Here is a 55578-nt window from a genome sequence, read left to right on the forward strand (position 1 = left end):
GCCGCCCGATGATGTTCAACAAGTTGGAGAGAGCGTCTTCGCTGCCCGGCGGCGACACGAAAGAAGGCCCGCGCGAGGCGGGCCGGAGGACAAGTTGAAGTTCGATGGATATCGGAATTGAGGGACTTGGGTGGTACCAGTGCAACTGGATTTCCACGCACTCGATTCAACCCATCAGGAGAAGACCGATTTGAACTTCTGCTTGATGTTTTCCCAATCCGCGGAGCGCTCCGCCTTGCGCTCGGCCTTGCTTTCCTCGCGCAGAACCCGGCTTGCTTCGCGCGCGGCGGCAACGGCCGCGGCTTCGGCGGCAAGCACTTCAGCTTCGACCTGCTCTAGAGGGAGGCGCAGCACCTGGCCGCCGAGCTCCTGTGCCGTCGTATCGATCATGGCCGGCGAATCTTCGTCTACCTGCAACAGCAACGCGGCGGTACCGGGCCGAATCAATTGGCTCATGGCTGCAATGACCGATTCGGTGCGCTCCAACTGGCCGAGATCGACCACCGAACCGAACAGCGATCCGCTCGAGAACCCCAGCAGCATGCCGAGCGGCCCGCCGAGAATGCCCACCAGGCCCCCGATCAGCCCGCCGCCGAAGGTGCCCAGGCCCACGGTGTTGCTGTTGCCGTCCTTGACGCTGAATCGTCCGTCCGGCGAACGCTCGAGGACCGCCGCCTGCGAGGCATCGACATGGCTCGAGCTCTTGACGGCCGAGAAGGCCTTGTAGGCCTGGCTCGAATCGGGCCAGGTGATCAGGATGATGTTGGTCGTCATGTCCGTTCCCTCAGTTCTTGGCATAGATGAACACCGGCACTTTGCGCAGCTCCTCCTTGGTCGCGCCCGGAAGCACGAGGATGTTGCCCACGTGCCTGAATTGCGAAACGGGAATCGAGATGCGATGGTCGGCGATGCCCAGGAACTTGCTGGCGTTGACGATCAGGTAGGAGACCGTGCCATCCGGCGCCACGATCAGATCCTCGACCTTGCCGAGGCTCTCGGGCTTGGCCGCATCGTTGCGGACTTCGGCATGGAGGATCGTCTTCTTGACGCTCCAGCCTTTTGCCACGTCGGCCAGCACGCTCTCGCTGACGCCGAAGACCGTGGCGCCTGCCGTCTGCGCCTGCGATGCGATGGGCAACACCATCAGCATGGCCGACAGGACGGTGATCGAAAGATCGGACTTCTTCATAGGACTCCCCTTTGGAAAAACTGGTGATCGATTCGCTGACAGCGATCGCCCCCGAGGCTAGTGAAGCGACTCGCGCAAGACCGCAAGAAATCTTGCAAATTGCGGGTTAGCCCCAGGAAGAAGCGCGGGAGGTCGAGCAGATCCGCTCCCGCCCCGCACGCTTCCCGCAATTCGCTATCGGGAGGTGGTCAAGAAATCATCAATTCGCGATGCGACTCGGGCGCGACACCGGGACGCATGGCGAAGATTTTGTTATTGGCGTTCGAAACAATTTTTCTCGACATGAATCCGCCGCTCATGGTCTTATCAGCTCGTCACACATCGCCAGGCCAGCACTGCGGCTTCCTCGCGACCGGCAAAGGTCGGCGCGCCGAGACCGCTCGTCGCGCGGGGCCTGGCATTCGAAGGCAATGAGGAAAGGAGAGAGATGGGTGAGAGATGTTGGCGCACGAGCAGCAAGCCCGGCGTGCAATCGAGGTCCTCGGCTTCCACGCGGAACATGGCGCGTCGGGCGTTTTCGCGGCACGGTTCGCCGCCATGAGTTCAGAACTCACATCGGATGAACTGGCCGGCATCCATCGAAATGCCTGGTTCGCGACGCTCGACGCATCCGACCGCCGCGCACTCCTGGAGGAAGGAGAGCTTCGGGAATTCCGGGCCGGCGAGTATGTGTTCCATCGCGGGGATCCCGCGGACGGAATCTTCGGTGTCGCCAGTGGAACACTCAAGGCGTCCAGGCTGGGAGCAAATGGCAGCGAGGCCATCCTGTCGCTGGTCGGCCGGGGTTCCTGGTTCGGAGAAGTGTCCAGCATCGACAGGCTTCCGCGTTCTCATGATGTCTGTGTTCTGACGCCCACGCGAATGCTCCATGCGAGGGAGGAGACGATCGAGCGGTTGTTGCTGCGGCCTGGCTTCGCGCGTTCCCTGGCTGCCTTGCAGTGCGCGCACACGCGCGGAATCTTCGAGTTGATGGAAGACGCTCACCTGCGCAGCACCCGTGCGCGAATCGCCCGCCGAATCGAGTACCTCGCGCGGGGTGACGGCGTGCTGAGCGACTCGCCGCGTCGCGTCGTTTCAGTGACTCAAGACACCTTGGCGATGATGCTCGGCCTCACGAGGCAGACCTTGTCCATGGAGCTGCGCGCGATCGCATCGACGGGGGCCATCTCGCTGTCCTACGGCCATATCGCCATCGAATCGCTGGACAAGCTGCGTCTCGTCGACGGTGTCTAGCCACTGGTTGCCGAGGCGGGCCCGGCATCCACCGGAGGGCGGATGGCGCTCACCCGCCCCAGCAGTTCGCGAGACCCCAGGCAACCGTCATCGACTTGTCGCCGGGCTCCCTCTTCTCGGTGATCAGGTTGACACCGGTATCGGTGTTGCCCGTGACCTTGCGTCCGGTGCGCGCATAGGTGTCGGCCGCGTCGAGTCCGTACACGGCCATCATCGCGGGATACTGCTGCGCGGTGGCGGCAATGATGCCGGCGCCCACGTCGCGCACGCCCGGGCAGCCGCCGTCGATCGACACGATCATCGCGTCGTTCGCATTGCCCGCCGACTCGAGTGCTTCGTGCACGCCAGCGGCCGTGGGCTCGTTGATGGTGTAGACCAGGTTGATGTCCGGCGCCGAACGCAGGCACTGGGCCATCGCCGCCTGTCCGCGCGCGCGATCGCCGAGGGAGTTTCCGACACAAACGACCTCTGGAGGGGTTGCAAGGGACGCGAGCGCGGGGCTCGCTCCCGGCAGCCCGAGGCCCGCCAGGAATCCGTTGTGCCGCGCCACGCCGACCGCGTGCGCGTCCGTGCCGATCATGGCGATCTGTGGCCGCTTGTTCGAGAAACGCGCCTTCGCGTACTGGCCGATCATGAAGCCGGCTTCGTAGTTGTTGGTGGCCAGCAGGCCATCGACCACATCGGGCGGGTTCGTCGCGCCATCGAGTGCGAGCACCATCACGCCTTCGCCGCGCGCCTTGCGGATCGCATCGTTGATGGCGGAACCGTTCGGCGTGATGAGCAGGGTCTTCGCGCCGGCCTTGACCATCGACTCGATGGCATCGATCTGCGCCTGCGTATCGCCGTCGTAGCGGCCCGCGGCCGTGAGCAGTTGGATGTTGCGGGTGCGCGCCGCGTCGATGGCCGCGCTCTTCATCGTGACGAAGAAAGGATTCTGCTCCGTCTTGAGGATCAGTCCCACGATCCGGTTCGATGGTGCGCGCATGAAATTCGTCCAGACGAGCGCCATCAGAAGCGCCGCGGCGGTGATGGCAATGCATGCCGCGAGAATCCACCGCGGCTTCGTCTTCGATACGTTGGAATCCGGCCGGCGAGGTGCGCCGTTCTTTTTTCTCATTGAAATACTCCCTGCAAGAAAGAGAAACCGAGGGCCGAGCGCTGCGATGACCGGATTTCGGGGCCGCGCGCGGACTCCTGCTCAGTTCAGCTCGACTGGCCAGCAAGTCGGTTGCCGACTCTGCTTCTGTTGCGAGGGGTTGTCTGATTGCCGCATCGATACCGCCGTCTGGCGTGCGGTCCGGGTCCGTGAAAGATCTCTCATTTATTTCCCCTGATGACAGAAGAAATATTGCACGATAATTTTGGAGATGTATATGAGATTGGTTGTCTTTTGTAGCAGCCGATAACTTCTGCGCATCGAGATGATCGTAATCGGCTCGATGCTATTTTGAGTTGTTGGAACTTAAATTGTCGGAATCGACTCGGTTGATAATTAATTGACCGTGCAATGATGGAATCGTGCTTTCGCTCGATTCCAATGTGTCGATGTCGTGCCGGGACATCCCAATGAAGTGGGGCCCGGCAAGAAGCCCCTGCACACGATCATTCCCGGCTTCGTGACGGTCCCCGATCGAAAGCCGGTGATGGCCTTCGGCGTCATGGGCGGGTTCATGCGGGCGCAAGGCCATGTCCAGATGATGTGCGGGCTCGCGGACTTCTCCCAGAACCCGCAGGCCATGAACGACGCGCCGCGGTTCATGGTCTCGCCGCTCGACGGCAGCGTGAAGCTCGAAGCGCACATGCCCGCGGACGTGGCCGAGGGGCTGCGGGCCAGGGGGCATGCCGTCCAGATCCTGCCGACCGGCCATCTGGATTTCGGTGCCGCGCAACTGGTGCAGCGCGGCGGCGAGGATTTCTACATCGCCGCTTCCGATGGGCGGCGCGACGGCCTGGCCGTCGGCTACTGAGCGTCGGACACGAGTCAGCCCAGCAAGGCCGCGCGCACCGCGTCGAAGCTCGCGCGATCGGCGGTGCAGATCAGCCCGCCGGTCCGGTGCGCGGGCCGGTAGGCCGAGCCGTCGTGATGCGCCGCGTAGCCGCCTGCCTCGCGATGCAGCAGCCAGCCCGCCGCATGGTCCCAGGGCATGAGCTTGTTGTAGAACAGGGCGTCGATGTCGCCCGCGGCCGCGAGCCGGTATTCGTGCGCGGCGCAGCGGAACCAGTTGGTCATGCCCAGGCGCGACAGCCGCGCGTTGACTTCGCTGCGCAGCGGCTCGGGCAGGAAGTTCGTGCCGACGATGGCTTCCATCTTCTCGACGGGCACCGCGGGCGCGACCTGCAATGGATGCCTTGCGCCCGAGGCCGATTCGATCCACGCGCCGCCGCCGCGGATCGCGAAGGCGGTGTCGGCGCGCACCGGGTCGTGGATCGCCGCCGCGATCACCTCGCCGCGCGCGGTCACGGACGCCATCGTTCCGAACAAAGGCAGGCCGCTCGCGAAGTTCTTGGTGCCGTCGAGCGGATCGACGATGAATGCGAGCTCGGCGTCGTCGATGGCCTCGAGCAGTGCCGGGTCGCGCGCGCAGGCCTCCTCGCCGATCAGCACCGCTTCGGGGTGGCGCGCGCGCAAGGCGGCGAGCACCGCGGCCTCGCAGGCCTCGTCGGCGTCGGTCACGATGTCGAAGGACGAGGTCTTGCGCCGGCGGTCGACGGCGTGGACCTTCTGGAAGCGCGGCATGATCTCCTCGCGCGCGGCGTTGGCGAGCAGCGATCCGAGGAACGCGAGGTCGTCGGGGGTGAAAGGCGAGGCGGGCATGCGAGGTACCGAGGAAAGTGGGCTCGCGGGAGCATAAGGGGGTTCTTTCAGCCCCGCTTGAGCACCGGCAACACCTCTTGCGCGAACAGCCGCATCCCGCGCATTGCCACCGCGCGGTCGAGCACCCCGTTGCCATTGAAGACGCAGCGCAGTTGCCCAATGCCGGTGCGCGCGGTAAGGGCCCGTATCTGTTCCAGGCACGAGGCCGGGTCGCCGACGATCGCCTGCGTGCGCAGCACCTCGGCAGGATCGCGCATCGGCAAGGTGCCCGGCGCCTGCCCGCGCAGGATCGCGAAATGCTCGCGCCGCCGATGGAGCAGGGGCAGCAACTCGTCGAATTGCAGCCTTGCCTCGGCCGAGGTCGCGCCGATACAGACATAGCGCGAGAGCGAGGAGCGCGCGAGGAACGAGGTACGTCGCGGCGCCACCGCTTCATCGTCGAGCGCAGCGAAGGCCGCCTCCACATGCGCGAGCTGCGCCGGCTCGGGCGGCTCGAGGCTCAACAGCAGCGGCAGGTCCTCGGCGACGGCGAAGCGCATCGTCTCCTCGGTCGAGCCCGCGATGTACAGCGGCGGTGCCGAAGTCGTGAGGTGGCGGATCTGCTGCGCCTCGAAGCGCCAGGGGCCTTCGCTCGACGACACGCGCTCGCCGCGCAAGGCCGCGATCGCCAGGCGGCAGCCGTGCGCGAAGCGCTCGCGCGTCTGCTGCGGATCGATCTCGAGCGCGCGCAGGGTCGATGCGTCGGTGCCGCGCCCCAGGCCCGCGTCGAAGCGGCCATCGCTCTGCAGCGCCAACTGCGCGATCTCCTCGGCCAGCAGCAGCGGATGGTGCAGCGGTACGACCAGCGCCGAGATGCCGACGCGCAGCCGCTCGGTGCGCGCAAGCAGCGCGGCCGCGAGCAGCAGCGGCGAGGGATAGGGGCCGCCTTCGGCCAGCAGGCGGAATTCATGGAACCACGCGCCGTCGAAGCCCAGCCGCTCGGCCTCCTCGAAGAACGCGAAGAACTCGCGCGACGGGCCGAGCGTGGCCTCGCGCGACCAGCCGGCCAGGTCGATGCGCAATGCAGATGCGGTCATGGCACGGGGGCGGCCGTGAAGAAGCGCAGGCCGCCGCTCGAGAAGGCGGCGATGCCCGGGCCATAGGCCTGCGCCAGGCGTTCGTCGCTGAGCACTTCGGCCGGCGTTCCGGTCGCCACCAGCCGGCCCTGGCCGAGCAGCGCGAGCCGGTCGCACCAGGTGCTGGCGACATGCAGGTCGTGCAGCACCACGAGCACGGCGCGCGTGCGCGCGCTGTCGCGCAGCAGGGCCATCAGGCGGTGGTGGTGCGGAATGTCGAGATGGGCCGCGGGTTCGTCGGCCATCAGCAGGCGCGGGTCGTGCGCGAGCGCGCGCGCCACGCCGACGCGGGCGCGCTCGCCGCCCGACAGCGAGGCATGGCGGCGGTCGATCAGCGCGTCGAGCTCGAAGCGCGCGACCAGCGCGGGATCGGGCGCGCGGCCCGGGCGCTGCAGCTGCAGCATCTCGCGCACCGTCAGGTCCCAATGGCTCTCGCCGTGCTGCGCGACATAGCCGATGTTCTGCGCGAGCTCGGCCGGTTTCCATTGGTCGAGCGCGCGCCCGAGCAGCGCGATGCGGCCCTCGCGCGGGCGCACCCGCCCGAGCGCGGCGCGCAGCAGCGTGGTTTTGCCCGAGCCGTTGGGGCCGACGATGCCGAACAGGCCGCGCTCGGGGATCGCGAGGTCGATGCCGTCGAGCAGGGTACGGCCCGAGGCCTGCACCCGCAGGCCATCGAGGCGCAGGGCGTCGGCCGTCATCCGCGCCTCCACAGCAGCAGCGCGAGGAAGAAGGGGCCGCCGATCAGCGCCGTCAGCAGGCCCGCGGGGATCTCGCTCGGGGCCATGGCCGAGCGCGCCAGCGCATCCACCAGCACCATGAGGGCGCCGCCCGCGATGGCGCAGGGCACGGTGAGACGCGCATGCAGCGGGCCGATCCACCAGCGCATCACGTGCGGCACGATCAGGCCCACGAAGCCGATCAGGCCGCCCCAGCTCACGGCCAGCGCGGTCGCGAGCGAGGCCACGAGCACGGCACGCGCCGAGAACGAGGCGGCGCGCACGCCCATCGCATGGGCCGTGTCCTCGCCCAGGCCGAGCGCGTCGAGGCCGCGGCCCAGCGCGCGCACCAGCAGCACCAGCACCAGCAGCACGGGCGCGAGCACGGCGATCTCGCTGCCCGTGGGCGTCTGCACGCCGCCGAGCTGCCACGAGATGATGGCGCGCAGGTTGGTCGACTCGTCGCCGAACACGATCACGATGAGGCTGCGCAGGGCGGCCAGGATCGCGGCCAGGCCGACGCCCGCGAGCAGCAGGCGGTTGCTCTGCCAGCCACCGCCGAGCCTGCCGGCCAGCAGCACCAGCCAGCTCGCGCCCCAGGCGCCCGCGAAGGCCAGCACCGGCAGGCTCAGCGCGGTGGGCACCAGCGCCGGCAGCAGCAGCGAGACCGCGGCGCCCACGGCCGCGCCGCTGGCGCTGCCGAGCAGATAGGGTTCGGCCAGCGGGTTGCGGAACACGCCCTGGAACACCAGGCCCGCCAGCGACAGGCAGGCGCCGACGAAGAAGGCCCCGGCCACGCGCGGCGCGCGCCACACGCGCACCAGTTCGGCCTGCAGGGTGTCGGCGCCCCACCATTGCGTGGGCCAGACCGTGGCGGCGCCCACGCTCAGCGCGAGCACCACGGCCGCGGCCAGCAGCAGGAGCAGCACGAGCCAGACCGTGGTCGCCGATGCACGTCGGCCGTCGGTGGCGTGCCTCATGCGAAGCGCTCCGGATGCAGCGCGCGTGCGTACTGCTCGACGGCCTCGATCTGGCGCGGGCCGGGAATCAGCTTGTGGCCGCGCTCGAGCACGACCACGCGCTTCGCGCGCACGGCGCGCAGCGTGTGCCAGCCGGGGCGCTGGCCGATCAGCGCCGGATCGCGCGGCACCTGCTGCAGCGAGACGATCACGTCGGGGTCGCGCGCGAAGATCGCCTCGGCGCTGACCTGGGCCGCGCCCTGGAGGTCGGCGAACACGTTGCGCCCGCCGGCCCAGCCCAGCGCGTCGTTGGCATAGTGGCCCGTGCCCACGGTCTGGAAGGCGCCACGCGCGGCAGCGGCCGTTTCGAAGTAGACGCTGCGGCGCGGCGCACCCTCGAGCCGGCGCTCGATCGCGGCCAGCCGCGCCTGCATGTCCTCGCGCACCCGGCGCGCCTGTTCGTCGGCACCGGTCGCGCGGCCGAGCAAGTCGATGTTGCGGAACACCGAGGGCAGGTCGGGATGCGCGAGCACCACGCAGGGCAACTTTGCGCGGTCGAAGGCATCGACCAGCGACAGCGCCGAATGGTGCGAGGGCGTGACCACGAGCAGGTCAGGCTGGAAGGCGGCCACCGCCTCGGCCGAGTAGCCGAGCGCGCCGCCGATGCTGGGCTTGCTGCGCGCATCCTCGGGCCAGCGCACGCGCCCGCCGATGGCCACCACGCGGTCGGCCAGGCCCAGCGCCCAGGCCAGCTCGACGTTGCTCGGGAACACCACCACGATGCGTTGCGGCGCGCGCGGCACGACGACGCGCCGGCCCAGCGCATCGACGAGTTCGCGCGGGAAGCCGCCCGACGGCGCCTCCTCGGCACCCGCGGGCAGAACGGCCGTCATGCACACCATGCCGAGGATCGCGTCGCGCCGGTTCACGCTCAGAAGGTGTAGCGCGCGCGGGCGAACACCGTCCTCGGTGCGCCGGCGTTGCCGGCTTCCTGCGCCGACAGGTCGTCGGCGATGTAGTACTTGTTCGTCAGGTTGTTCACCCCGGCCTGCAGTGTGAGCGAAGGATTGACGCGGTAGGCCACGGCGACGTTGAGCAGCAGGTAGCCGGGCAGCTTCTGCGGATTGACCGCATTGTCGCGGAGGTAGCGGCTGCCCACGTAGCTCGCGGTGCCGGTCACGGCCCAGGCGCCGTGCGCATAGGTCAGGCCCGCGCCCGCGATGTTGTGGGCCGACATGCGCACGCGGTAGCCGCCGAAGTTGGTGCTGCGCGCGCCGCTGTCGGTGTAGGTCTGGAAGTCCTTGAGCCGTGCGTCCTGCCAGGTGTAGTGCAGGTAGCCGTTCCAGCGCGGCGAGAGCTGGAACTGCAACTGCGTTTCGATGCCCTTCGTGCGCGAGGTCGCGTTGCTGAAGACAAAGGAGTCGGGGCCGTTGCGGTAGGAGCGCTGGCCGTCGATCTTCTCGGCCTCGAACAGGCTGACCTGATAGCTCCAGCGGTCGTCCGCCGCGCGGCCCTTCACGCCCACTTCCTTGCTGCGCGTGATCTCGGGCCGTAGGATGTCGGGCACCACCACGCCGCCGCGCGTGTTGAGCGCCACGGCCTGCGGCCGGAAGCCTTCGCTCCAGTTCGCGAACACGGCGTGCGAGGAGGCATCGCCCTGCAGGAACAGCCAGTCCACGCCGGCGCGCGGGCTGGTGTGGCTGCCTTCCTGCGCCGAGATCACCTGCGTGCCTGTGCGGCCGAGCGTCTGCTCGAAGCGGTCGTGACGCACGCCCAGCGTGAAGCCGACCGGGCCGTATTCGAAGCGGTCCTGCAGGTAGACGCTGCGCACCTCCTGGTCGAAGCGCGAGGAGGTGATGCTGCCGCGCACGCCGCGCGGATCGTTGCGCACATTGCTCACGGGGATGTCGTAGAACGGCCCGCGGTAGGTGGGCGCGTTGCTGAAGCTCGGCGAGTCGAGGCCCTGCCAGCCGCGCTCGAGGTTGAAGCCGGCCTGGAACTCGTTGCTCCAGCCCTTGCCCGCCATCAGGTGCGTGGCGGCGAGCTCGTGGTAGACGCCGCGGTCGGCGGTGTAGCTCTCCGAGTAGCCCTTGCTCACGGCCGCGGGCGGCGGAACGATGGTGATGCCGCCCGCGAAGAAGCGGTTGTAGCGCGCGAAGCTGCTCAGGTGGTTGATCGACCAACCGGCGCCGAGCTCGAAGCGGTTCTTCCACGAGAAGGACTGGTAGTCGCCCGTGACGTAGGAGTCGGGAATGCCGTAGTTGTCGCGCGAGGTGATGCCGAAGATCGGCTTGCCGTTGACCAGCGGCACGATCGAGCCGCGGTCGCCGCGCACGCGCGTGTCGTAGAGCTGGAAGCCGGTGGTCCAGTTGCGCGTGACGGCGAAGTCGCCGCCGACCAGCAGGGCCGACTGCGCGCGGCCGGCATCGCGCTGGAAGCCGTTGTAGTCGCTGTTGGCCACGCCCACGTAGAGGTTGCCGCGCTCGAAGTCCCAGCGGTAGCGCAGGCTGCCGTCGAGGCGGCCGTGGCTGCCGATGGTGGCCGTCAGGCTGCCGCCCGCGCGCTCGGGCTTCATGAAGAACTGCGCCACGCCGCCGATCGCGTTCTTGCCGTAGAGCGCCGAGGCCGGGCCCTTGATGAACTCGAGCCGGTCCACCAGGTCGGGCGCGATCAGCGTGATGTCGGCATTGCCCTGCAGCAGGCGCAGCGGCACGCCGTCCATCAGCACCAGCACGTCCTGCGTGTCGCGCAGCCCGCGGGTCTCGAAGCGCGAGTAGTAGTTGCCCTGCGTGCCGTACTGCAGGCCCGGCACGCTGCGCAGCGTGTCCTCGAGCGTGACGGCGCCCACCGCGTCGAGCTGCGCGCGTTCGACCGAATAGGTGGCGAAGGGCAGGCGCAGCGTGTCGGCCTCCTGGCGCGTGGCGGTGGAGATGGTCTTGCGGTCGCTGACGGTGGTGGGCGGCAGCGAGCCGGCGCCCTCGGCATCCTGCGCCGAAGCGACCGAGGCGAGCAGCATGACGCCGGATCCGATGAGGGCTTGGTGGGGTCTGACGCGACCGCGCCTGGAGATGTTGCGCACGTGGGCTTCCTTCGGGCCCGCGCTCCCGCGGGCCATGAGAACAAACCGGGCGCCGATGGATGCTGCAAGCGACCGGGTCCGCGCCCACGCGTGACCGGCCCGGCTTGCCTGCACTCCCGCAGCGACCGAACGAGGCGAAGGCCGGTATCCGGGCTTGCGGAGCGCCGCGAGGCATCGAGCGATGCTTCGCTGCCGCGATCCTCGCCTTCCCATGCCGAGGCACAGTGGCCGCCGGTGCCCGCGAAGGCATCGACTGTGAGGACCGCGAATCCGCCGACCGTTGCGGGGGCAGCGCAGGAATGGGGCCCCGTGGAGCTCGTCACCTGCTTCCCGTTTAACGCCGGTCACGGGACCGGCGCACCTTCGCGCACGCCGGCTTGGGTGATGCTTTCGTTTGCATCGGCCGGCGGGGCGGATTATAGGAGCGGGTCTTGCGCCGCCCGGCGCGAAAAGCTCAGGGCGTGGGCGTGTGTGGCAGCCGCACGGTGAACACCACGTAGCCGTCGTCGTGCGCATAGCCGATGCTGCCGCGGTGCGAGCGCACGATGGCCTGCGCGATGTGCAGCCCCAGGCCCAGTCCGCCCTTGTTGCGCTCGTTGGGCACGCTGCGCTGCTTGAAGGCGCTGAACAAATCGGGCACCAGCGCGGCGTCGATCGGCGGCGCGCGGTTGGCCACGCTGAACACCACGTGCGCGTCGACCTGCTCGAGCCGGACGCGCACCGCCTCGCCGGGCAGGCCGTGGTGGCGCGCATTGCTCACGAGGTTGCCGATCAACTGCGCCATGCGGTCGGGGTCGGCCAGCACGGGCAGCGTCTTGGGTGCCTCCAGCTCGAGCTGCGAGCCGGGGTAGGCGGTGCGCGACTCGTCGACCGCATCTTCCAGCAGCCGTGCCAGGTCGATCTGCGCCGGCACCACCTGCAGGCCCATGCCGGTTTGCAAGCGCGAGGCATCGAGCACCTGGCCGATCAGCCGCGCCATGCGGCTGCTCGAGGTCTGGATGCGCTGGCCCAGCCGCGCGCCGGCGTTGCTGCCGTCGGGCAGGCTGCGCTCGAGCAGCTTGGCCGCCATCGTGATCGACTGCAGCGGGTCGCGCAGGTCGTGGCCGAGCACGGCCAGCAGTTCGGTGCGGGCCTTGAAGGTGTCGGCCAGCCGCGCCGCGCTGGCGCGGATCAGCTCGTCGCGCAGCTGGCGCGCGAAGTCGAGGTCGTTGACGCCCCACGGCACGCTGGTGTCGCGCACCGTTTGCTTCCAGACGTCGAAGGAGCCGCGCGGCGTGAGCCGGGGCCCGAGCGGGCCGCTCACGTAGTGCTTCTCGGGCTTGCCGCCCCAACTGATGGTCTCGACCTGCTCCTTGCGTGCGAGCACCAGCCAGCCGTTGTCGATCGCGTCGAAGCGCAGCGCGAGAAAGCCGCACCACACGCCGCCCAGCGAACGCAGGTTCTCGGGCAGCCGCTCGCGCTCGTGCAGCGCCACGATCTCGTCGCCGTTCGTCGACGCGGTGAGCCACTGGATCAGCGCCGCCGCGGCCTCGCGCGGCATCTCGCCCTCCACGTGCAGCCGCGACTGCTCGGCGATGACCGCCGCCTGCGCGTCGAAGGCATCGGCCAGCGGGCGCGCCAGGCCGATCAATGCGCTGAAGGTGTCCTCGGCATGCAGCACGGCCTCGATCAGCGAGCCGCGCAGTTGCGCCGCGCTCGAGGCCCGGCCCGCCTGCTCGCGCGACAGCAGGCTCTGCACGTTCGAGGCCAGCACCTGCGCGAGCACGTCGCAGGCCATGCGGATCGCGTAGGGCACCTGGTGGGCGCTGCGATGGTGGCAGGCCAGCATGCCCCAGAGCTGGCCGTTGATGACGATCGAGATGCTCATCGACGCGCCCACGCCCATGTTGCGCAGGTACTCGATGTGGATCGGCGACACGCTGCGCAGCGTGCAGTGGCTCATGTCCAGCGGCGGCAGCTGCGGATCGGCCACGTCGAGCCCGACCGGCGCCGACTGCACGTCGGCGATCAGGCGCAGGGTGTTGATCACGTAGAGGCGGCGCGCCTGCGCCGGGATGTCGCTGGCCGGGTAGCGGCGGCCCACGAAGGGCTCGAGCGCCTCGTGGCGGCGCTCGGCCACCACCTCGCCGCTGTCGTCGTGGCGGAAGCGGTAGGCCATCACGCGATCGAAGCCCGTGAGCTGCCGCACGGCTTCCACCGAGAGGTTGAGCAGGCCGTCGATCGAACCCTGGCGCTTGAGCCGGTCCATCGCGCGGTGCGCCTTGAGCGCGAAGTCCGAGACCGCGTCCGCCGAGGCGTCGCGGGCCTCGAACTCGGCCACCAGCTCGTAGCCGATGCGGTGCAGGATCAGGTCGAAGCGGCGCTCGCCGAGCGTCACCTCGAGGTTGATCGGCGAGCCCTCGCCGGTATCGACCGCCACCCCGTTGGCCTCGTGCAGCGCCTCGTGCACCAGCGCGTCGCCCATGAAGTGGCCGGCCGACAGGCGCTCGCCCAGGGCGGGCGCCGTGTCGCCCAGCAGCGCGCGGGCATTGGCGCTCACGCGCGTCAGCGTGAGGGTCGAGGCGTCGAACGCGAACAGCGCGCCATGGTGCTGCACGAGGCCCGGGATGTGGATGGGCTCGCTGTCGCAGTTGGCCAGGGTGACGGGCTGCGTGGGCGTGGGGTGGGACGGCCGTTCCAAGTGGCGGGAGGCGCTGCGCGCGTTGAGGGAGACGAGGGCCACGCTCGGTGCGTGGGCGATGGGAGGACCGATGCGGCATTTTGCCTGACATCGAGGGGGCGCCAACCGGGCCTCGCCGGGCGAAAATGGCGCCGGCGTCCCTGCCCGCACTCCCTGAAAGACAACCTGCATGCAATCTGCCGACGCGGCGACCTTCGACGAGGCCTACTACCGGCGCTACTACTTCGACAAGAAAACGAAGGTGGTCGACCCGCAGCACGCCGAACGCCTCGCGGCCTTCGTCTGTTCCTACCTCAAGTACCTGCGCGTGCCCGTGCGGCGCGTGCTCGACATGGGCTGCGGCATCGGCCACTGGCGCGACGCCATCGGGTTGCATTTTCCGAAGGCCAGCTACCACGGCGTGGAGTTCAGCGAGTACCTGTGCGAGCGCTACGGCTGGGAGCGGGGCTCGGTGGTCGACTACCGTGCCAGGGAACGCTTCGACCTCGTGATCTGCCAGGGCGTGCTGGCCTACCTCGAACCCTCCGACCTCAAGAGCGCGCTGCGCAACCTGGGGTCGCTCAGCGCGGGCGCGCTCTACCTCGAGGCCGTGACGCAGGAGGACTTCGAGCAGGACGTGGTCGACGAGGAGCTCAGCGACCCGCGGCTGTTCCGCCACCGCGCGCAGGTGTACCGGCGCGGGCTGACGCGCGGGTTCAAGGAGATGGGCGGCGGCGTGTGGCTGAGCCGCCAGGCGGATGTGCCGACCTTTGCGCTGGAGTGCGCGGACGCGTAGGCACGCCGTCAGCGCGGGCAGGGGTGCAGGGCCGCCGCCGTCGGTGGCTTACCGCGCCGCGACCTCGTCGACCTCCATGTCTCTCCCGGATATCGCCATGTGTGACAGCATGATGCGGATGATTGGATGATTGGCCTATGCGTTGGAGGGAATCGGCTTGAAGAAGTCGGCGTTGCAGGCCGAGACTTTCTCGGTATTCAACAGGGACTCGCCGATCCATCTGATTTCATCGGGTCGAAATGGCTTCGAAATGGCATTGCCCTCGAATCGAACCCATACGAAACAATTGCGTGCCCTCGAGACGGTGCCTGGTACTCCATTGGCAATGACGAGCGCTCCGCGCCGTGCAGGGACAGCGTATTTTTCTCTGATCTCGGCATAACTCAGGGCGTTTCCTTCTTTGCGCGCCAGTGGCATTCGTCCTTCCTTTTCGAAATCGAAGCAGCGAGCGGCGAAGAGCCGGTCGACGACGGGAGAGGAGGACTGTAGGCGTGGAGGTGGGTTTTAAACTGTCAATAACCTGACAATTATTCCCTCTGGTAAACCCTTGTCTTTTCATCTGCGTGTTGCGCGGGATCCTGGGTCTTCGCTTCCACGTCAGAAGCGGTTGGCCTATGTGATTAAGAAATATAACCTTATTCAATCGCGCGGCCGGGCAATGAAAAATTGTCGCCTAGGTGATGATTTTCGGTAATCCGGCAGGCCGGTAATTCTGTATTTTTATGATTGAGAGACTCGGCAGCTAGCATTTGCAGAACTTGTTCACGACGAATGCCTTGATTGCCAATTGCATCGGGTTTGCACCTAAGCGATCGCAATGGCCCGCACGAAAGAATCCGCTCCCGCAAAAGCACGGGCGTTCTTTTTTCAACCTGCAATCAAGGAGTGCAAGCCATGAGTCAATCTTTCAGCGGCCAACGGGGTCGCTCGTCAATTCTTCGGGCCTTGTCCCTGTCGTGCGCCCTGGCGCTGGCGAGCGCTGCTGTTCCGGCCAGCGCGCAAGAAGCGTCGGCCAGTGAATTCACGAAGGCAAAGTACCCGATCGTGCTCGTGCACGGACTCTTCGGATCCGCAAATACCTGGCCCAAGATCCCCCAGGCACTGAAGGACGGCGGTGCGACCGTCTACACGGTGACGGTGTCTGCCGCCAACAGCACGGAGGTGCGCGGGGAACAGCTTCGCAAGCAGGTCGAGATCATTCGCGCACTCACCGGCAAGGACAAGGTCAACCTCATCGGCCACTCGCACGGCGGGCCGACGGTGCGTTACGTCGCGGGGGTGGCGCCGGACTGGGTTGCATCGGTGATCACGATCGCGGGGCCGCACAAGGGCGCGCCGGGGGCCGATGAAAAACTGAAGGAGTTCGACGCAGCCAATTGGCTGCAGCAACAAGCGGAGTTGGGGGCAAACAATCTCCTTGGCAAGTCGATCAGCGACGGTGCACCCGGCGATATTCCGCTCCGTCCATTCAACCCGTTCGGGCTGTTCGGGTTGCCGCAGGATGCACAGGCGGCGGCCAAGTCGCTGAGCACCGCGGGCGCCGCCGAGTTCACGAAGAAGTTTCCGCAAGGAATGGCACTCGATGCGCAGGGCAAGGCCACCGGTTGCGCCGATGGCCCGGCGCTGGTCAACGGCGTGCGCTACTACTCGTGGAGCGGTACCAAGACCATCAACGAATCCGCCGAAGGCAACCCTTTGCTGAAATTCCTTCTCGGTGTCGGCGGAATCTCGCGCGACCTGTTCGGAAATGCGGAGAACGACGGCCTGGTAGGCGTGTGCTCCTCGAAGCTGGGCGAGAGCCTCGGGAACCAGCCGCTCAATCACCTGCAGGAGGTCAACGTGGATCTGGGCCTGCGGGACCCGAACGCGCCCGATGTGCCTTCGCTGTACCGCATGCATGTCAACAAGCTGCGGCAAGCCGGCCTGTGACGCCACGCTGGCCTGTCTCGATCGCCGCCGTGCTGGCGGCGGCGGCTGGCGCCTGGTGGCTGGCCGGTCCCGCGCCGGCCGGTGACCCGGGCCCTTCGAACGCGGCTGTGCCATCGGTCGCTTCGTTGCAATCGACGGTGCCGGCTGCCGATGGCGCGATCGACGCCGCGACACCGGCCCCGATCGCCGACAGCTTCCTGACGCCCGATCTGCGCTACCGCATCGGCGATCTGCTGCTCGCCGCCAACCCGCGGGGCGAGCGCTTGAGCCCCGAGGCATGGAAAGCCCGGGTCGAGGCCGTGGTGGCAACGCGCTTTTGGCCCGCGGAAGCCGCGCGCGCCCGCGCCTTGCTGGGCCGCTACATCGACTATCAGTCGGCGTTGAGCGCGCAGGCGGTGTCAGGGCCCGCGGCGGGCGACCCGCATGCGCTGCGCCAGGCGTTCGAGGCGCGTCGGCGGGTGCGCCAGCAGCACTTCATGCCCGACGAGTACGAGGCGCTCTTCGGCCAGGACGATGAACTCGACCTCTACAACCTCGCGCGCATGGAGATCGAGGGCAATGCGGGCCTGACGCCCGAGCAGCGCAAGGCGGCGCTGGAGGACAACGAGCGCAGCCTCGGCGAACCGGAGCGCGCGCTGCGCGCCGAGAACAGCGTGCCGTCGCAGATCGCCGCCCAGACCGATGCTTTCGAGGCCAGCGGCGCCAGCGATCAGGAGCGCTTCGCGCAGCGCAGTGCCACCTACGGCGTCGAGGCGGCGCAGCGCCTGGGACAGGTCGATCGCGACGAGCGCGATTGGCGCGGGAGGCTCACGCAATACGCGGACGCGCAGGCCGCGCTGCGGGCAGGCGGAATGGACGCTCAATCCCTTGACCGGCTGAGGGCGCAGCTGTTCACGCCGACCGAGCAACTGAGGTTGGATGCCGCATTGCAGCTTCGCGAGCCGGCTCCGTCCACGGCACTGCCGCGCCAGTGACGATGCCGGCCATGGACGACGACCGCCTGAAACCCGAGGAACGGGAGGTGATCGACAGGAATCGATGGTTCTCCTCGCTGTCGCCCGCCTTGCGCCACGACATCCTTCGGCGCGCCTTCGTCAAGCGCTTCAAGCACGGCGAGCCGCTCTCGTTGCGCGGCGATCCGCCGCGGCAGTGGGCCGCGTGCCTGCAGGGCGCGGTGCGGATCGGCTCGACCACCGCCTCGGGCAAGGCCATCACGCTCACCTATGTGGAGCCGGGCATCTGGTTCGGCGACATCTCGGTGTTCGACGGCAAGCCGAACACCCACGATGCGCACGCGCACGGCAAGACGGCGGTCCTCTACGTGGCCCGGCAGGACTTCCTCGACATCCTCGAGGCCCACCCCGAGCTCCACGGGGCCTTGATGCGCTTGCAGGCCAGTCGCGTGCGCATGCTCTTCAGGCTGATCGAGGACTTCAACCTGCTCTCGCTGCGGGCGCGGGTGGCCAAGCAGTTGATGTACCTGATGCGCGGTCCCGGCGCGCCCGGGAACGCCAGCGATCCGGCGACGAGCATCCGCCTCCAGCTGTCGCAGCAGGAACTGGCGCAACTGCTCGGCGCCTTGCGGCAGCCGGTGAACATGGAACTGAAGGCCATGGAGCACGAGGGCGTCATCCGCATCGAGTTCAGCGCCGTCATGGTGCTCGACAAGGGCGCGTTGGGTCGCATCGCCAACAGCGAGGCATAGGCCGCGCGCGGCGCGAGCTCAAGGCTCGGCGAAGAACTGGCTCGGCGTCTGCCCGAAGTGCTTGCGGAACATGGTGGCGAAGGCGCCGGGGCTGTCGTAGCCCAGGCGCAGCGCGATGTCGATGATCTTCTCGCCGCCGGCCAGCAGTTCCAGCGCGCGCAGCAGTCGGGCCTGCTGGCGCCACTGGCCGAAGGTCATGCCGGTCTCCTTCGCGAACAGGCGCTGGATGGTCTTCACGTCGAGCGACAGCCGTTCGGCCCAGTCGGCCAGCGTGGAGGCATCGTCCAGGCGCTGCTGCAGCCGCTCGCAGATGCGCAAGAGCCGCGGGTCGGCGGGCATCTGCAGGTGCAGCGGCAGCACCGGCAGGCCGCGCAGCTCATCGAGGATGAAGCGCATCAGCCGGCCGTCGCGGGTGCCGGGCGCATAGGGCTGCTTCACCTCCATCGCCGCGCGGATCAGCTCGCGCAGCAGCGGCGGAATGCCCACGGCCTGCGTGGTCGTCAGGGTGCGGGGCGCGACCTCGGGCTTTACCAGCAGGCTGCGCATGTGGACCTCGCCGACGCAGCGGATCTCGTGCGCCATGCCCGCGGCCATCCAGATGGCACGCGTGGGCGGCACCACCCAGCGGCCGGTCTCGGCCTGCACCACCATCACGCCGCGCAGGGCATAGATGAGCTGGTGCTTGGTGTGCCGGTGCGACTTGATGTGCCAGCCGGCCGGGTAGTCGGTGGCACGGCCCGCGATCGGCGAGGACTCGCCCTCGATCTCGCGCAACACCTCGGGCAATGACTTGGGACGGCGCGGGTGGTTCATGTCCTTTTCGCGAAAGGTGTTGGTCGGTTGGCGCAAGACAGGCGAGGCGCATCCTCCCATAATTCCGAGGCGCCGGCGGCCCGTTCCTCCCGAACTCGCGCCCCTCGTGCCGGCCGGTCCCGTCTCCCCCGTGTGAAAGTCCCCCATGCCGCCTTCCGCGACCGCCCCCATCGAATCCCAGGCCACGCCCGCGAGCGTTGCCGCCGCCAGTCCCGCCAAGGCCAAGCCCGCCTTCGGCATCCTGGGCGCCATCAGCAGCGCGCACATGGTCAACGACATGATGCAGTCGCTGATCCTCGCGATGTACCCGATCCTCAAGGGCGCGTTCTCGCTGAGCTTCGCGCAGATCGGCCTGATCACGCTGACCTACCAGCTGACGGCCTCGCTGCTGCAGCCGTTGATCGGCCTGTTCACCGACCGGCGTCCGCAGCCCTACTCGCTGCCCATCGGCATGACGGCCACGCTCATCGGCCTGCTGCTGCTGGCCTTCGCGCCCAGCTTCGGCATCGTGCTGCTGGCCGCGGCCTTCGTGGGGCTCGGCTCGTCGATCTTCCATCCGGAGTCCTCGCGCATCGCGCGGCTCGCCTCGGGCGGCCAGCACGGGCTCGCGCAGTCGGTGTTCCAGGTCGGCGGCAACCTCGGCACGGCCATCGGGCCGCTGCTCGCGGCCGCGGTCATCGTGCCCTTCGGCCAGCACAGCGTGGCCTGGTTCGGCCTGGCCGCGCTGCTGGGCATCGGCCTGCTGCTGCAGGTGAGCCGCTGGTATGCCTTCCATCACGTCACGGCCGGCGTGCGCAAGAAGGGCGCGGTCGAGTCGCCCTATTCGCGCCGGGTGGTGCTGGGCGCCGTCACTGTGCTGCTGGTGCTGATCTTCTCGAAGTACTTCTACGTCGCGGGCATCAGCAGCTTCTACACCTTCTACCTGATGGACCGCTTCGGCCTCACGGTGCAGAGCGCGCAGTTGCACCTGTTCTTCTTCCTGTTCGCCTCGGCCGTGGGTACGGTGCTCGGCGGGCCGGTCGGCGACCGCATCGGCCGCAAGCCGGTGATCTGGGTGTCGATCCTGGGCGTGGCGCCGTTCGCGCTGCTGCTGCCGCACGCGGACCTGTTCTGGACCACCACGCTGACCATCGTCATCGGGCTGGTGCTGTCCTCGGCCTTCTCGGCCATCCTCGTCTACGCGCAGGAGCTGATGCCGGGCAAGGTCGGCATGGTCTCGGGGCTGTTCTTCGGCTTCGCCTTCGGCATGGGCGGCCTGGGCGCCGCGGTGCTGGGCCTGCTGGCCGACCACACCAGCATCGCCTTCGTCTACCAGGCGATCGCCTACCTGCCGCTGCTCGGCGTGGTCGCGGCGCTGTTGCCCGGAAAATCGCGCAAGTCATAGCTCCCCCCTTGTCCGCCGCATGCCCTCCACCCGAACCTTTCGCGGCGCCGATGCGCTGATCGAATGCCTGCGCGCGGCCCGCGTCGCGCGCATCTTCACGCTCTCGGGCAACCACGTCATGCCGGTGTTCGACGCGGCCTTCGGCTCGGGCATCGAACTCGTGCACGTGCGCCACGAGGCCAGCACCGTGCACATGGCCGATGCCTGGTCGCGCGTATCGGGCGAGGTTGGCATCGCGCTCGTTACCGGCGGTCCCGGCCATGCGAACGCCGTGGCCGCGCTCTATACCGCGCAGATGGCCGAGGCGCCGGTGGTGCTGCTGTCGGGCCATGCGCCGAACGACCAGTTGGGCCAGGGCGCGTTCCAGGAGATGCGCCAGGCCGAGATGGCCGAGCCGGTCTGCAAGGCCTCGTGGTGCTGCGCCAGTGCAGACGCGGTGGCGGGCGATGTGGCCAAGGCCATCCGTATCGCGAAGTCGGGGCGGCCCGGCCCGGTGCACCTGAGCCTGCCGAGCGATGTGCTCGAGGGCGCGGCCACCGTGCCCGCTTTCGGCCCTGAAGCCTTCGCGCCCGAGCCGCGGTTGCTGGACCCGGCGCTCGCGACCGAGCTGGCCCGGCAGCTCGCCGACGCCGAGCGCCCGCTGATCCTCGCGGGACCATCCTGCCTCACGCGCGATGGGCGCGCGCTGATCGCCGCGCTGGAGCAGGCCACGGGCGTGCCGGTCGCCGGCATGGAGAGCCCGCGTGGCATCGGTGACGCGAGCCTCGGCGCGTTCGCGCAGCTGCTGGCGCGCGCGGACTGCGTGCTGCTGCTGGGCAAGCGTCTCGACTTCACGCTGAAGTTCGGCACCGCGTTGGCGGCCGATGCGCAGGTCCACCAGATCGACGCCGATGTGGATGAACTCGCGCGCAGCCGCCGTGCCCTCGGCGAGCGCCTGCGCACCGAAGCGCAGGCCGATGCCTGGCCGGCGATGCGGACGCTGACAGCGGCCGCGGCCGGCGCGAGGGATCCGTCGTGGCTGCGGGAAGCGCATGCATGGCTGGCCTACCGCCCCGCGGCCTGGGACGACGCACGCGCCTCGCTGCCGCAGCGCCTGCACCCGGTGCAGATGCTGCGGCCGCTGCAGGCCCTGCTCGACAGCCATCCCGAGTCGGTGCTGGTCTGCGATGGCGGCGAAATCGGCCAGTGGGCCATGGCCTGCCTGAGCGCGCCACACCGCGTCAACAACGGCGTGGCGGGCGCGATCGGCGCCGGACTTGCCTATGCGCTCGGCGCGCGCTGCGCGCAGCCCGAGGCGCCGGTGATCGCCGTCATGGGCGACGGCACCGTGGGCTTCCACATCGCCGAGTTCGACACCGCCATCCGGCACCGCCTGCCCTTCGTGGCGGTGGTGGGCAACGATTCGCGCTGGAACGCCGAATACCAGATCCAGCTGCGCGACTACGGGCCCGAGCGGCTGATCGGCTGCGAGCTGCAGCCCACGCGCTACGACGCGGTGGCGCAGGCCTTCGGCGCGCACGGCGAACTCGTCACCGAGGCCGATGCATTGCCCGACGCGGCACGGCGCGCCATGGCGAGCGGCAAGCCCGCCTGCCTCAACGTGATGATCGAGGGCCTGCCCGCGCCGCAGATCCGGCGCGAGGGTTGAGGCGTCGCGGGCCACGGGCGCCCGAAGTCAGTCGATTGGCGCCGCAGGGATAGTGCGGGCCATTCCAGCGCGATCAAGAATTTCACGGCCTCTGGAAGAAGGCGTGGTCCCCGCTCCGGCTCAGGCGTGGGGTCTTGTGAATTCGAACCGATCACGTTGGAGACACATCTTGACCAAGACAGAGAACCTCGCGCGGTGGATCCGCGCGCTGCTCGTGGCGCTGGCCTGCGGCGCACTCGCCTCGTGGACCCAGGCGGCCACCGACATTGCCAACACCCTCGTGCGCACCTGCTCGAACCAGCTCGATGGTTCGCAGTACAGCGACGCCGTGCTCAATGATTTCCGCGGCAGCCGCTTCCCTTCGCCGAAGACCGGCGGCTTCAAGGTCACGTCCGTCCAGCAGGTCTGGCTCGCGCTGCCGGCCTACTGCCTGGTCAAGGGCACGATCCAGCCTACCTCGCCCGGCGGCGTCGACCCGGCCGTGAAGGACCCGAGCCACCGTGTGCGCGACATCAACTACCAGATCTACATCCCGGCGCAGTGGAACGGCAAGTTCGTGCAGCTCGGCGGCGGTGGCTTCGCCTGGAAGTCCGACGTGGTCGCCGCCGGCACGCAGACCAGCCAGCAGTTCGCGCTGCCGCTGCAGGGCATGGCACTGGCCAACTACGCCGTGGTGCTCAGCGACGCGGGCGCCGACGGCTCGAACGGCGCCTTCGATCCCGACTTCGTGCGCCCGGGCCGCAATCTCGCCGATGTCGCGAAGCAGGAGATGGTGAAGAACTTCGGGCAGGACTCGATCAAGAAATCGCTCGACGTCGGCCTGTACCTGCTCAAGAAGCTCACCGGTGCCGCGCCCACCGACACCTACTTCGTCGGCATCTCCACCGGCGGCCGGCAGGCGCTCAAGGCCATCGCCAACTGGCCCGACGCGTATGACGGTGTCGTCGCGGGCGCGCCGCCGGTCGACGAGACCAACCTGCTGAAGACCTTGCAGGTGCCCGACGCGGTCAACGACTGGACGACCAACTGGGCCAGCGCCTCGGCCATGCTCACCAGCCTGTTCGGCCAGGACGTGTCGCCCCAGACCCTGAGCGACGGCATGGGCGCGACCTCGCGCTACCTGGCGGACGTCGCGATCGAATCGGGCGCCGACTACGACGGCTACCACCGTCTGCTCGACCAACTGGCCCCGGTGTGGAACGTGCGGCCCGACGAGCTCGTGCCCTTCCTGCGGATGTCGGCTCGGCAGAAGCGGGACGGCGGCAAGGGCAAGAAGATCGTGATCTACCAGGGCACCTCCGATTTCCTCGTGCCCTGCACGCAGGCCGGCGAATTCGTCAGGCAGTTGAACGGCCTGCCCGCAGGCGGCCAGGTCGCGGCCGCCGACATCCGCAACACCGTGCGCGCCTATTTCGTCGAGGACTACAGCCACGGCTTCTACAACACGAATGCGGTGCTCAAGCGGCTCGGCCTCACGCCCCTGCAGTTGAACTGGAACGCGCTGGCCGATCTCGACCGCTGGGTGCACGACGACCAGGCTCGGGGTGGGGCGCCTTCGCTGGCGCGCAATGCTTCGGGGGAGATTCCGACGGGGCAGGCATTGAGTGCGTGGAGGTGTGTGGCGGCGCCCTGAGCAGCAGCGGTTCAAGCCTCGAACACCCATCGATCCGCACCGGATCGGCAGGCTCTGTGAATGTTCCTTAATTTCGTCAAATGATGGAAAATGACGAAAAAACGGAACATACTGCGGACACCATGCGCCAGGACACCCACGCTCAACGAATCCTCGACTTGCTCGGGCGCAAGGGGATGCTTCGTGCCAGCGATCTGGACGCCACCGATACGCCCCGGGTGGCGCTGACGCGCATGACGGATGCCGGCCTGCTGGAGAAGGTGGGACGCGGCCTCTACCGCCTGCCCGAACCGGGAGGCTCCGAACACGAGAGCCTCGTGGCGATCGCCACCAAGGTTCCTCAGGCCGTGTTCTGCCTGCTCACCGCCCTGCAGTTCCATGAGCTCACCACGCAGCTGCCGCGTCAGGTCTGGATCGCCATGCCGCGCGGCAGCCATGTGCCGAGGATCGCCTACCCGCCGCTCAAGATGGTCCAGGTGTCCGGCGAAGCCTATTCGGCGGGCATCGAGGTGGTCGAGCGAGACCAGGTGCCACTGCGTGTCTATGGCGTGGCCAAGACCGTGGTCGATTGCTTCAAGCACCGCAACAAGATCGGCCTGGACGTAGCGCTCGAAGCCCTTCGAGATGCACGGGCCCAGCGTAAGGCGTCGGCGGACGAGCTTTGGCACTACGCGAGGATCTGCCGCGTCGCCAATGTGATGCGTCCCTACCTGGAGGCCATCGAGTGAGCAAGGACTTGCCGGCCTCCGTGCGAGCGCGCCTGCTCAACATCGCCAAGGCCCAGGGCGTCGACTTCCACCAGGTGCTGGTGCGCTTCGCCCTGGAACGCATGCTCTACCGCCTTGGCGAATCGGCGCATGCCGATCGCTTCGTGCTCAAGGGCGCGCTGCTGTTCACGCTCTGGTACGACATGCCGCACCGTGCAACGCGCGATGCCGACCTTCTCGGTTTCGGTGCCAGCGATCTGGCGTCCATGGCCCAGGCCTTCCGTGATATCGCGAGCGTGCGGGTGGACGATGGCATCAGCTTCGATCCGGCTTCGATCAGGGTCTCGGAGATTCGCAAGGATGCCGGCTATGCCGGGGCGCGGGTCTTGATCGATGCCGACGTGGCGCGCGCTCGTTGCAAGACGCAGATCGACGTCGGCTTTGGCGATGCCATCACGCCAGGGCCCGCCGATGCGATCTATCCCGTCCTCATCGCCGATCTGCCGGCGCCACGCCTGCGCACTTACCCGGCCTATACCGTCGTTTCCGAGAAGCTTCATGCGATCGTCGTGCTGGGCATGACCAACAGTCGTCTCAAGGACTATCTGGACCTGTCGGTCTTGCTGGAGCGCGAGGCCCTGGATGTCGACATCCTGGCCAACGCCATTGCCGCGACATTCATGCGGCGCGGCATGGCGATGCCGGGTTCGTTGCCGGTGGGCTTGAGCGACGAGTACGCAAATGATCCATCCCGACAGGCGCTATGGCACGCGTTCCTCAAGAAGAACGACATGCCATCGCGCCCCTTGGCCGACGTGGTCGTGCTGCTGCGCGATCGGCTTGGACCGGCCATGCGAAAAGCTGTATCGCTGCACGCCCCTTGAGCAGGGGCGCGTGCCTGTCTGCTTCAACCCCGCAGCGGCGCCAGCGCCCGAGTCCGGTCATGTACTTGCTGATCGAGACTTTCGACAACTGCATCGCGCAGCCCGCGCGCGTGAGCTTGCCGTGGCGCGTCGCGATGTCGCGCTTGCGGTGCGTTACTTTTTTGCCGCACAAGTCATCCTGCGGCAGTCTTCGCCATCTTTTGGCAATCTGTCACATGGGATGCTCGTACAGCTTGAGTCACGGCGAAGACCTGACTGGGTGTACGACGATGTAAGCACGTGAGGGCGTAGCTTGGCACTTTTTCCACAAGGCAAGACGACGGTGCACGCGCGGTGCAACACCGGCGAGCGCAAGCTGTTCGAAGCGTTGAAGCGGCACCTGCCGGACGATCACATCGTCTGGCACGATCTTCCTATTGGCGATGCAGGGCTGCAGCCGGATTTCGTGATCCTCAGTCCGAGGCAGGGCCTGTTGGTGCTCGAGGTCAAGGACTGGAAGCGCGGGACATTGGCGGGCGCCGACAAGCATCGGGTCGCGCTGAACGTCGAGCGTGGCGTGATCAGCAGCCCGCACCCCCTCGCGCAGGCGCGCCAGCATGTACTTGCCCTCGTGGACCGCATGGCACAGGACGCCGCTCTGGTGGCTCCTGAAGGGCGATACCGTGGCAAGCTGCTTTTCCCTTGGGGGTGGGGCTGTGCATTGGTGAACCTGAAGCGCCAGGAAGCGGAAGCTCCTGGTTTCGCCGAGATATTTCCCCCCGAGCGAACGCTCTTGCGCGATGACCTGACAGACGACGTCGATGCGGAAACGTTCAGCCAGAGGCTGTGGTCGATGATGCAGGTGAGTTTCCCGCACACCCTGACCATGCCCCAGCAAGACCGGGTGCGTTGGCATCTTTTCCCAAGCCTGCGGGTGACCCCGCAGCAGACGTCCCTTGGCTCGGAGATATCGCAAACCGATCCATCGGGGACGGAGCCAAGCGCGGCTTTGGCCGGTGCACCCGTGCGAATGCATGACGTGATGAACGTCATGGACATGCAGCAGGAGCGCGAGGCGCGACGCATGGGGGACGGACACCGCGTCATTCACGGCGTCGCGGGTTCGGGAAAAACCATGATCCTGGTCTTCCGCGCCCAATACCTTGCGCCCGCTGCCGCGGCGGTCGGGCGGCCCGTGCTCGTGTTGTGCTTCAACCGAGCGCTGGCGGAGAAGATCTCCTATCTGCTCGCGTCCAGGGGTGTGACGGAGGAGGGGCACGGCGTGGTGGTGCGTTCTTTCCATAGCTGGTGCGAGGACATGGTGCGTACCTACCAGCTGGAGGTGAAGGCGCCCCGCAGTCCGAAGACGGCCTACTTTGAAGAACTCGCGGCGACGGTCGAGCGTGCGCTGGCTAGCGGCTTCGTTCCAAAGGGGCAGTACACGGCGGTCATGATCGATGAGGCTCACGACTTCGAGGATGCGTGGTTGCGAATGGCGGTTGAACTCGTCAACCCCGCCACCAAGGCGCTCCTGGTGCTCTACGACCACGCGCAGGCGATCTACAAGAAGCAGAACCGGAAGACGCCGTTCAAATCCCTGGGCATCGATGTGGTGGGAGGCCGGCGCAGCACCATCATGCGCACCAACTATCGGAATACGGCCGAGGTGTTGAGCCTGGCGCTGCGATGCGCTGCGGAATTGATTCCCCAGGCTGCTGTGGACGGCGAGGCAGCCGATACGAACGACAGCGAGTTGGGGGCACTGCTGGGTGGGGCCGTCGACGATTCGGCAGTGACGATCGTTCGCCCGGATTCAGCCGGTCGGCGTGGGCCCATGCCAGTGCTGCACGAAGCTGTTTCCGCGAAAGCGGAGGCCTCGTGGCAAGCCCAGAAGATTGCCCAATTGCAGGCCGAAGGGGTGCGCCTCGGACAGATCGCCGTCGTTTTCCGGTTCAAGGCCGGGATGGTGTATCTGGAGGAGGCACTCCAGGCACGAGAGATCCCTTTTCAGTCCCTGCGCACGCTCAAGCCGCGCGACTTGCGCTGGGCGGATGACGCTGTTCGGATCCTCACGGCACACAGCGTGAAAGGTCTGGAGTTCTCTCACGTCCTGGTGGGTGCGGTCGACGCTTTCGATGAAGCGAAGCATCAATCGGTATCTGAAGAGCTGCGACTCCTCTATGTCGCCATGACGCGAGCAACTTTATGGCTGGCTCTGTCGTCGCACCGGGAGTCGCCGTTGGTGCAACGGCTGCGCGAGCAGCTCGAACGCTTGCAGGTTGAATGGGCAAGTCTCGAATGAGGCACCGCGTCGCTCTCGACGCACGCTCCGGCGCTCGCCCAGTCACAACCGCTGGCGCCGCGATCGCTCAGCGCACGTCATCGAACGCCGCATCGATCTCCTCGATCCGCATCGCCGCATAGCTTACGGCCGAGCCACCCAGGTCCCACACCGCCTCGCCGCGCTCGACCGCGCGCGCCATCTCTTCTTCCTTGCGCATGCGCGCAAGCGCGGCCTCGACGACCTCGCCGGCCTCGCGGCGCGGCACGCAGACCACGCCGTCGCCGTCGGCCATGACGAGGTCGCCCGGCTGCACCAGCACGCCGTCGCAGATCACCGGCGTGTTGACGAAGCCATGGCCGCACTTGTCGGGATGGATCGAGAGGACATGCGTGGACCAGACCGGCAGGCCCAGCGCCTCGACCGTGTCGGTGTCGCGCACGCAGCCCTGCACCACCACGCCCGCGAGGCCCTTGCGCAGCGCATAGCGCGCCGCCATGTCGCCCCATTGGGCGCCCGAGGTCTCGGCATCGCAGACCACCACGAGCACGTCGCCGGGCTGCGCGAGGTAGAGCGCGCGGTGCATCATCAGGTTGTCTCCGGGTGCGCAGAAGGCCGTGACGGCCGGGCCCGCGATGCGCGCGCCCTTCTGGATCGGCCGCATGCGGCTGGACATCAGGCCGCCGATGCCGCGCGGCGCGGCCGCTTCGTGCAGGTCGGACACGGTGGCCTCGCGTGCCTTCGCACACAGGGCCGCTTCCACGCGATTGACGCGCAGGAACACTCTGGAGCTGTTCACGGTCGCTCTCCGTTCAGTGTGGCACGCAGTAGGCGTCGGCCGCGAGACGGAAGGTGGTGCGCTTCATCAGCCGCGGCTGGTTGAGCTGCATCTCGTCGCGGCGGTGCATGGTGCAGCCGTTGTCCCACATCATCAGGTCGCCGTTGCGCACCTTGTGGCGGTACACGAGCTCGGCGCTGCCGCCGGCCTCGAACAGCAGCGGCAGCACGCGCGCGTTCTCGGCCTCGCTCAGGCCCTCGATGGCCACCAGCGTGGTCGGGTCGGCATAGAGCGCCTTGCGGCCGGTCAGCGGATGCGTGAGCACCACGGGGTGGAAGGCATCTGGCAGCTTCGCCATCTCCTTGGCCTGCGCGCTCTCCTTGTCCTTGAGCTCGAGCGTGTTCATGATCGCCATGCGCTTGGCATAGCGGTAGGTGCCGGTGCGGCCGTCGATCAGCGCGCGCACGTCGGCCGGCAGCCGCTCCCAGGCGCCGTATTGGTCGGCCCAGTAGATGTCGCCGCCGCCCTTGGGCACTTCGAGGCCGTAGAGCATCGCGCCGGTGGCGGGCTTGACGCGGAAGGTCTGGTCCGAATGCCAGTCGACGTCGTCGCCGCCCGCGAAGCCGCCGACGAAGCGGCCGTCGGCATAGCGCAGGGTGCTGAAGTAGATGATCTCGTCGTGATAGGGCGACTGGATGTCCTTGCGGTTGGCGCTCTCGCAGCGGCCGAACTGCTCGGTGAAGCGCACCTGGTCGGCCTCCTCGAGCGACTGGCGCGGGAACACGATCACCGGCGCGTCCTGCCACAGGCGGCGCACCTGCTCGATGGCATCGGGGTTGGCGAGGATGTCCTCGATGCGTTCATCGATCTCGATCACGAAATCGGAATGCAGCGGGCGGACCTTGAGTTCTTGCGCGAGCACGGTCATGGGATGTCTCCTGGGTGTGTATGAAAGAAGAAAAAAGGGGAAAGAGGGGCGGCGCGTCAGTCGGCCTTCATGCCGGCGCTGCGGATGATCTCGGCGTCGGTCAGCCGCTCCGAGCGCAGCCAGGCGACGAGCTGGGCGTAGTCCATCGGCGGCGCGGGCTCGAAGCCGAGTTCGTGCAGGGCCTTGGCGGTCTCGGGCAGCGCGAGGATCTTGCGCATCTCGGCGGCCAGCCGCTCGCGCACCTCCACCGGCGTGCCGCGCGGCGCCATCAGCGCGTTCCAGGCCACCACGCTGAAGCCCTCGAGGCCCTGCTCGGCCACCGGGCGGATCTCGGGCAGCGCGGTCATGGCCTTGGCCGAGGTCACGGCCAGCGGCTTGATCCGGCCGAACTGCGCGCGCGAGGCCGCCACCGTGTCGATCAGCACCGGCACCTGGTTGCCCAGCAGCGCGGTCATCGCCTCGCCCGAACCCTTGTACTTGATCGAGAACAGCGGCACGTTCTGGCGCCGGATCATCTCGAGCACCAGCTGCGCCGTGACGCTGGGCAGCGCCACGTCGACCTTGTCGGGCCGGCTGCGCGCGAGCTTGATGAGCTCGGGCAGCGTCTGCACGCCGAGCGAGGGATGCACCGAGATCACCATCGGGATGAAGGCGGTCGCGACGATCGGGTCGAAGTCCTTCTCGGCGTCGAAGCCGATGTTGTCGTAGAGCGCCGGGTTCATCGCATGCGTGCCCGAGGCGCCCATGATCAGCGTGTAGCCGTCGGGCGTGGCGCGCGCCGCATAGGCGGTGCCGATGTTGCCGAAGGCGCCGGGACGGTTCTCCACCACCACGCCCTCGTGCAGCGCGGCCGAGAGCTTGGCCGCGAAGTAGCGGGTGGCGATGTCGGTGCTCTGCCCGGGCGGGTAGGCCACCACGATCTTGATCGGCCGGTTCGGGTAGCCCTGGGCCAGCGCGCCGGCGGTCAGCGCGAAGGCCAGCGGCAGCGCGGCGAGCCGCCGCGCGAGGCGAAAAAGTGAGGTCATCGCTGTCTCCTTCATGGTTGTGAGGTCGCCGCCCGCGGTGGACCGAAGGCGGTGCCGTTGGCCGCCGGCATGGCGGGCAGGGGAGGGGATTGGGTCGCGAAGGCCTCGGCGTCCGCACTGCGCAGATGGCGCGCGTCGAGCGCGTCGAACGAGGCGCAGCCGATCTGCGCGAGCACCATGTCGATCTCGTTGCGCACGATCTGCAGCGCACGCGCGATGCCGCGCGCGCCGCCCGCGGCCGCGCCGAACAGCGTGGGCCGGCCGAACAGCGCGAAGCGCGCGCCGAGGCAGCGTGCGATCACGATGTCGGAGCCGCGGCGCACGCCGCTGTCGAGCAGCAGCTCCACGCGCTCGCCGACCGCCGCGCGGATCGCGGGCAGCATCTCGAGCGGCGTGGGCGCCACGTCGAGCTGGCGCCCGCCATGGTTCGAGACCACGATCGCATCGACGCCGAGCGCCGCGGCCTGGCGCGCGTCGTCGGGATGCAGCAGGCCCTTCACGGCGAGCGGGCCGCGCCAGTCCGCGCGGATGCGCTCGAGCGTGCGCCACGTGATCATCGGCGCCGGTGTCAGCGTGCCGTAGAGGTCGGCGACCTCGGACGCCGAGGCACCCGCGCGGCCATAGGGCGCCCAGTTGCTCATCATCGGAATGCCGCCGCTGCGCAGGTAGCGCAACACCCAGGCCGGATGGCCGAGCGCTTCGAGCACCACGCCGGGCGTCATCCGGAAGGGCCGCGAGAAGCCGTTGCGCCGGTTGCGCTCGCGGTTGGAATTCACCGGTACGTCGACCGACACCACCAGCGTGCGCACGCCGGCGTCGCGCGCACGCCTGACGAGATCGGCGTTGATGCGCTCCTCGCGCGTGCCGTAGATCTGGAACCAGACATGCTCGGGCGCGAGCTTCGCGACCGCCTCGACCGAGGCATTGCTCGCGCTCGACAGCAGGAAGGGCACGTCGGCCGCGCGCGCGGCCTGCGCGAGCAGTTCGTCGGCACCCGGATGGAACAGCCCGGCCAGGCCCGTGGGCGAGATGCCGAAGGGGCTCGCATGGCGCCGGCCCAGCAGTTCGGTCGACTGGTCGCGCCGCGACACATCGACGAGGTAGCGCGGCACCAGCTGGAAGCGGCGGAAGGCCTCGCGGTTGCGCCGCATGCAGTCCTCGTCGTCCACGCCGCCATCGATGAAATCGAAGGCGATCCGCGGCAGCTTGCGTCGTGCCATCGCGCGCAGGTCCTCGAGGTTGACCGCAGTGTCCACGTTCATCGTTTCTCGTCGTGAGTTGTCTCTGCGATCGAGAATATCGAGCGGTCTTTTCGCTGCCCATAGGGCCGGGCAGCGGAGTTTCACAGTTTGAACTTGTAGCGTCGCGCGCCGGTGTTCAAGGCTCGGCGCTCGCGCCTGTGTGCCCCGTGTGCCCCATGTGCATGACGCCGCCGAGGCATTCGCGCGCATCCTGTTCCACCGCCGCGGCCACTTCGCCGAGTGCCGCGCGGACTTCGGCCAGCTTCGGCTCGCCGAACTGCTCGGCCAGCCCGGTGAGGCACACCGCGGCCATCGCGCGCCCGTTGTCGGCGCACACCGGCACCGCGAAGGCATGCACGCCGGTCACCACGTCGCCGAGGTTGACGCCGAAGCCATGGCGGCGCGAGCGCTCGCGCATCTTCTCGAGCGCGTCGAGGCGGCCGCTGCCGCGCTGCGCGATCTCCTGCTGCATGTTGTCGGCGAGGATGTTCTCGGTCTCGAGCGAGGGCAGGGTCTGCAGGATCGCGACGCCGCCGACCGAGGTGAACAGCGGCCGCCGCGTGCCCGCGTGCACCATCAGGCCGCGCAATTCGAGCGAGCCCTGGCGCACCGCGCAGACGTACTCGTTGCCGCTGCGCAGGATCAGCCAGGCGATGGCCTCGGTCTGCGCCGCCAGCTTCGCCATGCGGCGCTCGCAGGCCTGCTGGAAGGCCGCGTAGCCGGGCAGCGAGAGGCCGAGCTCGTAGAGCATCGGGCCGGGGAAGTAGTGCTTGTCGGTGCTGCGCTGTTGCACGAAGCGTTCGCGCACCAGGCACGAGAGCACGCGGTGCACGGTGCCCTTGTCGACCTCGCAGCGCGCCGCGAGGTCCGACAGCCGCCAGCCGAACTCGCCGCGCGCGGCCAGCTCGCGCAGGATGCGCAGGGCGCGCTCGATGCTCTGCGTGCCGTGGGAGAGGGAGGGCTGGGGGCTGCGCGAACTTCTCACCGCTCGTGTTCCTTCGATGCGCCTGCGCGGCGTTCCGGGCTGAACATCGATCGCGGCGAAGACGCGGATGATTCTCCGCGTGCCGCCTCAGCCCGCGAAGAAACGTTCGCGCACCTGGGGCGGCAACGCGATACCCGCGGCCTCGGCCGCGCGCAGCACGCTCCAGAAGTAGCGATAGCTCGCGCGGTCGTGCAGCTCGCCCTCGTGGCGTATTGGCCCCCACTGCGCTTCGCTCGCCGCCAGCAGGATCGCGCCCGCGCGCTCGGCCTGGCTCGCATCGGGCGCCATGGCCTCGACGATCGGCCGGATCTGATCGGGATGCACGCTCCACATGCGCAGGAAGCCGAACCCGTGCCGCGCGCGGTAGGCGTCGTTGCGCGTGGCCAGCGGATCGCGCAGCGTCAGCGAAACGTTGTGCGCGGGAACGAGGCCGTTGGCGAGCGCCGCGGCCACGATGCGCGTCTTGGCGCGCACCAGCAGCGGATGCTCGAACTGGCCCGGGCTGCGCATGGCCTCGAAGCCGATCGCGCCCTGGTGGTCGCTGACGAAATCCATCAGCCCGAAGTCGAGCACCTCCAGGCCCGGCAGTGCCGCGATCTCGAACACGTCGCGCAGCGCGCCATGGGTCTCGACCAGCACATGGACCGGGATGGCGCGCGCGAGGCCCGCAGCCGCGCGGCGCCGCTCGATGTGTTCGAGCATGGCGATGACATCGCCGGTGCGCTGTGCCTTGGGCAGCGTGAGGTAGGCCAGGCGGTCGCCGGCCTCGCCGACCAGCGTGTCGACGTCGGCGCGCCAGAAGGCCGATGAGGCATCGTGCACGCGCGCGCCGACCCGGCCGTGGCGGTTGGCCTCCGAGGCGATGGCGCGCGCGGCCATCTCGGCGTGCGCCTTCTCCTCGCCCGCCGCGGCGCCGTCCTCGCAGTCGCAGGTCAGGTCGAAGACCGGGCCGAGCTCGGCCTGCAGCTGCAGCGCCTTGTGGATCAGCTTCTCGCTGCCCGCGTAGTGCTCGCAGGGCGCGAGCGCGGGAACGAGCTTCTCGCCGGAGAACAGCGCGGCCGAGGGATGAACGGGCGTGGGATGCATGAGCGCTTGTCGTGGATGAAAGGGGATCGGGTCACAGCGCATGGGCGGCACGCAGCCGCGCCAGCGCCTCGGCATCGAGGCCCAGCAGTTCGCCGAGCACTTCCTGCGTATGGGCGCCGAGCGCGCCGCCCAGGTGGCGCAGCAGCGGCGGCGTCTTCGACATCCGCGGCACGGCGGCCGGCACCACGAGCTCGCCCACGCGCGGGTCCTGCACCCGCTGCAGATTGCCGCGCGCCGCGTACTGCGGATCGGCGAAGATGTCGTCGATCGCCATGATCGGCCCGCAGGGCACGCCGGCCGCGTCGCAGCGCGAAACCGCTTCGTCGAGTTCGAGACGGCCGATCCAGCCGGCGATGGCGGCATTGATCTCGGCGCGGCCCGCGAGCCGCTGCGCATTGGTCGCGAAGCGGTCGGGCGCCACGAGCTCGGGCCGCTCCATCAGGTGGGCCAGGCGCTCGAAGATCTTGTCGCTCGAGCAGGCCAGCGCCACCCATTTGCCCTCGGCCGTCTGCCAGTGGCCATGCGGCACCACGTGCGGCACGTCGGCGCCGAGCCGCTGCCGCACCTCGCCGAACTTGCCGTAGGCCGGCACCAGTTCGTCGAGCAGCCGGAAGATCGATTCGTAGAGCGAGACGTCGATGACCTGGCCCTCGCCGGTCTGGTCGGCAACGCGCAGCGCTAGCAGCACGCCGAGCGCGCCCCACAGGCCCGAGATGTAGTCGGCCAGCGAGGTCGAGCCCGGCACCACGGGCGGTCCGTCGCTCATGCCCGCGAGGTGCGAGAGCCCGCCGAAGCCGTGCGCCACGCGCGCGAAGCCGGGCTTCTCGCGGTAGGGGCCGGTCTGTCCGTAGGCGCTCACGCGCAGCAGCACGATGCGCGGATTGGCTTGGCGCAAGGTCTCGAAGGCCAGGCCCCAGCGCTCCAGGGTGCCGGGACGGAAGTTCTCGAGCACCGCGTCGGACTGCGCCACCAGCCGGAGGAACAGTTCGCGGCCCTCGGGCACGCGCAGGTCCAGCGTCACGAAGCGCTTGTTGCGCGCCTCGCTGAGCCACACCAGCGTGTCGCCGCAGTCGGTGGGCGTGCCGAACTTGCGCAGCGGATCGCCGCCCTCGGGCTGCTCGATCTTGATCACGTCGGCGCCGAAGTCCGCGAGGATGGTGCCGCTGAAGGGCGCGGCCACGAAGGTCGCGATGTCGAGCACGCGCACGCCGGCCAGCGGGGCGGATGGAGCCTCTGCCATCTCAGCGCCGATCGGCGTTGCCGCCCGTGTGCCGGTCGATCGTGGCCTGGCGCTGCTGCAGCGAGCGTGCGAGCTTGGCATGGGCCAGGTCGATCAGCACGCCCTTCTCGCCGATGGCCCCGTTGCCTTGGGCCGCCGCCGCCTCGAGCGTGCCGAGCACCTTGTCGGCCCAGGCCAGTTGTTCGGCCGAGGGTGAATAGACCTCGTTGGCGATCGCCACCTGCGAGGGATGGATGGCCCACTTGCCCTCGAAGCCCAGTGCCGCCGAGCGCGTGGCCGAGGCGCGGTAGCCCTCGGCATCGCCGAAGTCGGTGAAGGGCCCGTCGATGGCGCGCACGCCGTAGGCGCGACAGGCATTGGCGATGCGCGCGAGCGCGAAGTGCCACTGGTCGTTCCAGTGTCGGTGGCGCACGCCCTGCGCATCGGGGGCGGTGAGCACCGCATAGCGCTCGCTCGGAGTGCCGAACACGAAGTCGTTGGTGCGCATGTCGACCGTGTAGTCGCCGACGCCGAAGATCATCGCCTCCAGCCGGTCGGACGAAGCGGCGATCTCCTCGGCATGCGCGACGCCCTGCGAGGTCTCGATCAGCACCTCGATGCCCACGCGCTTGTCGCGCCCCTTCTCGCGCTCGATGGCCGTCAGCACCTGCGCCACGAACTGCACGTCGAAGGCGGTGCCGGCCTTGGGCAGCAGCACCATGTCCAGTCGCGGGCACTCGCTCACGATCTCGACCACGTCGCGCAGCGCCCAGGGCGTGTCGAGGCCGTTGATGCGCACGGCCATGCTCTTGCGGCCCCAGTCGAGCGCATTGAGGGCCTCGACGGCCTGGCGCCGGGCCTGGTCCTTGAAGGCGTCGGCCACCGCGTCCTCAAGATCGAGGAAGACGACGTCGGCATCGCTCGCGCAGGCCTTGGCGAAGAAGCGTTCCGAGGTGGCGGGCACCGCGAGTTCGGAACGTTGGAGGCGCTGGCGGCGCGGCGGGGTGAGGGTGGCGGACACGAAGGCTCCTGTGGCGGATGAAGGGGTGTGGGAATGCGGCCGGCCTACTGGTCGACCCTGATGCCGTTGGCGACGATCAGCTCGGTCCACTTCGGGACCTCGGCCTTGACGAAGGCGCCGAAGGCACCGCCGCCGCGCAGGTCGGGCAGCGCGCCGCGCTGGGTCATGGCCTCCTGGATCGCGGGGTCGGACATCACGCGATGGATGCCCTGCTCGGCGGCCGCGACCACGGCCGGCGGCGTGTGCAGCGGCAACAGGAAGCCGGCCCAGCCCACGGCCTCGACACCGGGGAAGCCGCTCTCGGCGACGGTCGGCACGTCGGGCAGCTGCGGCACGCGTTGGGCCGAGGTGACGGCGAGCGCCTTGAGCTGCCCGCTGCGCACGTAGGAGATGGCGGCCGAGACCGTGTCCACGCCCAGCGTGACCTGTCCGCCCAGCAGGTCGCTGAGCATCACGCCGCTGCCGCGGTAGGGCACGGCCACCACGTCGATCCGGGCCTTAGCCTTGATCAGTTCGCCCGCGAGGTGCGGCGAGGTGCCCAGGCCGGCCACGCCCCATTTCTCGGCGCCGGGCTTGCGCTTCGCGGACTCGACCAGCTGCCTGAACGAATCGATGCCGGCGGCGGGATTGGCGAGCACCACCAGCGGCGAGAGGAACAGGCCGTGCACCGGGATGAAATCGGCCAGCGGGTCGTAGGGCAGCTTCTTGCCGTAGAGCCCGGGGTTGATCGCCATCGGCCCGCTGCCGCCGACCGTCAGCGTGTAGCCGTCGGGCGCGGCATTGCGACCCGCGAGCATGCCGGGGATGCTGGCGCCGCCGCCCTTGTTGTCGATGAACACCTGCTGCGGCCACAGCTTGCCGAGCTCGATCGCGACCATGCGGCCGAACAGGTCGGCCGACTGGCCCGTGGTGTAGGGCACGAGGATGCGCACCGGCTTGCTAGGGTAGCCGGCCTCGGCGCGCGCGGCGCTCGCGTGCAGCAGCGGCCAGGCGGCCGCGACGCCTGCCTGCAGCAGGGTTCTTCTCTTCATGGCTGTCTCCAGTTCTTGTCGTTGGAATCCCGGTGCGGCGCCGGGCGGGTTTCCGGGCGCGGTCAGGCCGCGCAGGCCGCTGTAGGGCGCTCGCGCAGCGCGCTGAAGCTGCCGCGGAAATAGATCAGCGGATCGGCGCCGCCATCGCTGTGCACTTCGCGCACCAGGCCGATGAAGACCGAGTGCGTGCCGTGGTCGTGCGCCTGCAGCAGCTCGCAGTCGAGGCTGGCGAGCGCATCGGCCATCACCGGCGCGCCGGTCTGCTGCACGGTCCAGTCGCCGCCCTCGAAGCGCTGCTCGCCCTTCAGGCCGGTCATGCCCGCGAAGCGCGCGGCGATGTCGGCCTGGCCGTCGCGCAGCAGGTTCACCGAGAAGGCGCGCGTGCGCTCGATCACCGGGTGCGCGCTCGCGCCGCGGTTGACGCAGATCAGCACGGTGGGCGGCGAATCCGACAGCGAGCAGAAGGCCGTGGCGGTGAGCCCGGTGCGCTCGCCGGGCCGGCCGGTGGCGATGACCACCGGCGCACCCGCGTGATGCTTCATGAGTTGCTTGTAGGCGCTGGCTTCCATGGGGTGCTCCTCGTGTCAGCGGTAGAGATGTTTCCAGTCGCCCGCCGCCGGACGCGCCAGGCCGAGGTTGTCGCGCAGGGTCGAGCCCTCGTAGTCATGGTGGAAGACGCCGCGGCGCTGCAGCTCGGGCACCACCAGCCGCACGAAGTCCTCGTAGCTGCCGGGCATGCTGGTGGCCGCGAGCACGAAGCCGTCGCAGGCGCCGGTGCGGAACCACTGCTCCATCTGGTCGGCGACGTCGGTCTTGCTGCCGACGAAGGTGGCGAGCTCGTCGGTGGTGCCGCGGCCGCTGAAGCGCAGGAAGTCGGCGAGCGTCGGCCGTGCCAGGCCGCTCTGCGCGATCACGCGGTCGAGGATCGCACGCAGCCCGGTGATCGAGCCCAGCTCCTCGTCGGTGAAGGGCTCGTCGGGCCGCTTGGTCGCGAAGTCGAAGTTCAGCACCTCCGACAGCAGCGCGAGGCCGTCGACCGGTTTCACGAGCGCATCGATCGCGGCCTTCTTGTCCTCGGCCTCGGCGCGGCTCTCGGCCGCGATCACGTAGACCGCGGGCGCCACCTTGACCTGCGCCGGATCGCGGCCGTGCGCCGCGACCTTGCGCTTGAAGTCGGCGTACGACCTGCGCGCCACGTCGATGTTCGGATAGATCACGAACACCAGCTCGCCCCAGCGCGCCGCGAACTCGCTGCCGCGCCCGCTCTGGCCGGCCTGGATCAGCACCGGATGGCCCTGCGCCGAGCGCGGCACGGTGAAGGGTCCGCGCGACTTGAACCACTTGCCGCTGTGGTCGAGGCGGCGCACCCTGGAAGCGTCGGCGAAGCGGCCGTTCGCCTTGTCGTGCAGCACGGCGCCTTCCTGCCAGGTGTCCCAGTGACCGAGCACCACTTCCAGGAACTCGTCGGCGCGTTCGTAGCGCAGGTCGTGCGCGAGGTGCTCCTGCGCGCCGAAGTTCGCGGCCTCCGAGTTGTTGAGCGAGGTCACCACGTTCCAGGCCACGCGGCCCTGCGTCAGCAGGTCGAGCGTGGCGAACACGCGCGCCACGTGGAAGGGCTCGTAGTAGGTGGTGGAGTAGGTGGCGCCCAGGCCCAGGCGCTCGGTGGCCAGGCCCATGGCCGTGACCACCGAGATCGGGTCGAGCTTGACCGCGCGCACGCCGTGCTCGACCGTGTCGCGGTGGTCGTCGCCATAGCGGTCGGGCATCGCGAGCCGGTCGTCGAAGAAGGCCATCTGGAACTTGCCGCGCTCCAGCGTGCGGGCGATGTTCTGGTAGTAGGCCGGCGTGCCATAGCCGAGTTCGGTGTCGGGGTGGCGCCACGAGGCGACCAGGTTCGAGCAGTTCTGCGCCTGCAGGAAGGCCACGAGCGTCATCTGGGGTGCGGTCATCGGATCTTGCCTCTCTCGCGACTCGTCGGAGTCATTGGGATGGCTCGAATGCTAGGTTTGACCTCGCATGGCAACAACTCAAATAATCTTAGGCATTGTTCAGACTTTTGGAATGACGCAGGATCGCCCCATGAACATCAACTTCAAGCTGATCGGCACCTTCCTCTCGGTGGCGCAGAACGAGAGCTTCCGCAAGGCGGCCGAGGAGACCAACCGCTCGCTGCCCGCGGTCAGCATGCAGGTCAAGCAGCTCGAGGAGCAGCTCGGCGTGGCGCTGTTCCAGCGCACCACGCGCAAGGTGACGTTGACGCAGGAGGGCGAGCAGTTGCTGATCAGCGCGCGCAAGGCGCTGGCCGAGCTCGAGGTCGGGCTCTCGCACATCCAGCATGCGGCCGACGTGCAGCAGGGCCACCTGTCCTTCGCCTGCGTGCCGACCATCGCGAGCACGCGGCTGCCGGCGATCCTCACGGCCTTCGCGAAGAAGTACCCGGGCATCAGCGTGCACGTGCGCGAGCTCGCCAACCAGGACCTGCTGGAGGCGGTGCGCCGGCGCGAGGTCGACTTCGCGATCGGGCCGGTGCCAGACAAGAAGGGCGAGCTCGAGTTCGCGCCGATCTTCGTCGACGACTATTGCGCGATGCTGCCGCGCGGCTACCAGGACAACGGTCGCGCGAGCATCTCGCTGCGCGAGCTGTCGAAGCTGCCGCTGCTCAAGCTGTCGAGCTCGACCGCCTTTCGCGACCATGTCGACAACGCCCTCAAGGCCAACGGCCTTTCGCACGAGAGCAACTACGAGTTCATGCAGGTCACGACGCTGATCGCGATGGCCGAGGCGGGCCTGGGCATCGCGCTGCTGCCGCGCGTGGCGCTGCCGCGGCGCACGCCGCTCAAGGTGGTGCGCATCATCGGCCCGGCGCTCAGCCGCACCATCGCCATCGTGACGATCCGTGGCCATTCGCTTTCGCCCGCGGCCGCACGGCTGGTGGAGATGTGCAACAAATTGATCGCCCCCGAGTAGCGAGCGGCCGAACATGGACAAACGGTAATGTTCGCGGCGGTCGTGCGCGCCCGATCGTTCCTATGATCCGAAGCGATGGCTGCCCTGTCACGGGGTCGCCGTTCCGCTCGACATGAACACCGCACCCCGTCCCTCCCTGTCGACCTGCTTGCGGGCCGGGCTGCTGTGCGCGGGCCTCCTGCTCGGGCATGCCGCCGACGCGGCGCGCGGGCCCGCGCCCACCGCCTTCCAGACCAGCACCTATGCGGCCGGGCTCGAGTTGCCCTGGGGCATGGAGTTCATGCCCGATGGGCGCCTGCTGGTGACCGAGCGCGCGGGACGCCTGCGCATCGTGGATGCGCAGGGCGACAAGGTCTCGACGCCGGTGCGTGGCCTGCCTGCCGTCGACCGGCGCAGCCATGGCGGGCTGCTCGACGTCACCATCGATCCGGCCTTCGAGACCAACCGCCTCATCTACCTGAGCTACACCGAGGTCGATCGCCGCCGCAGCCGTGCCGGGCGCAACGGCATCGCGGTCGCGCGGGCACGGCTCAGCGACGACGGCGCGCGCGTGGAGCAGCTCAAGGTGCTGTTCCGCCAGACGCCGAAGATCGCGGTCGGCGAGAACCTCGGCGGGCGGCTCGCGGTCGCGGGCGACGGCCATCTGTTCCTCACGCTCGGCGACCGCTATGCGCCCGAAGACCGCATGCGCGCGCAGTCGCTGGGCTACTACCAGGGCAAGACGGTGCGCATCCGCACCGATGGCGGCATTCCGGCCGACAACCCCTTCGCGCAGCGCGCGGGCGCGCGGCCCGAGATCTGGAGCCTCGGCCATCGCAACCCGCAGGGCGCCTTCGTGCATCCGCGCACCGGCCAGCTCTGGGTGGCGGAGCACGGACCGCAGGGCGGCGACGAGATCAACGTGGTGCGCAAGGGCCGCAACTACGGCTGGCCCCTCGTCACCTTCGGCTGCGAATACAACACCTGCGCGCCGATCGGCGAGGGCACCGCCAAGGCCGGCCTCGCGCCGCCGCTCGTGCACTGGGGCCTGCCGGCGATCGCGCCGAGCAACCTGATCCTCTACACCGGCGACCAGTTTCCCGAGTGGAAGGGCAGCGTGCTCGTGGGCGCGCTGGCCGGCAAGGCCGTGTGGCGCATCGAGCTCGCCGGCGAGGACGCCGCGCCGCGCGTGGTGCGGCGCGAGCCGCTGTTCGCCGAACTCGGCGAGCGCATCCGCGACATCCGCCAGGGGCCCGATGGCGGGCTGTACCTGCTGGTGGATGGGGTGCAGGGCCGCGTGGTGCGCGTCGCGCGCGCCGACGCGGGCCTGTAGCGGCGGGCGGCGGGCGGCGGCGAGCGGCACAATCGCAGGCGTGATCCATCCCACTCCCCTGTGGCGTTGCCTCATCGTCGAGGACGACGCCGACAACGCCCGTTACATCGCCGAAGGCTTCCGCGCGCTCGGCCACGTGGCGGTGATCAGCCGCGACGGCACCGATGCACTGGCGCGCGCCACCAGCGAAGCCTGGGACCTCGTGATCCTCGACCGCATGCTGCCGAACGAGGTCGACGGCCTGTCGATCCTCGCCACCCTGCGCGCGCTCGGCAAGAAGACGCCGGTGCTGGTGCTCAGCGCGCTGAGCGCGCTCGACGAGCGCGTGCGCGGCCTCAAGGCCGGCGGCGACGACTACCTGGCCAAGCCCTTCGCGTTCTCGGAGCTGGCCGCGCGCGCCGAGGCGCTGGTGCGGCGCTCGCGCACCGGGCCCGAGATCCGCACGCTCGAGGTGGCCGACCTGTCCATCGACCTCGCGAGCCGGCAGGTGAAGCGCGCGGGCCGCCCCATCGCGCTGCAGCCGCGCGAGTTCCGCCTGCTGGCCTACCTCATGATGCATCCGGGCCAGGTGGTCACGCGCACCATGCTGCTCGAGGCGGTGTGGGACTACCAGTTCGATCCGCAGACCAACGTCATCGACGTGCAGGTGAGCCGGCTGCGCGGCAAGCTCGACGCGGGCGGCGCGCCGACCCTGATCCAGACGGTGCGCGGCGCGGGCTACCGGCTGGCGCCGCCCGAGCCCGAACCCGAAGCCGCGCCGGCCGCCGCGCCCGCGCGCCGATGATCCCCTCGCTGCGCCAGCTCTGGCGCTCGGTCGGCTTCCGGCTGGCCTTCTACTACGGGCTGCTGGTGGCGATCACCATGCTGGCCTCGCTGGCGATCGTCTACATGCAGACCGTGGGCGTGCTGCAGCAGCGCATGGTGCGCCAGGTGGCGGCCAACGTGCAGCAGCTGGTGGTGCGCCACGAGGCGCGCGGCGCCGAGGGCGTGGCGGGCGAGATCACCCACCTGCTGGCCGACGACCGCCATTCCGACAACGAGGTCTACCTGCTGGTGGACCGCGAGGGCCGCAAGCTCGCGGGCAACCTCGACCAGATGCCCTCGAGTTCGCCCGACGCGGGCGACGGCGTGCACCGGCGCGTGCTGCGCGGCGGCCAGGGCGCCATCGCCTATCTCGTGATGCGGCCGCTGCCCGACGGCGGCATGCTGGTGGTGGGGCACGACCTGCGCGACCAGGAGTCGATCGAGTCGCTGGTGGCGAGCGCGAGCGCGGCGGCCGGCATCGTCGCGGTGCTGCTGCTGATCGGCGGCACCTTCGTGTTCCGGCAGGAACTGGAGCGCAGCGTGGGCGCGGTGCGGCGCACGGCCGCGCGCATCGCGGCCGGCGAGCTGCAGGAGCGCGTCGCGCCCTCGGGCGAGGAGGACGAGTTCGCGCTGCTCGAGCACGACATCAACGCCATGCTCGACCGCATCGAGTCGCTGATGGACGGCGTGCGCCATGTCTCCAACACCATCGCCCACAACCTGCGCACGCCGCTCACGCGCGTGCTGGTGCGGCTGCGCGCGGTGGAGCAGGGCCTGCCGGCCGACGATGCGCAGCGCGGCGCCGTGGCGGCCGCGATCCGCGAGCTTGAGGAACTCGCGGTGGTGTTCGAGAAGCTGCTGCAGATCGCCGAGGTGGAGGCGGGCGCGCGGCGCCAGCAGTTCGCGCCGGTGGCGCTCGACGTGATCGCCGACGACGTGGCCGAGCTCTACGAGGCCGTGGCCGAGGTGCAGGGCATCGCGCTGCGGCGTGAACCGTGCGAGGCGGCCACGGCGCTCGGCGACCGCGACCTGCTCGCGGGCGCGGTCGCCAACCTGGTCGACAACGCGCTCAAGTACTGCGGCGCCGGCGCGGTGGTGCGCATCGGCACGCGGACCGTGAACGGCCGCGCGCAGCTCTTCGTGCAGGACGACGGACCGGGCATACCGGCCGCGGAGCGCGAGCGCATCGGCGTGCGCTTCCACCGGCTCGACCGCAGCACGCCGGGCCATGGCCTGGGCCTGGCCAGCGTGCGCGCGGTGATCGCGCTGCATGGCGGCCAGCTCGCGTTCGAGGACGCCGCGCCCGGGCTGCGCGCGCGCATCGACCTGCCCGGCGAGGACTGAGGCGCGCCACATTGCCGAACGGCAATGTTGTGTTCACGCACGGCAACCCCGCGAATTCCTAGGATCGGCGGCTCGCACTTTCTCGTGCCAGCCGCACGGGCCGCGCCGCGGTCCCAGCAATATCCCAGGAGACATCAACGGTGAGAATCAAGAGTCAGAGAGACTTCTGCTCGGGCGTGCTCTTCAGCGCCTTCGGCGTGGCCTTCGCATGGGGCGCCACGACCTACAACGTCGGTACCGGCGCCCGCATGGGCCCGGGCTACTTTCCCCTGATCGTGGGCATCCTGATCGCGCTGATGGGCGTGCTGATCACGCTCAAGGCGCTGTCGGTGGAGACCGACGACGGCGAGCCGATCGGGCGCATCGCCTGGAAGCCGCTGGTGTTCATCATCGGCGCCAACCTCACCTTCGGCGTGCTGCTGGGCGGACTGCCGAGCATCGGCCTGCCGTCGATGGGGCTGATCGTCGCGATCTATGCGCTGACCTTCATTGCCAGCCTCGCGGGCGACAACTTCGGCTGGAAGGGCGTGACGGTGCTGGCCACCGTGCTCGCGCTCGGCAGCTACCTGGCCTTCGTGGTCGCGCTCAAGCTGCAGTTCCAGGTCTGGCCGACCTTCATCGCCGGCTGATCTCGCTACAAGAAGAACGAAAAGACAAGACAAGAGAACCATGGACCTGATCACCAACCTCTCGATCGGCTTCGGCGTCGCCTTCACGGCGCAGAACCTGGTCTACGCCTTCGTCGGCTGCCTGCTGGGCACCCTGATTGGCGTGCTGCCGGGCATCGGCCCCGTCGCGACCATCGCGATGCTGCTGCCCGCGACCTATGCGCTGCCCCCGGTGTCGGCGCTCATCATGCTGGCCGGCATCTACTACGGCGCGCAGTACGGTGGATCGACCACCGCGATTCTCGTGAACCTGCCAGGGGAGTCGTCCTCGGTGGTGACGGTGATCGACGGCTACCAGATGGCGCGCAAGGGGAGGGCCGGGCCCGCGCTCGCTGCGGCCGGCCTGGGCTCGTTCTTCGCCGGTTGCGTGGGCACGCTGATCCTGGCCGCCTTCGCGCCGCCGCTGACCGAACTGGCCTTCAAGTTCGGCCCGGCCGAATACTTCTCGCTGATGATCCTGGGCCTGATCGGCGCCGTGGTGCTGGCTTCGGGCTCGCTGCTCAAGGCCATCACCATGATCCTGCTCGGCCTCGCGCTGGGGCTGGTGGGCACAGACGTGAACTCGGGCGTGGCGCGCTACAGCTTCGACATTCCCGAACTCACCGACGGCATCGGCTTCATCGCCATCGCCATGGGCGTGTTCGGCTACGGAGAGATCATCGCCAACCTCGCGGTGCCCGAGCACGAGCGCGAGGTCTTCACCGCCAAGGTCAAGGGCCTGTGGCCCACCAAGGAAGACTTCCGCCGCATGACGCCCGCGGTGCTGCGCGGCACCGCCCTCGGCTCGGCCCTGGGCATCCTGCCCGGCGGCGGCGCGCTGCTGTCGGCCTTCGCGGCCTACACCATCGAGAAGAAGATCAAGCTCAAGAACGGCGAAGTGCCGTTCGGCAAGGGCAACATCCGCGGCGTGGCGGGCCCCGAGTCGGCCAACAACGCCGGTGCGCAGACCTCCTTCATTCCGCTCTTGACGCTGGGCATCCCGCCCAATGCCGTGATGGCGCTGATGGTGGGCGCGATGACGATCCACAACATCCAGCCGGGCCCACAGGTCATGACCAGCAACCCCGAACTGTTCTGGGGGCTGATCGCCTCGATGTGGATCGGCAACCTGATGCTGATCGTGTTGAACCTGCCGATGATCGGCATCTGGATCAAGCTGCTGACCATTCCCTACAAGTGGCTGTTCCCCTCGATCGTGCTGTTCTGCGCGGTGGGCGTGTACTCGGAGAACAACAACACCTTCGACGTCTGGATGGTCGCGATCTTCGGCATCGTGGGCTACCTGTTCCTCAAGCTCAAGTGCGAGCCCGCGCCGCTGCTGCTGGGCTTCATCCTCGGGCCGATGATGGAAGAGAACCTGCGGCGCGCGCTGCTGCTGTCGCGCGGCGACTGGAGCGTGTTCGTCACGCGGCCGCTGTCGGCCGGACTGCTCGCGGCGGCGCTGCTGCTGCTAGTGGTGGTGCTGCTGCCTTCGGTGAAGGCGAAGCGGGAAGAGGCGTTCGTCGAGGATTGAATGAGAAGCTACCTCCGGGGGCTGGGCAAAAGCGGGTGCTTATGACCCGCTGCCCGAGCCCTTCATCCGGGGATTCCCTTTCTTCGTGAGCTTGGTGGTCAACTGGGCGGCGGCGACGGTAGCGTCCCAGGTGCTGCCGCCCTTGACCTTGGAAGCTGGCGAGTCGACCGTGGCGCGGTTGGGCTCGCGGCCCTTGTAGTGTCTTGCGGCGTCCAGTACGTCGCGTGCCTTGAACCGGGGGTCCAGTTCCTCCAGCTTCGCCAGCAACGTGGCCGTCGAGATGATGTGTGCATTGCCAGGAAGCGCACCGGGCGTGGCTCGCAGGAAGAAGTCGTCTTCGGCGATGACCAGGCAAGGTGGCCCGGGCGGTTGTCCGATGAGTTCGGACACGTAGCTGTTGATGGAGAGCTCTCCGCTGTTGGGTGCCAACGGTGACGGAGCCGGCATGTTGCTGGTCGCGTAGAAGTCTCGCAACTGCTGGCTTTCCATGTACCGCTCGTAGATGCGCGCCGCTGAGATCGCCATCTGTCCGAAGACGGTCTTCTCGATGACGATCCGCCCGGCGTGTTTCTCGAGGAAGTCGGAGATTCGCTGCGCATCCTCGCGCGTGCTGCGATGCCTCGTGGCCTCGAACTCCACCATGTCGGTGACGACGAGCTGGACCTGTTGCGCATCGAAGGCCAGCAGCACTTCGAGCGCATTGGCGTGGGCGAGCGTGATCAGCGGGCCCGTGTCCGGGAGGACGATGCGGATTTTCTCGGCCATTACCCTCTCGCCTTCCTGGAGCGAGCGGTAGACGCACCGGTTTCATCCAGGGATCGCAGCGCGTCATCCGCCGCTTGCTTCATGACACGCGCGTCCTCGACCGAGGCAGACGGATGCTCGATGCCATGGAGATTCATACGCTGCAGCAGATCGCCGTACCAGTCCAGGCCGAGCTGCTGCATGGCGATGGCGCGCGGCAGCACGCCGTGGGCGTAGGCCCCCAAGATGGCCTTCTCGGCCACGTGAGCATTCAAGAGCATCGCCGCGGGGCGGCGATTTCTCTCGATCAGGATGCTGGCGCCCTCATCCTTCTCGACGGCATCGAAAAGCTCGCCAAGCTGGCTCTTGACGTCGGTGGCGGTCACGACTTGCATGCAACGGTCCTGGAGTGGAAGTGTGCATTTTAGAACAAATGCACATTTTTCTCTCATTGGACGGAATTCCGGCCGAACCTGGCGCTGAAGCAGAGCGGCGCTACTTCGCCGCGATGCACTCCACCTCGATCCGCGCATTGAAAGCCAGCGCGGTCGCACCGAAGGCACTGCGCGCCGGATACCGGCCTTCGGTGAAGTAGCCCTTGTAGACCTCGTTGAAGGCTCCCCACTCGCTCATGTCGGCCAGCATGGCGGTGCACTTCACCACGTCGGCCATGGTGTGGCCATGCGCCTCGAGCGTGGTCTTGATGTTCTCCATCACCTGCTTCGACTCGGGACCGATGCCGCCCGGTGGCAGCTTGAGGCTGCCGGGCAGGTTGCCGATCTGGCCCGACAGGTAGAGCGTGCGGCCGACCTGCACGGCCTCGGAGAAGGGCAGGGTGGTGGGCAGCACCTTGCCCGAGTTGAGGTGGCGCGGCGCGACGCCGCAGGCGCTGGTCGCGAGCACGAGGCAGGCCAGCGCGGCGCCGCCGAAGAGGGTGTGGCGTTTCATGGCGTTCCGATCGCGGCGAGGAATCTGGCGATGTCGTTCATGTCGTTGTAGACGGACGGCGAGATGCGTGCATGGTTGGCGCGCAGGGTGATCTCGATCTTGTCGGGTGCGAGCCGGCTCGCGAGCTGCGCGGCATTGGCATAGGCGAAGGTCACGATCGGCGAGCTGCTGTCGGGCGGCGTCACCACCTGGAAACCCTTGGCGCGCAGGCCGGTCTGCAGCGCATCGGTCATCGGCTTGCGCCAGGCCTGGATCTTGTCGACGCCCACGCTCTGGATCCAGTCGATGGACGCCGCGCAGGCCGCTTCGATCGAGGAGGCCGGGAACGAGCCGCTGAAGTAGCCCGACACCGAATCGATCTGCACGCTCTCGTAGGGCACGCTGCCGGGCGGGTCGAGCGGATAGACGTGCAGGATCGGCGCCGCGAAGTTGCGCGTCTGGCGGTAGCCGTACCAGGGCCGCTGCAGCTTGGGCAGCAGGCTCTTGCGCACGTAGAGGAAGGCGAAGCCGAAGTCGCCCATCAGCCACTTGTAGGTGCCGCAGCCCGCGAAGTCGACGCCCGCCGCCTTCACGTCCACCGGCACCGCGCCGGCCGACTGGATCAGGTCGACGTAGACCAGCGCGCCGCGCGAATGCGCGAGGTCGCACACGGCCTTGAGGTCGTGCGTGAAGCCGTTGTAGAGCGACACGTGCGAGATGGCCACCAGCTTGGTGCCCGGCGAGATGGCCTTGTCGAGGTCGGCCAGCGCGATGCGGTGGTTGGCGTCCATCGGCACCGTGAGCACGTCGAGGCCGCGCAGCCGGTACTGCTCGTACATGTAGAACGAGCCGACGAAGTGCAGCGCATCGGTGACCACGCGGCCGCCCGATTCGGGCAGGCCGAGCGCGCGCGTCACGAGGTACTCCCCCATCGAGGTGCTGGGCACGTAGGCGATCTCGTCGGCATCGGCATTGATCAGCGCCGCGAACTTCGCGGTGGCGGTCGCGCTGCCGCTCGCGAGCGAGAGCTTGGACTGCGCGTAGGAGCTCAGCGCATCGGTGGCGTACTGGTTCCACGGGTGGTCGGCGGCGCCGTTGAGGTACACGCGGTCGGCCACGCCGGGGAACAGCGCCTTGGCCGGCAAGGTGGGCGTGTCGCCCGGTGGGGCCGGCGGCGGCGCGGCCGAGGCGAAGGGCAGGAAACCGCCCGACGAACCCGAGCCGCCGCCGCAGGCGACGAGCTGGCTGCCGAGCACGCCCGCGACGGAGGCGCCGCCGAGGGACTTGAGCCAGTGGCGGCGGGAGGTGGCCGGCGGCGAGGCCGGCAGGGGCGCCGCGATGGCGGCGGCGGGATGGTTCGAACTCGGCATGATATGAATTCCTTGTTGATGTATCAACGAAATGTTGAATTTCTGGGCGCACCTTGCCCTACAGTTGCCGCGTCGTTTCGGGCGGACCCCAGGGCCGGCCGGACCCGCAAGACATGTGCCAGAATCAACGCCAGATCAAGTATTCAACAATTTGTTGAAGTCGGAGATCAGGGCTTTCACTCCCCTTCGACCTTCCTTCGACTTTCGTGTCCATGCCAGCCACCCGCAAGACCGCAGAGACCTCCAGCTCCCGTTCGACCGCGCAGCAGCCGCCGCCGAAGTCCCTGGCTCCGCGCGCACGCCAGCGCGCGGCCAAGCCCTCGAAGGCCGCGACCGTGTCGCCGGCCATCGCCGAGGAGCGCCGGCGCATCGTCGAGGTGCTCAAGCCCGTGGTGGAGATGATGGGGCGCATGCTCGGGCCGAACACCGAACTGGTGCTGCACGACCTGACGCAGCCCGATGCCTCGGTGGTCGCGATCGCCAACGGCCATGTGTCGGGCCGCAAGGTCGGCAGCACGATCCTCAGCGGCCCGAAGGACGACCGCGCCTTCGGCGCCGCCTGGTCGGCCGCCACCGACCTCTCGGGCAGCGGCCACTCGGTGGTCAACGTCTATCCCACGCTGACCGGCACCGGCACGCCGCTGAAGTCGGCCACCGTGATCTACCGCGATGCCGACGGCACGCCCTTCGCGGCGCTGTGCATGAACGCCGACCTCACCGTGTTCAAGCTCGCGCACGCCTGGCTCGAGCATGCGATCCAGGGCGCGCCCGCACCCGCGGCGGCGCCCGAGTCGCGCGAGGAATCGCCCGACATGGACCTGCTGATGGGCGAGATCATCCGCTCGGCGATCCGCACCTTCGGCAAGCCGGTGCAGCTCATGAACAAGGAGGAGAAGGTGCACGCCGTCGAGGAGATGCTGCGGCGCGGCCTCTTCATCGTGAAGGGCAGCGTGGGCCGCGCGGCGGCGGCGCTCGACATGTCGCGCTTCTCGATCTACAACTACCTCGATGAGATTCGCAAGCGCGAGGGGTTCACGAAGTAGGACCGAGCACTACGGCGCCACCACCAGCTTCCCCCCACGCACCTGATAGATCGTCACCGTGCCCCGCAGGTTGTCTCCGCGCGCATCGAAGGCGATCGGCCCGATCAACCCGGTGAGCGTCACGCCCGCGAGCTTCGGTCCGTACACCGCGGGATCGGTGGAGCCGGCCTTCTTCATCGCTTCCACCAGCACCATCACCGCGTCGTAGGCATAGGGCGCGAACACGATCACGTCGGTGCCGAAGCGCGCCTTGTAGCGCTGGTTGAAGGCCGCGAAGGCGGCCATGGCCTCGCGTGGCGCGCCGGCCTGCGAGCAGTAGGCGGCTTCGTTGGCGCCGGCCGCGAGCTTGCTCCATTCGCCGGTGCACACGCCGTCGCCCGCGATGAAGGTCGCGTTCAGGCCGAGCTGCTTCATCTGCCGGTTGACCAGCGCGGCCTGCGCGTCGGCGCCCGCGTAGACGATCACGTCGGGCTTGAGGCCGCGCAGGGTGGTGAGGATGGCCGAGAAGTCGGTCGCGCGGTCGGTGCCGAACTCGCGCTTGAGCACCTTGACCTGCGCCTTGCCGAGGTCGGCCACCACCTGGTCGGCCAGGCCCTGGCCGTAGGCGGTGCGGTCGTCGATCACGGCGGCGGTCTTCGCCTTCAGCGTGCGCGCGACGTAGCCGGCGATGCCATCGGCCTGCTGCACGTCGGTGGCCATGAGCCGCGCGGCGAATTTGTAGCCGGCGCGCGTGTACTGCGGGTTGGTCGCGGCCGGTGCAACCTGCGGGATGCCGGCGTCGTTGTAGACGCGGGCCGCGGGAATGGTGGTGCCCGAGTTGAGGTGGCCGACGACGCCGTTGACCTGCATGTCGGCCAGCTTCTGCGCCACGGTGGTGGCGCTGGCGGGATCGGCCCGGTCGTCCTCGACCACTGCCTCGAAGCGCAGTCGGCGGCCGCCGATCGCGAGGCCCTGCGCGTTGAGGTCCTCGATGGCGAGCCGCGCGCCGTTCTCCATGTCCTTGCCGAGATGGGCGATGGCACCGGTCAGCGGCGCGGCGATGCCGATGCGCACGGGCGCATCCTGCGCCTGCGCGGTGGTGGCGATGGCGACGACGAGCGAAGCGAGGGCGAGGCGTGGCGAGGGATTCATGCGCGGCTCCGTGGGGCGGGTGGATCGGGAGATCAGGAAGGGCCCCGCCGCGAGGTCGCGAGGCCTCGGTTAGAGTAGGCCGTCCGGACGGAATAAATTTCGCTGTTTCGCCCGGCTGCGTACAGGGCAGGCGGACGAAACATGCGCGATGCGCGGGTGTTTCGAACGAACCATTTTTCTTTTGCGGGCGATGCCGACATGGCCAGAACCAAATCCGAGAACTTCGACGACATCCGAGCCACGATCCTCGACGTGGCCGCGTCCCTCTTCGCCAAGAACGGCTTTCGCAACACCAACATCATCGACATCGGCGCCGCCTGCAACGCGTCGAAGTCGCGCATGTACCACTACTTCCCGTCGAAGGAAGCGATGCTCGCGGAGATGCTCGGCGAGCACGTGAGCGCGCTGGTGGCGATCGCCTCGGACCTGGTGTCGGCGCCCATCGATCCGCGCGCGCGGCTGCGCAACTACTTCCTCGCGCACCTCAAGTACTACTACGAGCAGCGCGACCGCCACACCGTGCTGATCGAGGACGTCTACCACCTGCCCGAGGAGGTGCGCGCGCAGGTGAATGCCAACGAGCAGAAGCTCGTGGGCTTCCTGTGCGCGCTGCTGCGCGAGATCAACGCGCAGAAGTTCAAGGACCGCCAGGCCGCGACCACGCACGCGATGCTGATGTACGGCATGCTGAACTGGACCTACACCTGGTACCAGCCCACCGGGCGCCTGAGCCTCGAGACGCTGGCCGACCAGGCGAGCGACATGTGCCTGCACGGCATCGTGTAGGCGTGCGCGGCCGCGGGATCAACCAGCCGTTGGCTGGCCGTGCAGCGTGCCGAGCCAGTCGGCGAGCGCGGCGATGGCCGGCTCCTGCGCGCGGCGCCTGAGCACGCACAGCGAGATGCGGTCGCCGCTGGGCACGAAGCCGAGCGGGGCCGCGATGCGCGCCTGCGCGAGCTCCTCGCGCACCAGCACGGAGGGCGCGATGCCCACGCCGAGCCCGGCGATGGCGGCCTGGATCATGTAGATCCACTGGCCGAAGGAACGCCGCGGCCGCAGTCGCGCGGCGTCCAGCCCATTGGCCTGCGCCCAGATCGTCCAGCCGGCCGGATAGGACTCGGTGCCGAGCAGCGCGTGCGACAGCACGTCCCGTGGCCGGGCCAGCGTCTTCGCCTGCGCGGGCGTGCAGATCGGCCCGATGTCGTTGTCGGCCAGCAGGATCTCGCTCACCTCGCGCGGATGCGTCCCTCGGCCGCAGTAGACCAGCGCATCGATATGCCCCGCGCGCAGCCGGCCGAGGTCGCTGCCGGTCTGCAGGTTGAGCACGACCTGCGGATGCCGCGCCTCGAAATCGTCGAGCCGCGGGATCAGCCACTGCAGCATGAAGCTGCCGGGGCAGGCCAGCGTCAGCGCGGTGGCGGGCCGCTGGCCGCGGATCTCGGCGCAGACCGTGCCGATGTCGTCGAGCGCCCGCGCGGTGCTCGCGAACAGCCGCCGGCCGGCGTCGGTCAGCGTCACGCCCGCGGCATGGCGGTCGAACAGCTTGCAGCCGAGCCACGATTCGATGAGCCGGAGCTGGTGGCTCACCGCGCTGTGCGTGACGCTGAGCTTGTCGGCCGCGCCGACCACGCTGCCGGCCTGCGCGGCCGCGGCGAAGGCGCGCAGGGCCGTCAGCGGGGGGAGTTGCTGGAGGTCCATGGTGTGAATTGATTTCACGGCCAGTGTAGAGAAGGATCGCTGGCGAAGGGAGGGGAACCGGCTTATCTTGAGCGGCTTCCGCTCCATCCCCTGCCCACCGTCAGCCATGTCCTCGAACGCCTCGCCGCGCGGCACCGCCGTCCTTCTCCTCGCGATCGTCATCGGTGCCTGGGGCGTCAACTGGAGCGTCGGCAAGGTGGTGCTGGAACACGTGACGCCGATCTGGGCCACCACCCTGCGCATGGTGCCGGCGTGCATCGTGCTGTGGGTGGTGCTGCCGGCCTCGGGCCGGCTGGCCGTGCCCACGCGGCACGACCTGCCGGTGATCCTGAGCGTCGGCCTGCTGCACATGGTGGCCTTCTCGGTGCTGGCCGCGCTGGGCTTGCAGTACCTGAGCGCGGGCCGCTCGGTGGTGCTGGCCTACACCACGCCGCTGTGGGTGCTGCCCGCGGCCCGCTTCTTCCTCGGCGAAGCCTTCACCGCGCGCCGCGCCGCCGGCCTGGGGCTCGGCGTGGCGGGGCTGCTGGTGCTGCTGCAGCCCGCGGCCGTCGACTGGCGCGATGCCGACGTGGTGCGCGGCCACGGTCTGATCCTCCTGGCCGCGGCCTGTTGGGCCGCCTGCATCGTCTACGGACGCGCCCATCGGTGGACCACGCCGCCGTTCCAGCTGCTGCCCTGGCAGATGCTGCTGGCGAGCATCGCGCAACTGCTGCTCGCGCTGGCCATCGAGGGCGTGCCGCGCATCGCGTGGTCGATGGAGCTGATCGCGCTGCTGGGCTACAGCAACCTCATCGGCACCGTGCTGGCCTACTGGGCGATGAACACCGTGAACCGCGACCTGCCGGCCTCCGTGACCTCGATGGGGTTGCTGGGCGTGCCGGTGGTGGGGCTGCTGGCGGCCGACCTCGCGCTGGGCGAAAGGCCCGATGGCGCGCTGCTGCTGGCGACGGGGCTGATCGTGGCGGGCATCGCGATCGGGACTTTGGTGCGGCGCGCACGGTAGCTTTCTGCAAGCCGTCGGCCAACGGTCCGCATCCCTGCGGTCCCCTTTTTGGCGCGATCGGATTTGTCGGGTGCTCCCCGCGCTCCTATTCTTTGCGCATGACTCGCCATGACACTTTTTCGGTGTCTCCCCTCGTTCTCGCAAAGTCCGGACTCCCCATCGAGCGGCTGTGCGAGCGCGCCGGCGTGAAGCCATCGAACGCGTGGAGCACGAGCGAGTTCTTCCGCATCTGGGCCGCGGCGGACGAGGCGTTCGACGACCCGTCCGCGGGACTTCGCTTCGGTGCCGAAGGGATCGCCCGGGGCTATGGCGTGGCCTCGATCGTGGCGCTGCACGCGCCCGACTTTCGCCGCGCGCTTGCGGCCCTCTCGCGCTACAAGCGACTGACCTGCCCCGAGCTCGTCGAGGTCGAGACGGTGGGCGAGCAGACGACGGTGCGCTATCGCTGGCTGCTGGCGACGAGCGAGGTGCCGCGCCTGCTCGTCGACATGACCATGGCCTCGCTGCGGGAGCTGGCGCGGCATGGCAGCGCCGGACGGATCGCGCCCCTTCGACTGGAACTGGCGCGTCGGCCCCGGCATCAGGCGCTGCTGCGCCGCCACTTCGGATGCCCCATCGTCTTCGGGGCCACGCACGACGCGATGGTGTTCGACCGCGCGGCGCTCGACGTGCCGTTCGTCACGGCGGACGGCGGGGCCTTCGCGCGGGTGCTCGAGGGCCTCGAGCAGAGGGCGGCCCACGGCGAGGGCCTGTCCCTGCTCGTGGCCGAGACCCGCGTGGCGATCGCGCGCCAGTTGAGCGAAGGCCTGCAACCCAGCATCGCGGCGGTGGCGAGCCGGCTCCACCTCAGCAGCCGCACGCTCCAGCGCCGCCTGGACGAATGCGAGACGAGCTTCCAGCAGCAGCTCGCCGCGGTGAGGCACACCACGGCGACACGGCTGCTCGCCAACACGGTGCTCGATCCGGTGGCCATTGCCATGCTGCTCGGCTTCGTCGAGCCCAATTCGTTCGCCCGCGCGTTTCGCGGCTGGGAGCGGACCACCCCTTCCCGTTGGCGCGAGCGTCAGACCGCCGACCAGGCATGAACCACGAAAGCACCCTCCCATGACCTCCACACGCGTCCTCGTCACAGGTGGCTCAGGCTTCATCGCCGGACACTGCATCCTCCAGCTCCTCGCGCAGGATCATCGCGTGCGGACCACCGTTCGATCGCTCGCCAGGGAGGCCGAGGTGCGGGCGTCGCTCGCGGAGGCGGGCATGGTGCACGGCGACAGGCTGAGCTTCGTCGCCGCCGACCTCATGCGCGACGAAGGCTGGGCGCAGGCCATGGTCGATGTCGATTTCGTGCTGCATGTGGCATCTCCGGTGCAGCCCGGGCACGTGGCGAACGAGGACGACCTGATCGCCCCCGCGCGCGAAGGCACGCTGCGCGTGCTGCGGGCCGCGCGCGACGCGGGCGTGAAGCGCGTCGTCCTCACCTCCGCGTTCCATGCCGTGAGCTGGGGACATCCCCACGGCACCCACACGTTCACCGAGAACGACTGGACCGTTCTCGACGGTCCCGGCGTCGATGCCTACGGCAGGAGCAAGACCCTCGCCGAGCGCGCGGCATGGTCCTTCATCGCCGCCGAGGGCGGCGGGCTGGAGCTCGCCACCATGCTTCCCGTCGCGGTGATGGGCCCGGTGCTGGGCAGGAACATCTCGGGGGCCAACCATCTGGTTCAGCGCATGCTCGATGGGGACATGCCGGGTTTCCCGAACCTGTTCATCCCGGTCGTCGACGTGCGCGACGTGGCGTGCGCGCACATCCTGGCGATGGACCGTCCAGGGGCCGCGGGCGAACGCTTCCTGCTCTCGAATGGCCAGGCGCTGGCGATGCGGGAGATCGGAGCCGTCGTCAAGGCCGCACTCGGCGAATCGGCCAGGCGCGTTCCGACCCGCACGATCCCGGACTTCGTGTTGCGCGTGGTCGCGCTCTTCAATGCCGGGCTTCGCCCCTTCATTCCCGATCTCGGCTACGCCAAGAAGACCTCCAACGAGAAGGCCAGGCAGGTGCTCGGCTGGACCCCACGCGACGCCCGCGAAGCCATCGCCGCGGCGGCGAAGAGCATGCTGGCCAGGGGATTGCTCAAGGCCTGAGCCCGCGGCCCGCTCAGGGCGAACGCGTGCCGATCTTCGGCGGCTCGGGCGGCACCCCGGGTGCGCCGGCCTGCAGC

Annotated in this window: 53 protein-coding genes and 1 riboswitch (1 of these 54 only partly in view); of the genes, 23 read left to right on the forward strand and 30 right to left on the reverse strand. The window is 68.8% G+C overall.

The window, feature by feature from the left end; all coding sequences use genetic code 11:
- Positions 1-174: 174 nt before the first annotated feature.
- Both KV106_RS34335 and KV106_RS34340 read right to left on the reverse strand, forming a co-directional pair.
- Complete coding sequence (locus tag KV106_RS34335) at positions 175-774, reverse strand: DUF1269 domain-containing protein (RefSeq protein WP_261216138.1); 600 nt, start codon at positions 772-774, stop codon at positions 175-177.
- A 10-nt stretch (positions 775-784) separates the two neighbouring features.
- Positions 785-1189: a PRC-barrel domain-containing protein gene (locus tag KV106_RS34340; protein ID WP_261216141.1), complete on the reverse strand. Its 405-nt coding sequence runs from the start codon at positions 1187-1189 to the stop codon at positions 785-787.
- A 438-nt stretch (positions 1190-1627) separates the two neighbouring features.
- Here KV106_RS34340 and KV106_RS34345 point away from each other — a divergent pair, with 438 nt between their 5' ends.
- Positions 1628-2422 (forward strand): Crp/Fnr family transcriptional regulator, encoded by a 795-nt coding sequence (locus KV106_RS34345; RefSeq protein WP_261216143.1) that lies wholly within the window; start codon positions 1628-1630, stop codon positions 2420-2422.
- A gap of 49 nt (positions 2423-2471) precedes the next feature.
- On the opposite strand, the gene KV106_RS34350 is transcribed toward KV106_RS34345, so the two are convergent.
- Entirely contained in the window at positions 2472-3539 is a 1068-nt protein-coding gene (locus KV106_RS34350; RefSeq protein WP_261216145.1) for a substrate-binding domain-containing protein, read from the reverse strand.
- A gap of 433 nt (positions 3540-3972) precedes the next feature.
- Here KV106_RS34350 and KV106_RS34355 point away from each other — a divergent pair, with 433 nt between their 5' ends.
- Positions 3973-4389, forward strand: coding sequence for a gamma-glutamyltransferase (locus tag KV106_RS34355; protein WP_261216147.1), 417 nt, complete (start codon positions 3973-3975; stop codon positions 4387-4389).
- 14 nt (positions 4390-4403) lie between these two features.
- On the opposite strand, the gene KV106_RS34360 is transcribed toward KV106_RS34355, so the two are convergent.
- From KV106_RS34360 to KV106_RS34390, 7 genes are all read right to left on the reverse strand, one after another.
- Positions 4404-5237, reverse strand: a complete 834-nt coding sequence (locus tag KV106_RS34360) for an inositol monophosphatase family protein (RefSeq protein ID WP_261216150.1) — start codon at positions 5235-5237, stop codon at positions 4404-4406.
- Between the two features lie 47 nt (positions 5238-5284).
- Positions 5285-6313 (reverse strand): LLM class flavin-dependent oxidoreductase, encoded by a 1029-nt coding sequence (locus tag KV106_RS34365; protein WP_261216164.1) that lies wholly within the window; start codon positions 6311-6313, stop codon positions 5285-5287.
- Positions 6310-7050 (reverse strand): ABC transporter ATP-binding protein, encoded by a 741-nt coding sequence (locus KV106_RS34370; RefSeq protein ID WP_261216166.1) that lies wholly within the window; start codon positions 7048-7050, stop codon positions 6310-6312. The genes KV106_RS34365 and KV106_RS34370 overlap by 4 nt, the downstream gene beginning before the upstream one ends.
- The gene (locus KV106_RS34375) at positions 7047-8048 is read right to left on the reverse strand and encodes a FecCD family ABC transporter permease (protein ID WP_261216167.1); all 1002 of its coding nucleotides are present in this window, start codon (positions 8046-8048) and stop codon (positions 7047-7049) included. Before KV106_RS34375 ends, KV106_RS34370 begins: the two co-directional genes overlap by 4 nt.
- Positions 8045-8956 (reverse strand): ABC transporter substrate-binding protein, encoded by a 912-nt coding sequence (locus tag KV106_RS34380; RefSeq protein WP_261216169.1) that lies wholly within the window; start codon positions 8954-8956, stop codon positions 8045-8047. Before KV106_RS34380 ends, KV106_RS34375 begins: the two co-directional genes overlap by 4 nt.
- A 2-nt stretch (positions 8957-8958) precedes the next feature.
- Positions 8959-11043, reverse strand: coding sequence for a TonB-dependent siderophore receptor (locus tag KV106_RS34385; RefSeq protein WP_261216170.1), 2085 nt, complete (start codon positions 11041-11043; stop codon positions 8959-8961).
- A 186-nt stretch (positions 11044-11229) separates the two neighbouring features.
- Positions 11230-11486, reverse strand: a riboswitch (cobalamin riboswitch).
- 74 nt (positions 11487-11560) lie between these two features.
- A complete protein-coding gene (locus tag KV106_RS34390; protein WP_261216172.1) occupies positions 11561-13828 on the reverse strand; it encodes an ATP-binding protein in 2268 nt (755 codons plus the stop codon).
- A 127-nt stretch (positions 13829-13955) separates the two neighbouring features.
- On the opposite strand from KV106_RS34390, the gene KV106_RS34395 reads away from it, so the two are divergent.
- Complete coding sequence (locus tag KV106_RS34395; RefSeq protein WP_261216174.1) at positions 13956-14561, forward strand: class I SAM-dependent methyltransferase; 606 nt, start codon at positions 13956-13958, stop codon at positions 14559-14561.
- 135 nt (positions 14562-14696) lie between these two features.
- Here KV106_RS34395 and KV106_RS34400 read toward each other — a convergent pair whose 3' ends face one another.
- Positions 14697-14978: a hypothetical protein gene (locus KV106_RS34400; protein WP_261216176.1), complete on the reverse strand. Its 282-nt coding sequence runs from the start codon at positions 14976-14978 to the stop codon at positions 14697-14699.
- Positions 14979-15455: 477 nt separating this feature from the next.
- Between KV106_RS34400 and KV106_RS34405 the strand changes: the two genes are divergently transcribed.
- Genes KV106_RS34405 through KV106_RS34415 form a run of 3 tightly spaced genes read left to right on the forward strand, consistent with a single transcriptional unit; the run spans position 15456 to position 18195 of the window.
- Positions 15456-16490, forward strand: a complete 1035-nt coding sequence (locus KV106_RS34405) for a lipase family alpha/beta hydrolase (RefSeq protein ID WP_064262187.1) — start codon at positions 15456-15458, stop codon at positions 16488-16490.
- The gene (locus KV106_RS34410) at positions 16487-17464 is read left to right on the forward strand and encodes a lipase secretion chaperone (RefSeq protein WP_261216179.1); all 978 of its coding nucleotides are present in this window, start codon (positions 16487-16489) and stop codon (positions 17462-17464) included. Before KV106_RS34405 ends, KV106_RS34410 begins: the two co-directional genes overlap by 4 nt.
- Positions 17465-17475: 11 nt before the next feature.
- Positions 17476-18195 carry a Crp/Fnr family transcriptional regulator gene (locus tag KV106_RS34415; RefSeq protein ID WP_261216181.1) on the forward strand — a complete coding sequence of 240 codons (720 nt, stop codon included), beginning with the start codon at positions 17476-17478 and terminating at the stop codon, positions 18193-18195.
- An 18-nt stretch (positions 18196-18213) separates the two neighbouring features.
- Here the strand turns inward: KV106_RS34415 and KV106_RS34420 are convergent, their stop codons facing one another.
- Positions 18214-19008: an AraC family transcriptional regulator gene (locus KV106_RS34420; protein WP_261216183.1), complete on the reverse strand. Its 795-nt coding sequence runs from the start codon at positions 19006-19008 to the stop codon at positions 18214-18216.
- A 145-nt stretch (positions 19009-19153) separates the two neighbouring features.
- Here KV106_RS34420 and KV106_RS34425 point away from each other — a divergent pair, with 145 nt between their 5' ends.
- The 6 genes from KV106_RS34425 (at position 19154) to KV106_RS34450 (ending at position 27545) form a co-directional block, all read left to right on the forward strand.
- Positions 19154-20392 (forward strand): MFS transporter, encoded by a 1239-nt coding sequence (locus tag KV106_RS34425; RefSeq protein ID WP_261216184.1) that lies wholly within the window; start codon positions 19154-19156, stop codon positions 20390-20392.
- 19 nt (positions 20393-20411) lie between these two features.
- On the forward strand, positions 20412-22040 hold the full coding sequence (locus tag KV106_RS34430) for a thiamine pyrophosphate-binding protein (RefSeq protein WP_261216185.1): 1629 nt from the start codon (positions 20412-20414) through the stop codon (positions 22038-22040).
- Positions 22041-22209: 169 nt separating this feature from the next.
- Positions 22210-23673 carry a tannase/feruloyl esterase family alpha/beta hydrolase gene (locus KV106_RS34435; protein WP_261216187.1) on the forward strand — a complete coding sequence of 488 codons (1464 nt, stop codon included), beginning with the start codon at positions 22210-22212 and terminating at the stop codon, positions 23671-23673.
- A gap of 122 nt (positions 23674-23795) precedes the next feature.
- Positions 23796-24401, forward strand: a complete 606-nt coding sequence (locus KV106_RS34440) for a type IV toxin-antitoxin system AbiEi family antitoxin domain-containing protein (RefSeq protein ID WP_261216188.1) — start codon at positions 23796-23798, stop codon at positions 24399-24401.
- Positions 24398-25264: a nucleotidyl transferase AbiEii/AbiGii toxin family protein gene (locus KV106_RS34445; RefSeq protein ID WP_261216189.1), complete on the forward strand. Its 867-nt coding sequence runs from the start codon at positions 24398-24400 to the stop codon at positions 25262-25264. The genes KV106_RS34440 and KV106_RS34445 overlap by 4 nt, the downstream gene beginning before the upstream one ends.
- A 292-nt stretch (positions 25265-25556) precedes the next feature.
- Positions 25557-27545 (forward strand): 3'-5' exonuclease, encoded by a 1989-nt coding sequence (locus KV106_RS34450; RefSeq protein WP_261216190.1) that lies wholly within the window; start codon positions 25557-25559, stop codon positions 27543-27545.
- 67 nt (positions 27546-27612) lie between these two features.
- Here the strand turns inward: KV106_RS34450 and KV106_RS34455 are convergent, their stop codons facing one another.
- The 11 genes from KV106_RS34455 to KV106_RS34505 all read right to left on the reverse strand — a co-directional run bounded on the left by KV106_RS34455 (position 27613) and on the right by KV106_RS34505 (position 38787).
- Positions 27613-28323 carry a 4-carboxy-4-hydroxy-2-oxoadipate aldolase/oxaloacetate decarboxylase gene (locus KV106_RS34455; protein ID WP_261216192.1) on the reverse strand — a complete coding sequence of 237 codons (711 nt, stop codon included), beginning with the start codon at positions 28321-28323 and terminating at the stop codon, positions 27613-27615.
- A gap of 13 nt (positions 28324-28336) precedes the next feature.
- On the reverse strand, positions 28337-29230 hold the full coding sequence (locus tag KV106_RS34460) for a TauD/TfdA dioxygenase family protein (RefSeq protein WP_261216194.1): 894 nt from the start codon (positions 29228-29230) through the stop codon (positions 28337-28339).
- Between the two features lie 56 nt (positions 29231-29286).
- Positions 29287-30255, reverse strand: coding sequence for a Bug family tripartite tricarboxylate transporter substrate binding protein (locus tag KV106_RS34465; RefSeq protein WP_261216196.1), 969 nt, complete (start codon positions 30253-30255; stop codon positions 29287-29289).
- 11 nt (positions 30256-30266) lie between these two features.
- A complete protein-coding gene (locus tag KV106_RS34470; protein ID WP_261216206.1) occupies positions 30267-31517 on the reverse strand; it encodes an alpha-hydroxy acid oxidase in 1251 nt (416 codons plus the stop codon).
- A 115-nt stretch (positions 31518-31632) separates the two neighbouring features.
- A complete protein-coding gene (locus KV106_RS34475) occupies positions 31633-32481 on the reverse strand; it encodes an IclR family transcriptional regulator (RefSeq protein ID WP_261216208.1) in 849 nt (282 codons plus the stop codon).
- An 87-nt stretch (positions 32482-32568) separates the two neighbouring features.
- Positions 32569-33567, reverse strand: coding sequence for an HpcH/HpaI aldolase/citrate lyase family protein (locus KV106_RS34480; protein ID WP_261216210.1), 999 nt, complete (start codon positions 33565-33567; stop codon positions 32569-32571).
- A gap of 31 nt (positions 33568-33598) precedes the next feature.
- Positions 33599-34807 carry a CaiB/BaiF CoA transferase family protein gene (locus KV106_RS34485; protein WP_261216211.1) on the reverse strand — a complete coding sequence of 403 codons (1209 nt, stop codon included), beginning with the start codon at positions 34805-34807 and terminating at the stop codon, positions 33599-33601.
- Between the two features lies 1 nt (position 34808).
- The gene (locus KV106_RS34490) at positions 34809-35807 is read right to left on the reverse strand and encodes an HpcH/HpaI aldolase/citrate lyase family protein (RefSeq protein ID WP_261216213.1); all 999 of its coding nucleotides are present in this window, start codon (positions 35805-35807) and stop codon (positions 34809-34811) included.
- Between the two features lie 44 nt (positions 35808-35851).
- On the reverse strand, positions 35852-36838 hold the full coding sequence (locus KV106_RS34495; protein WP_261216215.1) for a Bug family tripartite tricarboxylate transporter substrate binding protein: 987 nt from the start codon (positions 36836-36838) through the stop codon (positions 35852-35854).
- Between the two features lie 62 nt (positions 36839-36900).
- Positions 36901-37407, reverse strand: a complete 507-nt coding sequence (locus KV106_RS34500; RefSeq protein ID WP_261216217.1) for a flavin reductase family protein — start codon at positions 37405-37407, stop codon at positions 36901-36903.
- Positions 37408-37422: 15 nt separating this feature from the next.
- Positions 37423-38787, reverse strand: a complete 1365-nt coding sequence (locus KV106_RS34505; RefSeq protein WP_261216219.1) for an LLM class flavin-dependent oxidoreductase — start codon at positions 38785-38787, stop codon at positions 37423-37425.
- A gap of 130 nt (positions 38788-38917) precedes the next feature.
- Between KV106_RS34505 and KV106_RS34510 the strand changes: the two genes are divergently transcribed.
- The 6 genes from KV106_RS34510 to KV106_RS34535 all read left to right on the forward strand — a co-directional run bounded on the left by KV106_RS34510 (position 38918) and on the right by KV106_RS34535 (position 45446).
- Positions 38918-39805, forward strand: a complete 888-nt coding sequence (locus tag KV106_RS34510; RefSeq protein WP_261216221.1) for a LysR family transcriptional regulator — start codon at positions 38918-38920, stop codon at positions 39803-39805.
- 112 nt (positions 39806-39917) lie between these two features.
- Positions 39918-41117 carry a PQQ-dependent sugar dehydrogenase gene (locus tag KV106_RS34515; RefSeq protein WP_261216230.1) on the forward strand — a complete coding sequence of 400 codons (1200 nt, stop codon included), beginning with the start codon at positions 39918-39920 and terminating at the stop codon, positions 41115-41117.
- A 58-nt stretch (positions 41118-41175) separates the two neighbouring features.
- Positions 41176-41901: a response regulator transcription factor gene (locus KV106_RS34520; protein WP_261216292.1), complete on the forward strand. Its 726-nt coding sequence runs from the start codon at positions 41176-41178 to the stop codon at positions 41899-41901.
- Positions 41898-43265 (forward strand): sensor histidine kinase, encoded by a 1368-nt coding sequence (locus KV106_RS34525; protein ID WP_261216232.1) that lies wholly within the window; start codon positions 41898-41900, stop codon positions 43263-43265. Before KV106_RS34520 ends, KV106_RS34525 begins: the two co-directional genes overlap by 4 nt.
- Positions 43266-43405: 140 nt before the next feature.
- Positions 43406-43894, forward strand: coding sequence for a tripartite tricarboxylate transporter TctB family protein (locus tag KV106_RS34530; RefSeq protein ID WP_261216236.1), 489 nt, complete (start codon positions 43406-43408; stop codon positions 43892-43894).
- Between the two features lie 40 nt (positions 43895-43934).
- The gene (locus KV106_RS34535) at positions 43935-45446 is read left to right on the forward strand and encodes a tripartite tricarboxylate transporter permease (RefSeq protein ID WP_093352978.1); all 1512 of its coding nucleotides are present in this window, start codon (positions 43935-43937) and stop codon (positions 45444-45446) included.
- A gap of 39 nt (positions 45447-45485) precedes the next feature.
- Here KV106_RS34535 and KV106_RS34540 read toward each other — a convergent pair whose 3' ends face one another.
- From KV106_RS34540 to KV106_RS34555, 4 genes are all read right to left on the reverse strand, one after another.
- Complete coding sequence (locus KV106_RS34540) at positions 45486-46211, reverse strand: hypothetical protein (protein WP_261216241.1); 726 nt, start codon at positions 46209-46211, stop codon at positions 45486-45488.
- A complete protein-coding gene (locus tag KV106_RS34545; protein ID WP_261216243.1) occupies positions 46211-46585 on the reverse strand; it encodes a type II toxin-antitoxin system Phd/YefM family antitoxin in 375 nt (124 codons plus the stop codon). The genes KV106_RS34540 and KV106_RS34545 overlap by 1 nt, the downstream gene beginning before the upstream one ends.
- Before the next feature lie 100 nt (positions 46586-46685).
- The gene (locus KV106_RS34550; RefSeq protein WP_261216245.1) at positions 46686-47138 is read right to left on the reverse strand and encodes a RidA family protein; all 453 of its coding nucleotides are present in this window, start codon (positions 47136-47138) and stop codon (positions 46686-46688) included.
- The gene (locus tag KV106_RS34555; protein ID WP_261216247.1) at positions 47135-48487 is read right to left on the reverse strand and encodes an aminotransferase class V-fold PLP-dependent enzyme; all 1353 of its coding nucleotides are present in this window, start codon (positions 48485-48487) and stop codon (positions 47135-47137) included. Before KV106_RS34555 ends, KV106_RS34550 begins: the two co-directional genes overlap by 4 nt.
- Before the next feature lie 212 nt (positions 48488-48699).
- Between KV106_RS34555 and KV106_RS34560 the strand changes: the two genes are divergently transcribed.
- A complete protein-coding gene (locus tag KV106_RS34560; RefSeq protein ID WP_261216249.1) occupies positions 48700-49530 on the forward strand; it encodes a helix-turn-helix transcriptional regulator in 831 nt (276 codons plus the stop codon).
- Between the two features lie 9 nt (positions 49531-49539).
- Here the strand turns inward: KV106_RS34560 and KV106_RS34565 are convergent, their stop codons facing one another.
- The gene (locus tag KV106_RS34565; RefSeq protein ID WP_261216250.1) at positions 49540-50661 is read right to left on the reverse strand and encodes a branched-chain amino acid ABC transporter substrate-binding protein; all 1122 of its coding nucleotides are present in this window, start codon (positions 50659-50661) and stop codon (positions 49540-49542) included.
- A gap of 198 nt (positions 50662-50859) precedes the next feature.
- Here KV106_RS34565 and KV106_RS34570 point away from each other — a divergent pair, with 198 nt between their 5' ends.
- Positions 50860-51447 (forward strand): TetR/AcrR family transcriptional regulator, encoded by a 588-nt coding sequence (locus tag KV106_RS34570; protein ID WP_093352991.1) that lies wholly within the window; start codon positions 50860-50862, stop codon positions 51445-51447.
- Positions 51448-51465: 18 nt separating this feature from the next.
- Here the strand turns inward: KV106_RS34570 and KV106_RS34575 are convergent, their stop codons facing one another.
- Positions 51466-52359: a LysR substrate-binding domain-containing protein gene (locus KV106_RS34575; protein WP_261216251.1), complete on the reverse strand. Its 894-nt coding sequence runs from the start codon at positions 52357-52359 to the stop codon at positions 51466-51468.
- A gap of 106 nt (positions 52360-52465) precedes the next feature.
- Here KV106_RS34575 and KV106_RS34580 point away from each other — a divergent pair, with 106 nt between their 5' ends.
- From KV106_RS34580 to KV106_RS34590, 3 genes are all read left to right on the forward strand, one after another.
- A complete protein-coding gene (locus tag KV106_RS34580; RefSeq protein WP_261216253.1) occupies positions 52466-53362 on the forward strand; it encodes a DMT family transporter in 897 nt (298 codons plus the stop codon).
- A 98-nt stretch (positions 53363-53460) separates the two neighbouring features.
- Complete coding sequence (locus KV106_RS34585; RefSeq protein WP_261216254.1) at positions 53461-54447, forward strand: AraC family transcriptional regulator; 987 nt, start codon at positions 53461-53463, stop codon at positions 54445-54447.
- A gap of 19 nt (positions 54448-54466) precedes the next feature.
- A complete protein-coding gene (locus KV106_RS34590) occupies positions 54467-55501 on the forward strand; it encodes an SDR family oxidoreductase (RefSeq protein WP_261216255.1) in 1035 nt (344 codons plus the stop codon).
- 13 nt (positions 55502-55514) lie between these two features.
- Here KV106_RS34590 and KV106_RS34595 read toward each other — a convergent pair whose 3' ends face one another.
- Positions 55515-55578: the 3' end of a helix-turn-helix domain-containing protein gene (locus KV106_RS34595; RefSeq protein WP_261216256.1), read on the reverse strand. 335 nt of this gene lie beyond the right edge of the window; the window shows 64 of its 399 coding nt (coding positions 336-399); the start codon falls outside the window, past its right edge; the stop codon is at positions 55515-55517.

Origin of the sequence: Variovorax endophyticus, assembly GCF_025376855.1 — a bacterium.
GTDB lineage: Bacteria > Pseudomonadota > Gammaproteobacteria > Burkholderiales > Burkholderiaceae_C > Variovorax.

Excerpts from the sequence above, each read along its gene's own strand:
- KV106_RS34545 (WP_261216243.1), bottom strand. The coding sequence starts at position 46,585 with ATGCAAGTCGTGACCGCCACCGACGTCAAGAGCCAGCTTGGCGAGCTT.
- KV106_RS34370 (WP_261216166.1), bottom strand. The coding sequence starts at position 7,050 with ATGACGGCCGACGCCCTGCGCCTCGATGGCCTGCGGGTGCAGGCCTCG.
- KV106_RS34420 (WP_261216183.1), bottom strand. The coding sequence starts at position 19,008 with ATGAACCACCCGCGCCGTCCCAAGTCATTGCCCGAGGTGTTGCGCGAG.
- KV106_RS34400 (WP_261216176.1), bottom strand. The coding sequence starts at position 14,978 with ATGCCACTGGCGCGCAAAGAAGGAAACGCCCTGAGTTATGCCGAGATC.
- KV106_RS34585 (WP_261216254.1), top strand. The coding sequence starts at position 53,461 with ATGACTCGCCATGACACTTTTTCGGTGTCTCCCCTCGTTCTCGCAAAG.
- KV106_RS34485 (WP_261216211.1), bottom strand. The coding sequence starts at position 34,807 with ATGGCAGAGGCTCCATCCGCCCCGCTGGCCGGCGTGCGCGTGCTCGAC.
- KV106_RS34350 (WP_261216145.1), bottom strand. The coding sequence starts at position 3,539 with ATGAGAAAAAAGAACGGCGCACCTCGCCGGCCGGATTCCAACGTATCG.
- KV106_RS34465 (WP_261216196.1), bottom strand. The coding sequence starts at position 30,255 with ATGACCTCACTTTTTCGCCTCGCGCGGCGGCTCGCCGCGCTGCCGCTG.
- KV106_RS34360 (WP_261216150.1), bottom strand. The coding sequence starts at position 5,237 with ATGCCCGCCTCGCCTTTCACCCCCGACGACCTCGCGTTCCTCGGATCG.
- KV106_RS34430 (WP_261216185.1), top strand. The coding sequence starts at position 20,412 with ATGCCCTCCACCCGAACCTTTCGCGGCGCCGATGCGCTGATCGAATGC.
- KV106_RS34345 (WP_261216143.1), top strand. The coding sequence starts at position 1,628 with ATGTTGGCGCACGAGCAGCAAGCCCGGCGTGCAATCGAGGTCCTCGGC.
- KV106_RS34470 (WP_261216206.1), bottom strand. The coding sequence starts at position 31,517 with ATGAACGTGGACACTGCGGTCAACCTCGAGGACCTGCGCGCGATGGCA.
- KV106_RS34495 (WP_261216215.1), bottom strand. The coding sequence starts at position 36,838 with ATGAAGAGAAGAACCCTGCTGCAGGCAGGCGTCGCGGCCGCCTGGCCG.
- KV106_RS34340 (WP_261216141.1), bottom strand. The coding sequence starts at position 1,189 with ATGAAGAAGTCCGATCTTTCGATCACCGTCCTGTCGGCCATGCTGATG.
- KV106_RS34570 (WP_093352991.1), top strand. The coding sequence starts at position 50,860 with ATGGCCAGAACCAAATCCGAGAACTTCGACGACATCCGAGCCACGATC.
- KV106_RS34515 (WP_261216230.1), top strand. The coding sequence starts at position 39,918 with ATGAACACCGCACCCCGTCCCTCCCTGTCGACCTGCTTGCGGGCCGGG.
- KV106_RS34460 (WP_261216194.1), bottom strand. The coding sequence starts at position 29,230 with ATGACCGTGCTCGCGCAAGAACTCAAGGTCCGCCCGCTGCATTCCGAT.
- KV106_RS34555 (WP_261216247.1), bottom strand. The coding sequence starts at position 48,487 with ATGCCGAGTTCGAACCATCCCGCCGCCGCCATCGCGGCGCCCCTGCCG.
- KV106_RS34505 (WP_261216219.1), bottom strand. The coding sequence starts at position 38,787 with ATGACCGCACCCCAGATGACGCTCGTGGCCTTCCTGCAGGCGCAGAAC.
- KV106_RS34535 (WP_093352978.1), top strand. The coding sequence starts at position 43,935 with ATGGACCTGATCACCAACCTCTCGATCGGCTTCGGCGTCGCCTTCACG.
- KV106_RS34415 (WP_261216181.1), top strand. The coding sequence starts at position 17,476 with ATGGACGACGACCGCCTGAAACCCGAGGAACGGGAGGTGATCGACAGG.
- KV106_RS34550 (WP_261216245.1), bottom strand. The coding sequence starts at position 47,138 with ATGAAACGCCACACCCTCTTCGGCGGCGCCGCGCTGGCCTGCCTCGTG.
- KV106_RS34575 (WP_261216251.1), bottom strand. The coding sequence starts at position 52,359 with ATGGACCTCCAGCAACTCCCCCCGCTGACGGCCCTGCGCGCCTTCGCC.
- KV106_RS34385 (WP_261216170.1), bottom strand. The coding sequence starts at position 11,043 with ATGCTGCTCGCCTCGGTCGCTTCGGCGCAGGATGCCGAGGGCGCCGGC.
- KV106_RS34405 (WP_064262187.1), top strand. The coding sequence starts at position 15,456 with ATGAGTCAATCTTTCAGCGGCCAACGGGGTCGCTCGTCAATTCTTCGG.
- KV106_RS34425 (WP_261216184.1), top strand. The coding sequence starts at position 19,154 with ATGCCGCCTTCCGCGACCGCCCCCATCGAATCCCAGGCCACGCCCGCG.
- KV106_RS34565 (WP_261216250.1), bottom strand. The coding sequence starts at position 50,661 with ATGAATCCCTCGCCACGCCTCGCCCTCGCTTCGCTCGTCGTCGCCATC.
- KV106_RS34560 (WP_261216249.1), top strand. The coding sequence starts at position 48,700 with ATGCCAGCCACCCGCAAGACCGCAGAGACCTCCAGCTCCCGTTCGACC.
- KV106_RS34480 (WP_261216210.1), bottom strand. The coding sequence starts at position 33,567 with ATGCATCCCACGCCCGTTCATCCCTCGGCCGCGCTGTTCTCCGGCGAG.
- KV106_RS34580 (WP_261216253.1), top strand. The coding sequence starts at position 52,466 with ATGTCCTCGAACGCCTCGCCGCGCGGCACCGCCGTCCTTCTCCTCGCG.
- KV106_RS34365 (WP_261216164.1), bottom strand. The coding sequence starts at position 6,313 with ATGACCGCATCTGCATTGCGCATCGACCTGGCCGGCTGGTCGCGCGAG.
- KV106_RS34395 (WP_261216174.1), top strand. The coding sequence starts at position 13,956 with ATGCAATCTGCCGACGCGGCGACCTTCGACGAGGCCTACTACCGGCGC.
- KV106_RS34525 (WP_261216232.1), top strand. The coding sequence starts at position 41,898 with ATGATCCCCTCGCTGCGCCAGCTCTGGCGCTCGGTCGGCTTCCGGCTG.
- KV106_RS34375 (WP_261216167.1), bottom strand. The coding sequence starts at position 8,048 with ATGAGGCACGCCACCGACGGCCGACGTGCATCGGCGACCACGGTCTGG.
- KV106_RS34335 (WP_261216138.1), bottom strand. The coding sequence starts at position 774 with ATGACGACCAACATCATCCTGATCACCTGGCCCGATTCGAGCCAGGCC.
- KV106_RS34590 (WP_261216255.1), top strand. The coding sequence starts at position 54,467 with ATGACCTCCACACGCGTCCTCGTCACAGGTGGCTCAGGCTTCATCGCC.
- KV106_RS34500 (WP_261216217.1), bottom strand. The coding sequence starts at position 37,407 with ATGGAAGCCAGCGCCTACAAGCAACTCATGAAGCATCACGCGGGTGCG.
- KV106_RS34440 (WP_261216188.1), top strand. The coding sequence starts at position 23,796 with ATGCGCCAGGACACCCACGCTCAACGAATCCTCGACTTGCTCGGGCGC.
- KV106_RS34510 (WP_261216221.1), top strand. The coding sequence starts at position 38,918 with ATGAACATCAACTTCAAGCTGATCGGCACCTTCCTCTCGGTGGCGCAG.
- KV106_RS34540 (WP_261216241.1), bottom strand. The coding sequence starts at position 46,211 with ATGGCCGAGAAAATCCGCATCGTCCTCCCGGACACGGGCCCGCTGATC.